49 protein-coding genes, 7 tRNA genes and 2 pseudogenes (1 of these 58 running past the window's edge) are annotated in these 57671 nt (G+C 39.2%); 45 read left to right on the forward strand and 13 right to left on the reverse strand.

All coding sequences use genetic code 11. The features are described from left to right. Positions 1-13 precede the first annotated feature (13 nt). The 7 genes from AC59HZ_RS11935 to AC59HZ_RS11965 all read left to right on the forward strand — a co-directional run bounded on the left by AC59HZ_RS11935 (position 14) and on the right by AC59HZ_RS11965 (position 688). Positions 14-106: transfer RNA gene (locus tag AC59HZ_RS11935), tRNA-Ser, on the forward strand. 51 nt (positions 107-157) lie between these two features. Next, positions 158-231: transfer RNA gene (locus AC59HZ_RS11940), tRNA-Met, on the forward strand. A 3-nt stretch (positions 232-234) separates the two neighbouring features. Continuing rightward, positions 235-311 (forward strand) — tRNA-Asp (locus AC59HZ_RS11945). A gap of 43 nt (positions 312-354) precedes the next feature. Further along, positions 355-430 (forward strand) — tRNA-His (locus AC59HZ_RS11950). 15 nt (positions 431-445) lie between these two features. Continuing rightward, positions 446-520 (forward strand) — tRNA-Gln (locus tag AC59HZ_RS11955). A gap of 17 nt (positions 521-537) precedes the next feature. Then, positions 538-611: transfer RNA gene (locus AC59HZ_RS11960), tRNA-Gly, on the forward strand. Positions 612-614: 3 nt separating this feature from the next. Continuing rightward, positions 615-688: transfer RNA gene (locus AC59HZ_RS11965), tRNA-Ile, on the forward strand. Between the two features lie 310 nt (positions 689-998). On the opposite strand, the gene AC59HZ_RS11970 is transcribed toward AC59HZ_RS11965, so the two are convergent. Continuing rightward, complete coding sequence (locus AC59HZ_RS11970; protein WP_496546052.1) at positions 999-1628, reverse strand: histidine phosphatase family protein; 630 nt, start codon at positions 1626-1628, stop codon at positions 999-1001. A gap of 208 nt (positions 1629-1836) precedes the next feature. Here AC59HZ_RS11970 and AC59HZ_RS11975 point away from each other — a divergent pair, with 208 nt between their 5' ends. Next, a complete protein-coding gene (locus AC59HZ_RS11975) occupies positions 1837-2304 on the forward strand; it encodes a DinB family protein (protein ID WP_496546580.1) in 468 nt (155 codons plus the stop codon). 45 nt (positions 2305-2349) lie between these two features. On the opposite strand, the gene AC59HZ_RS11980 is transcribed toward AC59HZ_RS11975, so the two are convergent. The 3 genes from AC59HZ_RS11980 to AC59HZ_RS11990 form a co-directional block, all read right to left on the reverse strand. Then, entirely contained in the window at positions 2350-3957 is a 1608-nt protein-coding gene (locus tag AC59HZ_RS11980) for an ATP-binding protein (RefSeq protein WP_496546053.1), read from the reverse strand. Positions 3958-4055: 98 nt separating this feature from the next. After that, positions 4056-4910 carry a hypothetical protein gene (locus AC59HZ_RS11985; RefSeq protein WP_496546054.1) on the reverse strand — a complete coding sequence of 285 codons (855 nt, stop codon included), beginning with the start codon at positions 4908-4910 and terminating at the stop codon, positions 4056-4058. A 144-nt stretch (positions 4911-5054) separates the two neighbouring features. Beyond that, positions 5055-5912, reverse strand: a complete 858-nt coding sequence (locus tag AC59HZ_RS11990) for an RMD1 family protein (protein ID WP_496546055.1) — start codon at positions 5910-5912, stop codon at positions 5055-5057. Between the two features lie 228 nt (positions 5913-6140). Between AC59HZ_RS11990 and desA the strand changes: the two genes are divergently transcribed. From desA to AC59HZ_RS12170, 36 genes and pseudogenes are all read left to right on the forward strand, one after another. Then, entirely contained in the window at positions 6141-7172 is a 1032-nt protein-coding gene (gene desA / locus AC59HZ_RS11995) for a Delta(5) desaturase DesA (protein WP_496546056.1), read from the forward strand. A gap of 79 nt (positions 7173-7251) precedes the next feature. After that, entirely contained in the window at positions 7252-7788 is a 537-nt protein-coding gene (locus AC59HZ_RS12000) for a response regulator (RefSeq protein ID WP_496546057.1), read from the forward strand. Positions 7789-7938: 150 nt separating this feature from the next. Further along, positions 7939-8916, forward strand: coding sequence for an efflux RND transporter periplasmic adaptor subunit (locus AC59HZ_RS12005; protein ID WP_496546058.1), 978 nt, complete (start codon positions 7939-7941; stop codon positions 8914-8916). 222 nt (positions 8917-9138) lie between these two features. After that, a complete protein-coding gene (locus AC59HZ_RS12010) occupies positions 9139-9657 on the forward strand; it encodes a PepSY-associated TM helix domain-containing protein (protein ID WP_496546059.1) in 519 nt (172 codons plus the stop codon). Between the two features lie 151 nt (positions 9658-9808). Next, positions 9809-11557: an ABC transporter ATP-binding protein gene (locus tag AC59HZ_RS12015; protein ID WP_496546060.1), complete on the forward strand. Its 1749-nt coding sequence runs from the start codon at positions 9809-9811 to the stop codon at positions 11555-11557. Positions 11558-11776: 219 nt separating this feature from the next. Then, complete coding sequence (locus AC59HZ_RS12020; RefSeq protein ID WP_496546061.1) at positions 11777-12535, forward strand: phytanoyl-CoA dioxygenase family protein; 759 nt, start codon at positions 11777-11779, stop codon at positions 12533-12535. A gap of 84 nt (positions 12536-12619) precedes the next feature. Continuing rightward, the gene (locus tag AC59HZ_RS12025) at positions 12620-13435 is read left to right on the forward strand and encodes a helix-turn-helix domain-containing protein (protein ID WP_496546062.1); all 816 of its coding nucleotides are present in this window, start codon (positions 12620-12622) and stop codon (positions 13433-13435) included. A 12-nt stretch (positions 13436-13447) separates the two neighbouring features. After that, complete coding sequence (locus AC59HZ_RS12030) at positions 13448-14275, forward strand: sugar phosphate isomerase/epimerase family protein (RefSeq protein ID WP_496546063.1); 828 nt, start codon at positions 13448-13450, stop codon at positions 14273-14275. Between the two features lie 170 nt (positions 14276-14445). Next, the gene (locus AC59HZ_RS12035; protein ID WP_496546064.1) at positions 14446-16188 is read left to right on the forward strand and encodes a DUF5107 domain-containing protein; all 1743 of its coding nucleotides are present in this window, start codon (positions 14446-14448) and stop codon (positions 16186-16188) included. Positions 16189-16396: 208 nt separating this feature from the next. Continuing rightward, positions 16397-17527 (forward strand): ROK family protein, encoded by a 1131-nt coding sequence (locus tag AC59HZ_RS12040; protein ID WP_496546065.1) that lies wholly within the window; start codon positions 16397-16399, stop codon positions 17525-17527. Between the two features lie 20 nt (positions 17528-17547). Continuing rightward, complete coding sequence (locus AC59HZ_RS12045; protein WP_496546066.1) at positions 17548-18273, forward strand: 6-phosphogluconolactonase; 726 nt, start codon at positions 17548-17550, stop codon at positions 18271-18273. Positions 18274-18285: 12 nt separating this feature from the next. Continuing rightward, positions 18286-19197: an ROK family protein gene (locus tag AC59HZ_RS12050; RefSeq protein ID WP_496546581.1), complete on the forward strand. Its 912-nt coding sequence runs from the start codon at positions 18286-18288 to the stop codon at positions 19195-19197. A 5-nt stretch (positions 19198-19202) separates the two neighbouring features. After that, complete coding sequence (locus tag AC59HZ_RS12055; RefSeq protein WP_496546067.1) at positions 19203-20588, forward strand: family 4 glycosyl hydrolase; 1386 nt, start codon at positions 19203-19205, stop codon at positions 20586-20588. A gap of 30 nt (positions 20589-20618) precedes the next feature. Beyond that, the gene (locus tag AC59HZ_RS12060; RefSeq protein ID WP_496546068.1) at positions 20619-22739 is read left to right on the forward strand and encodes a glycoside hydrolase family 3 N-terminal domain-containing protein; all 2121 of its coding nucleotides are present in this window, start codon (positions 20619-20621) and stop codon (positions 22737-22739) included. 193 nt (positions 22740-22932) lie between these two features. Beyond that, on the forward strand, positions 22933-23844 hold the full coding sequence (locus AC59HZ_RS12065) for an ABC transporter permease (RefSeq protein WP_496546069.1): 912 nt from the start codon (positions 22933-22935) through the stop codon (positions 23842-23844). 20 nt (positions 23845-23864) lie between these two features. Then, a complete protein-coding gene (locus AC59HZ_RS12070; RefSeq protein WP_496546070.1) occupies positions 23865-24737 on the forward strand; it encodes a carbohydrate ABC transporter permease in 873 nt (290 codons plus the stop codon). Positions 24738-24763: 26 nt separating this feature from the next. Continuing rightward, on the forward strand, positions 24764-26389 hold the full coding sequence (locus tag AC59HZ_RS12075; protein WP_496546071.1) for an extracellular solute-binding protein: 1626 nt from the start codon (positions 24764-24766) through the stop codon (positions 26387-26389). A gap of 26 nt (positions 26390-26415) precedes the next feature. Further along, positions 26416-26979 carry a YesL family protein gene (locus tag AC59HZ_RS12080; RefSeq protein ID WP_496546072.1) on the forward strand — a complete coding sequence of 188 codons (564 nt, stop codon included), beginning with the start codon at positions 26416-26418 and terminating at the stop codon, positions 26977-26979. A gap of 96 nt (positions 26980-27075) precedes the next feature. Continuing rightward, a complete protein-coding gene (locus AC59HZ_RS12085) occupies positions 27076-28647 on the forward strand; it encodes a DUF4091 domain-containing protein (protein WP_496546073.1) in 1572 nt (523 codons plus the stop codon). A gap of 15 nt (positions 28648-28662) precedes the next feature. Next, a complete protein-coding gene (locus tag AC59HZ_RS12090) occupies positions 28663-30330 on the forward strand; it encodes a DUF4091 domain-containing protein (protein WP_496546074.1) in 1668 nt (555 codons plus the stop codon). Further along, entirely contained in the window at positions 30303-31100 is a 798-nt protein-coding gene (locus AC59HZ_RS12095; protein WP_496546075.1) for a glycoside hydrolase family 16 protein, read from the forward strand. The genes AC59HZ_RS12090 and AC59HZ_RS12095 overlap by 28 nt, the downstream gene beginning before the upstream one ends. 71 nt (positions 31101-31171) lie before the next feature. Then, positions 31172-32014 (forward strand): phytanoyl-CoA dioxygenase family protein, encoded by an 843-nt coding sequence (locus tag AC59HZ_RS12100; protein ID WP_496546076.1) that lies wholly within the window; start codon positions 31172-31174, stop codon positions 32012-32014. A gap of 79 nt (positions 32015-32093) precedes the next feature. After that, the gene (locus tag AC59HZ_RS12105) at positions 32094-33083 is read left to right on the forward strand and encodes a Gfo/Idh/MocA family protein (RefSeq protein WP_496546077.1); all 990 of its coding nucleotides are present in this window, start codon (positions 32094-32096) and stop codon (positions 33081-33083) included. A gap of 82 nt (positions 33084-33165) precedes the next feature. Then, entirely contained in the window at positions 33166-34500 is a 1335-nt protein-coding gene (locus AC59HZ_RS12110) for a glycoside hydrolase family 30 protein (RefSeq protein ID WP_496546078.1), read from the forward strand. Between the two features lie 21 nt (positions 34501-34521). Then, the gene (locus AC59HZ_RS12115) at positions 34522-35331 is read left to right on the forward strand and encodes an alpha/beta hydrolase (RefSeq protein WP_496546079.1); all 810 of its coding nucleotides are present in this window, start codon (positions 34522-34524) and stop codon (positions 35329-35331) included. Positions 35332-35645: 314 nt separating this feature from the next. Then, on the forward strand, positions 35646-36383 hold the full coding sequence (locus AC59HZ_RS12120) for an HAD family hydrolase (protein WP_496546080.1): 738 nt from the start codon (positions 35646-35648) through the stop codon (positions 36381-36383). A gap of 17 nt (positions 36384-36400) precedes the next feature. Next, complete coding sequence (locus AC59HZ_RS12125; RefSeq protein WP_496546081.1) at positions 36401-37630, forward strand: metallophosphoesterase; 1230 nt, start codon at positions 36401-36403, stop codon at positions 37628-37630. 20 nt (positions 37631-37650) lie between these two features. Next, a complete protein-coding gene (locus AC59HZ_RS12130) occupies positions 37651-38481 on the forward strand; it encodes a phytanoyl-CoA dioxygenase family protein (protein WP_496546082.1) in 831 nt (276 codons plus the stop codon). 16 nt (positions 38482-38497) lie between these two features. Beyond that, on the forward strand, positions 38498-39460 hold the full coding sequence (locus AC59HZ_RS12135; RefSeq protein ID WP_496546083.1) for an acetylxylan esterase: 963 nt from the start codon (positions 38498-38500) through the stop codon (positions 39458-39460). 32 nt (positions 39461-39492) lie between these two features. Then, positions 39493-40263: a sugar phosphate isomerase/epimerase family protein gene (locus AC59HZ_RS12140; RefSeq protein ID WP_496546084.1), complete on the forward strand. Its 771-nt coding sequence runs from the start codon at positions 39493-39495 to the stop codon at positions 40261-40263. Positions 40264-40278: 15 nt separating this feature from the next. Next, positions 40279-41367 (forward strand): Gfo/Idh/MocA family protein, encoded by a 1089-nt coding sequence (locus tag AC59HZ_RS12145; protein WP_496546085.1) that lies wholly within the window; start codon positions 40279-40281, stop codon positions 41365-41367. Between the two features lie 17 nt (positions 41368-41384). Beyond that, positions 41385-42428 (forward strand): Gfo/Idh/MocA family protein, encoded by a 1044-nt coding sequence (locus AC59HZ_RS12150; RefSeq protein ID WP_496546086.1) that lies wholly within the window; start codon positions 41385-41387, stop codon positions 42426-42428. Next, positions 42425-42529: pseudogene (locus AC59HZ_RS12155) on the forward strand (sugar phosphate isomerase/epimerase); the annotation flags it as partial. The gene AC59HZ_RS12150 and the pseudogene AC59HZ_RS12155, both read left to right, overlap by 4 nt. Before the next feature lie 6 nt (positions 42530-42535). After that, positions 42536-42715, forward strand: a pseudogene (locus AC59HZ_RS12160) (sugar phosphate isomerase/epimerase); the annotation flags it as partial. 184 nt (positions 42716-42899) lie between these two features. Next, complete coding sequence (locus tag AC59HZ_RS12165) at positions 42900-43619, forward strand: GntR family transcriptional regulator (RefSeq protein ID WP_496546087.1); 720 nt, start codon at positions 42900-42902, stop codon at positions 43617-43619. A 202-nt stretch (positions 43620-43821) separates the two neighbouring features. Continuing rightward, positions 43822-44472, forward strand: coding sequence for a phytanoyl-CoA dioxygenase family protein (locus AC59HZ_RS12170; protein WP_496546088.1), 651 nt, complete (start codon positions 43822-43824; stop codon positions 44470-44472). A gap of 269 nt (positions 44473-44741) precedes the next feature. Here the strand turns inward: AC59HZ_RS12170 and AC59HZ_RS12175 are convergent, their stop codons facing one another. The 3 genes from AC59HZ_RS12175 to AC59HZ_RS12185 form a co-directional block, all read right to left on the reverse strand. Beyond that, on the reverse strand, positions 44742-45824 hold the full coding sequence (locus AC59HZ_RS12175; protein WP_496546089.1) for a branched-chain amino acid aminotransferase: 1083 nt from the start codon (positions 45822-45824) through the stop codon (positions 44742-44744). A gap of 451 nt (positions 45825-46275) precedes the next feature. Next, positions 46276-47268, reverse strand: coding sequence for a metal-dependent hydrolase (locus AC59HZ_RS12180; protein ID WP_496546090.1), 993 nt, complete (start codon positions 47266-47268; stop codon positions 46276-46278). 50 nt (positions 47269-47318) lie between these two features. Further along, positions 47319-48461 carry a glycosyltransferase family 4 protein gene (locus AC59HZ_RS12185; protein WP_496546091.1) on the reverse strand — a complete coding sequence of 381 codons (1143 nt, stop codon included), beginning with the start codon at positions 48459-48461 and terminating at the stop codon, positions 47319-47321. Between the two features lie 256 nt (positions 48462-48717). On the opposite strand from AC59HZ_RS12185, the gene AC59HZ_RS12190 reads away from it, so the two are divergent. Continuing rightward, complete coding sequence (locus AC59HZ_RS12190; RefSeq protein ID WP_496546092.1) at positions 48718-50022, forward strand: alkaline phosphatase; 1305 nt, start codon at positions 48718-48720, stop codon at positions 50020-50022. Between the two features lie 289 nt (positions 50023-50311). Here the strand turns inward: AC59HZ_RS12190 and AC59HZ_RS12195 are convergent, their stop codons facing one another. The 6 genes from AC59HZ_RS12195 to AC59HZ_RS12220 form a co-directional block, all read right to left on the reverse strand. Further along, positions 50312-52144 (reverse strand): hypothetical protein, encoded by a 1833-nt coding sequence (locus tag AC59HZ_RS12195; RefSeq protein WP_496546093.1) that lies wholly within the window; start codon positions 52142-52144, stop codon positions 50312-50314. Positions 52145-52520: 376 nt separating this feature from the next. Next, the gene (gene argD, locus AC59HZ_RS12200; protein WP_496546094.1) at positions 52521-53699 is read right to left on the reverse strand and encodes an acetylornithine transaminase; all 1179 of its coding nucleotides are present in this window, start codon (positions 53697-53699) and stop codon (positions 52521-52523) included. Beyond that, positions 53696-54469, reverse strand: coding sequence for an acetylglutamate kinase (gene argB / locus AC59HZ_RS12205; protein ID WP_496546095.1), 774 nt, complete (start codon positions 54467-54469; stop codon positions 53696-53698). The genes argD and argB overlap by 4 nt, the downstream gene beginning before the upstream one ends. 17 nt (positions 54470-54486) lie before the next feature. Continuing rightward, on the reverse strand, positions 54487-55716 hold the full coding sequence (argJ, locus tag AC59HZ_RS12210; RefSeq protein ID WP_496546096.1) for a bifunctional ornithine acetyltransferase/N-acetylglutamate synthase: 1230 nt from the start codon (positions 55714-55716) through the stop codon (positions 54487-54489). A 67-nt stretch (positions 55717-55783) separates the two neighbouring features. Continuing rightward, positions 55784-56818 (reverse strand): N-acetyl-gamma-glutamyl-phosphate reductase, encoded by a 1035-nt coding sequence (gene argC / locus AC59HZ_RS12215; protein WP_496546097.1) that lies wholly within the window; start codon positions 56816-56818, stop codon positions 55784-55786. Positions 56819-56857: 39 nt separating this feature from the next. Next, positions 56858-57671, reverse strand: partial view of a hypothetical protein gene (locus AC59HZ_RS12220; RefSeq protein ID WP_496546098.1) — the final stretch only. The gene runs 1178 nt beyond the window's last position; 814 of the gene's 1992 nt are visible here — the last part of the coding sequence; its start codon lies off the right edge, out of view; the stop codon is at positions 56858-56860.

Below are 57671 nucleotides of genomic sequence, written 5' to 3' on the forward strand. Positions count from 1 at the left end.
AGTTTTTTATAACGGAGGAATACCCAAGTCCGGCTGAAGGGATCGGTCTTGAAAACCGACAGGCGGGTTAAACCGCGCGGGGGTTCGAATCCCTCTTCCTCCGCCATAATAATTATATGGTTTATAACTTATTTACAAAATAATGTATTTTTACCGTCGCGGGGTGGAGCAGTCCGGTAGCTCGTCGGGCTCATAACCCGAAGGTCGCAGGTTCAAATCCTGTCCCCGCAATATGGTCTGGTAGTTCAGTTGGTTAGAATGCCTGCCTGTCACGCAGGAGGTCGCGGGTTCGAGTCCCGTCCAGACCGCCATTTTTTTCCTAGCAGGTTTGCTGCTATTGATATATAGATTTTGGCGATTGTGGCGAAGTGGTTAACGCATCGGATTGTGGTTCCGACATTCGTGGGTTCGATTCCCATCAGTCGCCCCATTACATTCATAATATTGGGCTATAGCCAAGCGGTAAGGCATCGCACTTTGACTGCGACATGCGTTGGTTCAAATCCAGCTAGCCCAGCCATTCTTTAATACCACATTGCGGGTGTAGTTTAGTGGTAAAACCTCAGCCTTCCAAGCTGATGTTGTGAGTTCGATTCTCATCACCCGCTCCATATGGGCCTATAGCTCAGCTGGTTAGAGCGCACGCCTGATAAGCGTGAGGTCGATGGTTCGAGTCCATTTAGGCCCACTATATATACATAAAAATAACCTATTAAGTAAGAGCGATTGCTAATAAAGTAATCGCTCTTTTTGTTTTACGAAGTTAAAAGCATGCCCCGTTAGAAAGAACTCTGTGACGGTCGATAAGAGCGGCTCATAAAGCCCGTCGGCTCAGAAATAAAGCTGTGACGGTCGATAAGAGCAGTTCATAAAGCCCGTCAGTTCAGAAAAATTGCCATGACGGTCGATAGAAGCAATTCATAAAGCCTGTCAGCTCGGATAAATTGGCATGATGGTCGATAAGATCCCTTCTTGCTTAGCCATCCCAATGGTATTTTTCAATTTGCCCCGTGTTCTCTAAAAGACGTGTCCGCAACCCGTTCCACTTGAAATTCCCCGTTCAGGTAGCTGACAACAGTTACACTGCAATTATCATGGTGAAGATATTTTTCGCTTTTGGTTAATTGCATTAAATAATTACCGATAGTTACGCCATGTGAGAATACAAGAATATTTCCTCCTTCAAGCTCATGATTTTTAAGAATCTCATCAATCGCTATACAAGTCCGTGAATAGAGTTTTGAATAGGACTCCCCTTCAGGAGCAGCCAAATTAAAATCAGTAAGACTAAATAAAGTCTCAAGTATATTCCCATATCGAGCGGTAATTTCGGATCTCAATAATGATTCAAGGACACCAAAGTTCATTTCTTTAAGGCGCGCATCGGTCGATAGCGGTATTTTTCGGTCTCCTAATGCATGATTGGCTGTATCAATCACCCGCTGACTCTCACTGCAATAGGCTGCTTTGAATTCAACATCCGCTAATCCTCTTCCAACTGCCTGGGCCTGGGCGATTCCTTTTTCAGTAAGCGGGGAATCAGCAAATCCCTGCAATCGACGTTCCACATTAAATTGCGTTTCTCCATGACGGACAAAATATAGGGTTACTTTTTGGGATTTAGTCACACCGGTCACCTGCTTTTCTAGATTTAATAGAATTCTACCACGAAAAATGGTGGTTTCAGAGCTCTTTTTGAAGGATATTCCAGTTTTAAACAGAATTATAGTACCAATCTGAAATATAGAGGTGAAATTGGTGAAGGTAGATGCAGCAACATTATATTTAATTGACCAAGAAGCTGGCTTAGGCCTGGAGTTTAGCAAATTAGTTTCGATGATGAATTATACGAGAGAAACAACGATACATGCCGTAAAGGATTTAACAATAGAGGAACTGGACTTTCTTTATGATGAGGATGCTAATTCTATCGGGATGCTGCTGGCACATATGGCCGCTGTAGAAAAAACTTATCAGATCGTGACATTTGAAAATCGTGATCTAACCGAGGAGGAGTTTAGCAACTTTCAAGCTGGGCTGGATTTAGGGAGCATTTGGCAGGAATGCATTAAAGAGAAAACAATCGATGATTATCTTAAGGAATTGTCTGATGTTAGAAACACAACCATTGAAAAGTTTAAAACACTTCCCGATGAATGGCTATATGAGCAAGCTCCTTTTTGGTATGACCGGCCAGCCAACAATTTTTTCAAATGGTTTCATGTGTTTGAGGACGAATTAAGTCACAGAGGCCAAATTCGCATTATCAGAAAAATGTTCAATAAACGTAAAAATAATATTTAATCAAGGGGGCCATCATCGACAGATGGCCCCCTTTAAAATTTCAGGTCAGGAATGGATTGGTAGTTCAATAACAAATTCTGTGCCCAGATTATCACTGCTGGCCTGCATCGTTCCTTTATGGTTTTCCACAATCTTTTGTGACACGGGTAAGCCCAAACCGGTTCCAAAATCTTTAGTAGAAAAGAACGGTTCGAAAATATGGGTCAAGATGGAAGGAGGAATGCCTTTCCCGTTATCACTAAAAATAAATTGGACATGTTCAGGAACTACTCTGGTGGAGAGTTTAATTTTTAAAGGAGCATCCCTTTTGGCCTGTACGGAGTTTTGAATTAAATTAATGAAAACCTGCAATAATTCCTCGCGATTACATAGGATGGTAAGATTTTTAGCATCCGGAGGAATATCAATATCCAATTCAACACTGTATAATAACGATTCACTTTTGAGAAATTTCAAAAGGTAATCCCCTAAAAAATGCTGAACTTGAATGAGTTCAAACTCTTTAATCGATGGTTTCGTGATACTCAAGAAATCTGTAATAATTTTATTTGCCCGATCAATTTCTGGAATTAGCAAATTAGAAAATAACTTAGAGGTACTTTCGTCAACCTCTTTTTCAAGGAATTGAAGGTAGCCCCTGACGGTGGTTAGCGGATTCCGTATTTCATGGGCGATACCAGCGGCAATTCGTCCAGCAAGTGCTAGCTTTTCAGCTTCCTTCATTTTTTCTTCAAATAAATACCTGTCCGTGATGTCTCGAAATTGACCAAATCCGCCAATTAATCTTTCTTCCTCATAGATTGGCTGCGCGTCAAATAAACAAACGATATCATTACCATTTTCGTTTGTAAATGTAAGGACTTCGTTTTCATATTTTTCACCATACACAATAACCCGTCGAAAATATTCTCCAATCAAAACAGAATCATATATACTTTTTCCAATCACCGCACTACTTCTTTGGTTAAAAATTTGCAGAGCAAAATCATTAAACTCTATTGTAGTTCCTTTTTCATTTGTTATGATGATGCCATTTCTAGTTCTGCTTAACATAATTTGGTTTAAGATATTAAGCTTTCTATTTTGTTTTCTAAGCAGCAATTCTCTTTCAATAGAATCAACTACCTGAGATAGCATCGTTAGTAATAAAGGATTCTGGTAAAACATCGGCACCATGATGCTTACACTGCCTAATAAATGATCTTCATCGGTGTAATGAAACGGTGCACCGTAACAAGCTATTTCATATAGAAACTTATGATAATGGTCTTTACCTATTAAGGAAATAGGGTGCCTTTGTTGTAAGACTAAGCTAATGACATTTGTCCCCGTATCTTCCTGTGTAAAAAGGCTTCCTATCTTAATACCAAATTCTTCGACAGTAGATTTGATGGTTTCGTCGCCAGCCATATGTAACAAGTATCCGTTTGAATCAGACACACTGATTAAAATAGGGGTTCCCTTTAATGAATCTAAAAGTTTAGTTGAAAAATAACTTACAACTTCCAAGATCTCACTATAGGCTTTCGTTTTCATAAAAAGCTCTTCTTTTGTCAAAAATCTTTTTGGACTTGCTATATCGTTAGGGTCCATTCCAAGTTCTTTGCAGAATCTCTTAGATTGAGTTATATAGTACGGTTCTGTTTCGTCCATCTTCTGTCACTCCAAAGTAGTCAAGAATACTATATTCCTATTTTAAAGACTAATCTTATAATGTTCTATAGGTTTTAACAAAAAACTTCCAATAAAAATTAATTGGATACAGGATTCGTGTTCAAAGTAAGGTGCTTTTTTCCTTTTTGCGGATAGATTCCCTCTGTTTGGAACCAACTCCAAACCAATTCCCCGCTTCTTCTGCCTATCATACCACTCATAATAATGCCTGGCTCTATTAAATTGCTTGGCAGGCCTTTTATGTAGTAAGTACGATTAGTATCGAATTCAGTTAAGACAACGGTGTCCTCGATCCTGCTGGTCACTTCAAATAGACTATCAAGTTGATCAGTACAATGGTTAAATTTCTGATACACCTTCTCAATATCTTGATCGCGATTCCAATCACTTTGATGAATTCGAGGGAAGTCGATTAAAAAGAGGGCATTTAGCAGTTTCTCGCAGACTTTAAGTTCAGAGCTGGCCGCTTGGGCAAATTTCTCGACTACTGAACACCAAGAAGTACCTGCGCGCCGGTCAAGCCACCTGACAAATTTCTTTAATTGAAATAGGAAGGTTTCAACTTCTTTTTCGTTTGGGGTAATTTTCATGGAATGTGGAAAAAAGGTGAAGATCAATTCTTCCCAAAACGCGGACTGACATTGCTGCCATGAGGGAGGGCAGTTATCTTCTAGGTAATTGGCCATAAATTTCGAAATGACACGGAGGAATTCGTTGCGGTTTTGGTCGGAGGGTTTTTCACGTTTGTAGGCAATGAAATCCTTTCCGTAATATAGCAGAAGACCTCGGTGCCGCATGTCAAATTCAGAACTTATTGCTAAATTCATTAAAAATTCCTGTCGTTCCTTTGGATTTGCAAATTCATGTTTAAATGCTTTTACCTGCAAATTGTTTCCACTAAAAAAATCTTTGGTTGTGCCGCTTTTTTTCATAAAACTAATCAACCTGCTTTCTATATTTTTTAAAAATACATGAGAGGCATAGATGGGGAACTTTTGAGGTGACAATCGTATTATATCGTTAATTAGAAATAGTAAGTGTCGGATTAATTGAATTTTTTGTGAATTAAATAACTATCATTTTGGAAGCCATCCTGCTATTTCAAAAATAGTTAGGAGTATCTCAATAACAATGAGAATTACGACGATCCACTCAACAAAAAGGCCGCGGATGGAATGGGAGATGGTAGAAAAACCATCCATGATGTTATACAGAATTTCTGTTTTGCTTTTTAGGATTTTATAGCGGTCGTTCAATTCAAAGAAATCACCCATTTTGTCATAAAATTCGCTGGCGCTGTTGCTGGTCCAGGTAATGTCGGGTTTATCGAGAATCATGATATAGGCAAGGGTATTATACTCATGACGGACGATTTTTGCTGTGGTTCTTGCCAGTTCCTTGTTCCCGATTCGCAGCCTGCCTTTTTCCAATCTGTCAATCATTGTCTCAAGCTTATCATGAATTTGTCCGAGCTGTTCTTCCGTCTTCTCAAGAGCCACCGATTTTGCGAGCACAGTGGATATCACTTCAGGATAAAACTCTTCATATTCAGGTACCACCACATATTCATCGGTTAATTCGATGTTTTCAGTTTCTTGGATGTGAAGACTGTAATCGTCTGTATATTTATCAGCATGTTCGATTTCAAAATCTGGCTCGAAGGAATGGATGTAGGTAAATAAATCTTTCATCTCACGTGCGTCTGAGTGATTTATTAAGACAATGCTGCCAAAAGAAAAAACGAGCACCATTTGAGATTCGTCCACATTTTTTGTAAGTATGGATTTTAGAATATCGCCTTTTAAGATTAGAGGCTCTTCCCAGGTGAATTTTTTCGGAATGCCGCAGTGAATGGCAATTTTATTCAAATCGATTTCATTTGTGATCCCAAAGGCTTTAAAGGTAATTTCCATCACTTGTATCACTCTCTTCATTGAATTGGTCTTATTTCGAGTTTATTCCAGTTCTTTAAAAACATACTAAGCCACACTTAGTGTTTTTAATCGTTATGATTACTAAACACAAAATGAAAAATTATCTCCGATTTTTCTACTGAATATGACATTTATCATGTCCCGTACATGACACCTGCTACTAACAAGTCCATCTTCCTTCCGATATACTTTGATATAACGACACATAAAGAAGGGAATTCCAATCCTATGACCTTACAAGACACTAAAAATTTAAGAAAGCAAGTTGCTCCCTTTGAAAATTCAACAACAAGAGAAAGTGTTTGGCAGATTATTAATACGGTCGCACCGTTTATGATCTTATGGTACCTTGCCTATATTAGCCTGTCTGTTTCTTATTGGTTAGCATTAGTACCATGTATAATAGCTGCAGGATTTTTGACAAGAATTTTCATTATTTTCCATGATTGCACCCATTATTCCTTTTTTAAAAGTCGCCGTGCCAATAGAATATTGGGGACTGCGATGGGGGTATTAACGTTATTCCCGTTTGGTAAATGGGGCCACGAGCATTCTGTTCATCATGCAACAAGCGGTAATTTGGATAAGCGTGGTACAGGTGATATCTGGACCCTTACAGTGGATGAATATTTAGCAGCGCCACTTAAACTTCGTTTAGCCTATCGTTTTTATCGCAATCCTTTTGTCATGTTTGTACTAGGACCAATTTATGTTTTCCTTCTTAAAAATAGATTTAACCGTAAAGGTGCCAAAAAGAAGGAACGCATGAACACATATTTGACGAATATACTGATTGCAGCTGTAATAGGATTGCTGATCTGGGCTATCGGCTGGCAAGCATTCCTTTTAGTGGAAGGTTCCATTTTCATGATTTCAGGGGCAGCAGGCATTTGGCTGTTCTACGTACAGCATACATTTGAAGATTCTTATTTTGAGGAAGATAAAGATTGGGAGTATGTAAAGGCAGCTGTGGAAGGAAGTTCATTCTATAAGCTTCCAAAAGTATTACAATGGCTTACAGGAAATATTGGATTTCACCATGTTCACCATTTAAGCCCAAGGGTGCCGAATTACAAACTGGAAGAAGCGCACAACAACACGCTTCCATTACAAAATGTACCAACGATTTCTCTTGTAACCAGTTTAAAGTCACTCCGATTCCGTTTATGGGATGAGGAAGAAAAGAATTTTGTAACCTTTAAAGATGTTCGAACTATAGCGAAAAAAAGTATTTCTATTCAAGCTAAACCTGAACTATAACTACACCATTTTGGCTGACTCCCCTGCATTTATGGGGAGTTTCTGCATAATGGCTCTGCCCGAATAGGAGAGAGTGTATATGATTCGAATTGTCATTGCCGAAGACCAGGAATTGCTGTTAGGAGCAATAGGTTCCCTGCTTAATATGGAAGATGATATGGAAGTGGTCGGGCAGGCCGGCAATGGAGAAGAGGCCGTTGCTCTTGTGCATCAATTGCAGCCGGATGTCTGTATCATGGATATAGAAATGCCCCAAATGAGCGGACTAGAGGCAGCAGAGGAGTTAAAGTCATTAGGATGTAAAGTCATTATTTTAACAACCTTTGCAAGGGCTGGCTATTTTGAGCGGGCTTTAAAGGCGGATGTAAAGGGGTACTTATTGAAGGATGGTCCAAGTGAGGAGTTAGCCTGCTCGATTCGCAGCATCATGGCTGGAAATACAATCTACAGCCCCGAACTAATGGATGTAGGTTCTATTGAAAAGGAACAGGAAATAGAGTTGCTGGAAAAGCCCGTTGCAGACCCAATCTTAACTAACACGTCGCGAGACAAATTAGGAATGGTCAGACATTATTTTTCAACAATCTGGGATAAAATGAAGCTGCCAACTGGTTAGCAAAGATTATATATGAGCGAACAGTGCCTGTCACTGTTCGCTTTTTTTGTTAAGTATAAGTTAAGGTTGGCACACGATAATAGGCCTATCAAATAAAAGCTCCCACGGAGAATGGTCGTAACACTATCGTGGGTGAAAGGAGCAGGATTAGTGAAAAAGTGGGTTTGGATCATAGTAAGTGTTTTGGTAATTGGATTTGTAGGGTATCAGTGGTTTCATTCAAAATCAAGCAGCAATGAAGTGACAGCACAAACAAGGACCGCAGTCGTGCAAAAAGGAAAGCTAGAAGTAAAAATCAGCGGCTCAGGTACGGTGGAGCCAATTACAAGCGAAGATATAAAATCAACAATTGATAATAACGAAATAGATGAAGTGCTGGTTACAACCGGTGAGGAAGTGAAAGAGGGAGATGAAATGATTACCTTCACAGATGACAGTGATCCTATCACGGCTCCAGCCGATGGTGTGGTAACAACTGTTTCAGTAGCTGCAGGTGAGCGCGTCACAAACGGACAGGCAGTGGCGCATTTGACCAACTACAAAAATTTACAAACAGTTGTCCAAGTTGATGAGCTGGACATACCGAAAATTAAAAAGGATCAAGCAGTCAGCTTAACGGTAAGCGCCTATCCTGATAAAACCTATACAGGGAAAGTGACTGCGGTAGCAGAGGAAGGTACCTCAGCAAACGGGTCATCTACTTTTGATGTAACGATTCATATTGAACAGCCAGACAATCTAAAGGTTGGCATGAGTACTGAGGCAAGCATTCTAACGAATAGCAAAGAAAATGCACTTTATGTCCCAGTCGATGCCGTTCACACAAATAATAATGAAAAATATGTCTTTATTGCTTCAGCCGGCACAAACACTGATAACGCTGCTGGCACGAATGATCAAAAGACCGTGAAAACAGGGATTGCTACAGATGAATATGTGGAAATAACGGAGGGAGTAAGTGAAGGTGACAATATTCTCTTACCACAGGTTTCTACCAGCAGTTCCTCCAATAGCCAAGGAGGGATGATGCAAGGTATGGGCGGCATGGGTGGAATGACCGGAGGAGGAATGCCTCCAAATGGCGGCGGAATGGGCGCACCAAGCGGAACTGGAAAAGGCGGTAATTAATAATCGCATCAATCAATTAATGATGTGTTAAAAGTCATTGTTGATTTTTAACAATGTTGATTGGAGCGGAAGGTGCGAAGACTCCTGCGGGAGTACGGGGCAGGGGAGACCCCGCAGGCGCCAAGGCGCTGAGGAGACTCCCCGGCACGCCCGCGAACCGCTCGCACCTGGAGCGCAAATCAACAACTAAGTTTAACAGCCATATTAATTAATACGAGGAGTATGATGATGAAAAAAACGAGAAAAGCACATTTATGGATTGGTTTAATTTGTTCTATATTTATTTTAATGGAGTCTATCACGGGTTTGTTAATGAATGAGCCGTGGCTTATCGGACAATCCCAGACGGAAAGAATGGGGAATATCCAGCCAGGGCAAATGAACCCAGGCCAATTGCCAGGAACAAGCTCAGATTCAAGCCAAGCACCTGGACAACCACAAGGTCAGACGAAAGGACAAAACCAGACTAATAACCAGACTCAAGCCCAACCTGGGGCTAACACAAACGGCCAGTTTCCAGGTCAAGGCGGTCTCCGAGGAGAAAATTCCCAAGGTTCCTTCATGAGTATCATCAGAGGTCTGCATGAAGGAAGAATTGGAACAACCAATATTAAATGGTTAATCGACCTTACTGCAATTGCGATGATTTTCTTAACAGGGTCAGGAATCTACCTATCGTTAAAAGTACTTGGTGGTAATAAAAAAAGGAAAAATGGAAGAATCGAAAACGAAGTAGCATAGGGCGCCGAGTACCCCGTTGCAACAAAAATATAGAGGCATCTTCTGAAAAAGAAGATGCCTAAACTTATTAGAACGATTCTGCCAATTCATATTCAATTCATATATGTTTTGTATAATCCTTTTTATAAGATTTGAAAGGATGTAAATATATATGAAAAAAGGAAAGAAACAAAAAGGATGGCGCCAATTTATTAACCTTGTGCAGCAAACAAGGCCGCCTAAACTTTTACTTTGGATCGCATTACTATTAAGTGTAAGTACGACTTTGGTGGGGCTATTGGTTCCGCTTTTTACAAAAAATCTGATTAACGATTTTTCGATTAGTGCATTAAGTACAGGGAGAATCCTTCTCCTTATTGGTGCTCTTTCTGTTCAAGCCATAGCGAGCGGAATATCCATTTATCTATTAAGCCATATCGGTCAATCCGTTGTTGCGGGAATTCGTGAGCGATTATGGAAGAAGCTCCTTGTCCTGCCGATCCATTTTTATGATGAACATCAATCAGGAGACACCGTCAGCAGAATGACAAATGATACGGCAGTGGTCAAAGGATTGATAACGGAGCATCTTTCCGGTTTTCTAACAGGCATCATTTCCATCATTGGTTCACTCGTTGTTTTACTGATTTTGGATTGGAAAATGACATTGTTAATGTTTATTGCGATTCCACTTTCGGCATTGATTTTAGTGGTATTAGGGAAAAAAATGCACCAGGTATCAAAAGGGATGCAGGACGAAACGGCACGATTTACTTCAGTCCTCCAGCAAGTGTTATCTGAAATACGTCTCGTCAAAGCATCGAATGCGGAACCTTTAGAGTATAAGAATGGAAAAATGGGGATTAACCAATTGTTTCTATATGGTTTAAAAGAGGCAAAGATTCAAGCGTTAATCACGCCGCTAATTGGGCTTGTAATCATGGTATTACTTGTTGTCATTCTAGGCTATGGCGGCATGAGAGTTTCTTCAGGAGCTTTAACAGCAGGCGACTTAGTCGCATTCATTATGTATCTTTTCCAGATAGTCATGCCAATGGGGCAAATTGCCGGTTTTATTACCCAATTTAATAAATCAACTGGTGCAACAGAACGGATTATCGCCATCATGGATTCGTTTGAGGAACAGGACAACGCAGATCATCCTGTTCAAAATGTGCATCAAACCATTACAGTCGATCATTTGAATTTTTCTTATAAAAAAGGTGAAGAGGTACTTAAGGATGTAAGTTTTTCTATCGAGGCAGGAAAGGTGACAGCGATAGTGGGTCCTAGCGGCAGTGGAAAAACAACGCTTTTTTCATTACTTGAGCGTTTTTACCAACCGCAGAGTGGTGAAATTCGTCTTGGCGAAGAATCGATTAATGATTTTTCGCTGGAATCATGGCGGAGTCAAGTTGGCTATGTATCACAGGAAAGCCCTATTATTTCGGGCACCATTCGTGATAATATCTGTTACGGCATCGAAAAAACTGTTGAGGATGCGGACTTGTATCGCGTGGCAAAAATGGCCTATGCGGATCAATTTATTTCCGAGCTGCCGAATGGCTATGATACAGAGGTTGGGGAAAGAGGAATGAAATTATCCGGTGGTCAAAGACAACGAATTGCGATTGCACGTGCCTTTTTAAGGGATCCAAAAATATTAATGTTAGATGAAGCAACCTCCAGTCTTGATAGTAAATCGGAATTGGTTGTCCAGCAGGCATTGCAAAATTTAATGAAGGGTCGAACTACCCTCGTTATTGCCCATCGTTTATCCACTGTGATTGATTCAGACCAAATTATCTTTCTAGAAAAGGGAAAAATGACAGGAAGCGGTACTCATGAACAACTATTACAAACTCACTCCCTGTATCGCGAATTTGCAGAGCAGCAATTACGTTTGAAAGAAATTGTTTAAAAGGAATGAGAAGCAATGGCCAAAATAGTAATGGTCGATGATGATACCCATATTCGCGAACCCCTCCTATTTTAAAAAAGGAGGGGTTCGTGCTTTATTTTATCTATTTATATCAATTTTAGACACAAATAGGTTGAATTGGTGTATTTTATTTTTCAGAAAATTCTTTTACTATATTTGTAGTTTCTAAAATTTATGGAAATGAAGGGAAGGATTATTTTGTTAAAACCCATTTCATTAAAACGTACATCTCCATTAAGTCCTGAACAAGTGAAACAATATGAAGAAGACGGCTATTTAGTCATTAGGAATGGATGCAGTGAAGATTTGATTGAAGCATTTAATTCACATATATACACTACGCGTTCAGCTGAGCAACTTTCAGACTGGGCGAATCCACGTAAAGGGCATGAAGTCAGTGACACGGATCGTTTCTCAGTACGTTTGTTTAACCCTCATTTACATGATGGTTTTTCCTTACAAATGATGAAATTACCAATTGTCCGCGATACTTTAGCACAGCTACTAGGCGATGAAGCGGTCGGAGTTCAAAGTATGTACTTCTATAAATCCCCAGGCTCTCCGGGTCAAGCTGCCCATCAAGATTATTATTATATTGATAACAAGCCAAATACGCTTACAGCCGCATGGATTGCGATGGAAGATGTTGATGAGGAAAACGGTTGTTTATGGGTCATCCCCGGAAGCCACAAGGAAGGATTACTGCCTCATGGAAGAGTAAAGGATGTAAACGAGCATGAAGCATGGACGGACGAAACGGAAGGGGCCGATTTATCAAAACAGATACCTGTTGTCATGAATAGCGGAGATATCGTGTTCTTCCATAATTTACTCATACATTCCTCTGGGAAGAACCGTACAGATGACAGATGGCGCAGATCTTACGTGTGTCACTATATCCGCCGTGATTCAACCATTGAAAGAGAAGATTTGAAGAATAAAATTTCTTTATATTAATTATTCTAAATCGAATAGAAGGAAAAGTAGAGAATTTATCGAACTCCATAACACGATTATTATAAAAATAAGGGTGAAGAGACGATGAACAATACTATTAGGGCGGCTGAGAAAAATCCGCCCCTTTTTATTAAAGATGCTCACGCGGGTTCCATCGTTTATCCTCCTGGAGGTCAGTTTGGTCCTCGATTTCAAAATGACTTGCAATTAGTGTTGCTTCATACGGGTTCGATGGAAATATACATTGACGGAGTATCAAATCAAATCCCAGTCGGACATGTTGTATTCTTAAAACCGGGTCATCAAGAAAAATTTATTTTTGCTAAAGGGGAAGAAACATGGCATCGCTGGATAACCATTACTGCAGAGATTCTCAGTGAAAAAATGTTAGACGATTTCGAAAGTCTTCCTTTATACATTCCTATCTCTGATAAAATGAATCAATTAACGAGTCTAATGATGGCGATTCACCGTGATCATTCCGAGAATAACCATGAAGTTATTTGCTCTTTAGGGCAGTCATCCGTGCTGCTTTATATTACGGAATGCCGAAAACAGTACATAAGCAAGGTTCATCCATCCGTACTAATGGCAAAAGAATTCATCCATGAAAAATTCCACGAAGAATTGTCGTTGAAGGTTTTAGCCGATAAAAGCGGTGTGAGCCCGGAACATCTCATTCGTTTATTTCAAAAACTTGAAAATAGAACTCCTGTTCAATACTTATGGCACTATCGGATCGAACGCGGTATTGAACTTTTGCGTAATACGGGACTGCCGATTGGGGAAATTGCCTACCAAACTGGATTTAAAACATCATACCATTTTGCTCGTTTAGTCAAAAAACATACAGGTAGTACACCTTCCGAAATACAAAAACAGGCTAGCAGGAAAGCTTAAGGAGTGAATCATGTGGAAATAAAAATCGTGAAAGCATTGTGGGGCATGGCGGAACCGTTAGAAGAATGCTTTAAAATGATTAAAGAGGCGGGTTATTCAGGTGTAGAATCCGTTTTGCCAGATAAGGAAGATGAAAATCAATTTAAAGAGCTTCTTGAAAAATATGAATTAGATTATATCACACAAATTTTAACTTACGGCGACTATTTAGCCTCGTTGGAAACACAAGTGGAACGTGCACTTGAATTCAAACCGCTTCTCATTAATTCTCATAGTGCTAAAGATGATATGCCTTATGATGATCAATTGCATTTTTTTGAAAATGCTGTTCAACTTGAAAAAGTTGTAAATGTGCCAATTGTCCATGAAACGCATCGCGGCAGAGCGATGTTCACGCCATGGAACACGGTGAGATTGCTAAATGATGTTAAGGATTTAAAAATAACTGCAGACTTTAGCCACTGGTGCTGTGTAGGTGAATCCTTATTAGAAGACCAAACAGAAAATTTGGAAATAGCGATGAAGCGGGCCTATCACGTTCATCTTCGTGTAGGTTACCCTGGCGGCCCTCAAGTACCAGATCCTAGTGCACCGGAGTATAGAAATGAATTGTTAGCACATGAAAAATGGTGGAAACAAATCTATCTAAACCGTCAAAAAGAAGGCAAGTCTTTTTTAACAGCAGCTCCTGAATTTGGTCCTCCGCCATTTTATATGCATACATTGCCCTACACTAATCAGCCTGTAAGTGATTTGTGGTCTATTAATCTTTGGATGGCAAATAGATTTAGAGAACAAATTGAAATGCTTAGTGATCCTAAGGGAGAAAGCATGATTTAATGTAAATCTGAAATCAGAGGGTGTAGAAATATGTCGTACTTTTCCAAGAAAATTCAGAAAAAAATTGTTGGGATTGTAAAATAAAGTGATATACTAACCTTAACTGGTAATGACATCATGACTGTGTGGAAAATATACTTTAAATTTATACATTAAAGGAAGAGTTTAATATGTTGAATCTTACTGAAACGGAAGAGCTTTTATTATTTCATCCAATACAATCCGCGGGTCCGATTCCAACAATATGTGATCCAGATGGAGTCTATCCATATGAGAGTTTTGTAGAAACTTTTGAGAGACCATCTTTGATCAAAGTAAAAATGATCATCATGGAAAATAATTTCCTCAAAATTAAGATTTGCCCTGATTTAGGGGGGAAGGTTTTCTCTTTAATTGATAAATCAAGCAATAAAGAAGTATTATACGATTCTAGTTCAGTAAAACCTGTACGTATTTTGCCAAGAATGGCATTTCTAAGTGGAGGAATTGAAGTCAGTTTTCCAATTTCACATACACCTGTTCAGATTGAAGCAGTACAGTATAAGGTGGAAATTAAAAATAATCGAATCTATATTTGGTGCGGCGAAAAGGAAGTCCGATATGGCATGCAGTGGACAATAGAATTTTCGTTAGGAGAGTTTGACCATTTTTTAACACAAAGATCATTATTTTATAACCCGACTTCGAAGAGCCACCCATGGATGTCTTGGTCTAATGCTGCTTTACCTGTTAGAGATGATACGGAACTATATTTTCCGGAAGGGGATGTCCTCTATCATGGCCATGAAATGAAAAATTTTCGTTGGAATGGTGATGAGTCGATTCGATTGAATAAGTTTGACCATATGGCAGGATTTTTTTGGGAAAATGCGGCAACAAACGCTTTTGGTGTTTTTACACCTAGTTTAGAATCGGGGCTTTACCATATCTCTGATAAAAATGATGTACCTGGCATCAAACTTTGGACCTATGGAATTGGCAAGGATGAAAAGTGGGCATTCAATACATCGCTAAAAAATGAATCCTACGTTGAAATACAAGCTGGACCGATTAAAGATCAGTCCATCAAAGAGGAATTGGCACCTGGTGAAGTAAAGGTATATTGTGAATATTGGATTCCTGTTTCAAAATCTTGTAATATCAATGAATTGGCGATTCCTCCTGTAAATTTGATTTCTCAAAAAGAGATTCCTAGGTTCAACTGGACAAGAAGGGCAAAAGTTTTACCGTGGATTGAACTATTAAATGCATTCGATAATGAAACAACGAATGAACTGCCTGATCCTCCCGAAGCAAATCATAACACTTGGCCGCCTTCAGGTATGTATGAATTAGAAGAAGCTCTAACCTGGGCTATGAAGCATTCAGATGCCTGCAAAAGCGATTTATGGAATTTTTATTTAGGTGTTTGGTATGCAGGAAATGAAAGGTATGACGAAGGATTACAAGTCCTTTCTGAAGTTAGAAACGATTTTGCTCGAATAGTAGAAGCCAGAATATATTTGCGTAATAAAAAATTACCATTTCAATGCCTTAAGGCTCTTTCTAATATAAACCTACCTTCTTTATCTTTGCACCCTCAGATTATCATTGAAAGAGATCTAGCATTAGAATTAATGGGTGAAGAGCAAATGGATGAAAGAGATGACTGGCTGGAGCAAGTAAGTGCACTAAATGATGAAGAATTGATTGAACGAAGATGCCAACTGTTATTTGATCAAAAAAGATACGATGAAGCGAAAAAGTTATTGGAATCAACAAACTTCTCGCTTGTTCACCAGCGGTATAGCCGTACAAATCTGTGGAATTTGATAAATGAAAGACTTGGTTTGAGAGATCCCTTGCCCGAAAATCTAGGGGAGGATCAACTCGCTATATTTGGTCAATATCGAATTTTCGACGATCAGGAATAAAGCTTACTATCATTATTTTGTAATGAAATCAAGCGGATGAAAGAAATTCCTTCTCTCTTGATCAAGGAAACGCTTACAATTTTCCTATTGACATCCGAAATCTTCAGAATATAATGAAACTACAGGGGTCCTTTATGGACCTATAAATTTTCCTTAATTATTTAAGTTTATTAATTAATATAGTTTAATATGGGTTTGGGGGATTAAAATGAAGTCATTTCTACCAAATGATATTAAGGATGAAAATAGAAAAATTATTTTTGATATTTTGTTACAACATCCTGAGTTGGCAAAAGTTGAAATTACAGAGAAAACAGCAATGAGCTTTGTTACGGTAAGTAAGATTGTAAATTTCTTTGATGAAATCGGATTATTAACCACTACGGGTGAAAGTCGGGATGGAAATGGTGGTTTAGGCAGAAAAAGAACAGTCTATCGCTTTAATGAGAACAGTTACGTTACGATTGGACTACAATTTATTGGGAAAAAAATTACTGCTTTACTAGTAAACTTGCATAGCAAAATTATTGATTCTTATTCCACTGAAACAGATATCCCTTTTTATGATAAAGACTTTACTTTTCTTTTTAATGACATTGTTATGCGTATGATAAACAAGGCTAAAGAAACAAACAGTATTGTTTTAGGAATTGGCATCGGTGTTGATGGAGCGATCAATACGAGGAAAAAAACAATCAGAATGAAAACCGATGATGGTACGGAAAAAGATTTTGATTACGAAATGATTATCGGAAATTTAGAAAATGAAGTTGATTTGCCAATTCTTCTTGAAAATGATGTAAACGCTTCAACGGTTGCTGAATTTCGAAATTTGGAAAACGCTAAGGAAACCCCAAGGGATTTGGTTCATATAGCTGTAGGGGATGGAATTGGTGCAGGCATAATCTTAAACAAAGATTTGTATAGAGGATTCAATGCAAGCGCAGGGGAACTGCAGTATATGTGCTTTGATTCGGAATATAAGAAAACGCCATCTTCAGTTGGTTGGTTAGAAGGTAAATTAGGGATTAATAATTTGTTAAACCATTATAACTTAAATACTGATGAAGACCTCGAAGCCTGTGTAGATTATATATCAAAAAATCTTGCCTTAGCCATTATTAATATTATTAGTATTTTGGATATCGATCAAATCATTATAAGCGGAAAGACCATAGCATTATTTCCAGATCGTGTTTTAAATAGTACGAAAAAATATATCGAACAATACACAGAATGGTCTCCAAATATTTTTGTTAGTGTTGCGAATAATTCAAGTGCCATTGGAGCAGCTATTTTAACACTTCAACGTGAAATGATTAAGGTCATTTCTATGTAAAGCTATAGGAGTGAATAATCATGATAAGAATTTTTGAAAATGAAGAAGAAGTTGCAAACGAAATAGCAAAAGAAATGAAGGAATATTTATTACATGATGAAAATCCGGTATTTTGCTTAGCCTCGGGCAGCACACCAGAAAAAAGTTATCGCAAGTTTGCTATAGAAGTAGAAGATGAAAGTAGAGTAAAAGACCTTAAGATCGTAAGTTTAGATGAATGGGTAGGAATTGATCGAGTTTCTGAAGGAAGCTGCTATCAAATGCTAAACAAAGATTTATTTTCTCTTGTCGGCTTAACTAGTGAGCAAATAGAATTTTTCGATGGAACAAGGCCTGACTTAGAAAAAGAGTGTTCAAGAATTGATGATTTTATTGAGAAGAATCCCATTACGTTCAGTCTAATGGGTGTCGGCATGAATGGACACATTGGCCTAAATGAGCCTGGATGTTGGGTTTTGAATCATAGTAGTGTAGTAGATTTATCAGAAAAGACAAAGGAAGTCGCCCAGAAATATTTTAATAACCATACAGATTTAGAGAAAGGGATTACCCTAGGACTAAGTCAAGTCATCAATAGTAAAAGAGTCATTGTAGCGATTACTGGCGAACGAAAGGCTCAAATAGCCAAAGAAATTGTCTTAAATCCAGAAGCAATATTGCCAGCACAGGAATTGCTGGGATATGAACATATAGACTTCTTCTTGGATATGGAAGCAGCGAAATATATTAATTGCAATAAAGATTGAGGAGTTTACATGATGAGAGGCAGTGTTATTGGGATAGATATTGGAGGGACAAACATCCGAGTTGGATTGGTTGATGAAAATCTTCATTTAATTCGGAAAGCAGCAGCGTTGACGAGTGATTTCCAAAATGCTGATGAAATGTTTAGACATATTAAAAAGATGACTGAGAAAGTGAATGAAACAAAAGAAGCCAGTAAAATCGGGCTTGCCCTACCTATTCCGTGGCATGAAGAAACTGAATGTATTTTGGATGCAACCAACATTCCTTGTTTAGAAGGAATGACAATCAAAAAAATAAAATCCTACTTTCCCGAATACGAAGTTTACTTTGAAAATGATGTGAACGTTATAGCAATCCTGGAATCAGATCATGGAGCCTCCAAGGAATTTAATGAATCCATGTATATCACGATTAGTACAGGAATCGGAAGCGGCATTATTTATAATAAAGAAATTGTTCATGGTGCACACGGTTATGCCGGAGAAATTGGGAGTATGATCATCTCTGATAGTAAAAAAAATCATTCCACACTATATGATGGAACCTTAGAATCCCTCTGCAGTGGTTATGCCTTAGAAATGAAAAGCAAGCATTTGTATGGTACTGATGCTACAACACAATTGTTATTTGAAAACTATCAAAAAGGCGATAAAAAAGCTAAAGAAGTTATTCATATATGGGTTGAGCATTTTTCAAGTGCGATTGCTTCTTTGATTCAGACCTTAGATCCAAGTGTTTTTGTTGTAGGTGGAGCAGTTATATTCAACAACCAATGGTTAATTGAAAAAGTAAATGAAAGCGCTAAACATAAAGTTCTAGAGAATTTAAGAGACAAAGTAAAAATTGTTATTTCGGAATTCGGCCTGGATGCAGGAGTTATCGGAGCTGGATATATAGCTTTAAAAAATTCTAAAGGAGAATGATAGCTATGAAAAAAATGAAGGTATCGTTAATTGGAGCTGGAAGTGTGTCTTTTGCATTAGGAGCTCTTCAAGATATGGTTCTGTCAAATAGGCTGAAGAATCAGGTTGAACTGGAAATTGCTCTTATGGATATTAATGAAGCAAATGTGAATAGGACCTATAAATATGCAACAGAAATGTTTACAGCATTTTCACATCCAGCAAAGATTTGGCAAACAACAAATTTAGAAGAAGCTTTAATAAATGCTGATTTTGCTATAGTTGCCATTGAAGTTGAACGATATTTTTATTGGTCTCAAGACTTTCATATTCCTCGTCGTTATGGCAGTAAACAAATTTATGGCGAAAATGGCGGGCCGGGTTCTATGTTCCATACTTTGAGAAATTTAGGGCCGATGCTTGAAATTGCGAAAACAATGGAAAAAGTTTGTCCAAATGCGTGGTTTATTAATTATACGAATCCAGAAGCGAAGTTAGTAGAAGCCATTTCAAAACTAACATCTATTAAAGTAGTAGGGTTATGTCATGGTTTAGATATGGGAATTCATCAATTATCTGAATTTTTGGAAATGGATACAAGTGAAATTGGCATTGAAGGCGGAGGGCTAAATCACTTTGGCTTCTTTACGAAAATTTGGAATAAAGAAACAGGTGAAGATTTATATCCATTATTTGATGAAAAAGAACGAAAAGCAAATCGATTAGCGAAATTTGAACACTTCGCTTTATCAAGAACCCTTTATCACACTTATGGTTATTATCCATATCCAGGTACTAATCATTGCGGTGAATATATCTCTTATGCTGAAGACTTTTATGCAGGGTTATCACTGCAGTATCGCTATGACCCAATCAGAGAAAAACTATGGCAGAAGGACTCTAGAACACCGGATTTTGTGTATTGCGCAAGCGGTAACAATTTAGATCAAGAATTATTCTCTCAAGTACAGACACAAGAGCTATGGACGGAGCAAGCGTATAAATTTGATAAAGACAATGTTCAAAATAGTTGTGAATACGCAATCCCAATTATTGAAGCGATTTTCTTTGACGATGAAATTCAATTAAACGCGGTAAATATGCAAAATAACGGGGCTATCAAAGGCCTTCCTGATGATATGGTAGTTGAAACACAAGCCATTGTTAATGGCCGCGGAATCACCCTTAAACCAATGACAGTAGAACTACCAACTGCCATTATCGGAACTATTCATATTCAAGGAACAATCCATAAATTATTAATAGAGGCGTACCTGGAGAAATCAAAAACAAAACTATTACAAGCTATTTTACTAGATCCGCAAGCCCCTACCTATTATCAAGCTTGTGCCATGATTGATGAAATGTGCGAATTGCAAAAAGATATTCTGCCAAAACTAGAGTGGAAGTAATTTTCTGCTAGAAAAGTGGTGAAAATTTGTATGGAAAATAAAAAAATACTAGAGTTACTTCAAGAAATGACCCTTCCAGAAAAGATTGGACAACTTTCTCAAATTACCGGGGAACATTATGTTGGTAAAGTGGACAATGAGATGGTGGAAACGGGTCCGGGATATTCTAAGCAGTTACTTGAAGGAGATACTTTATATACGATTGGCAGTATTATTGGGGTTTCGAGTGCGAAGATTACAAATCTCATTCAATCGGAATATTTGAAAAGATCAAGATTAAAAATCCCTTTGCTCTTTATGCACGATGCCATTCATGGGTATAAGACAATTTTCCCCATTCCATTAGGTCTTTCCTGCACATGGGATGAAAATATTTTACGAGATGCGGCCGCGTACACGGCTTCTGAATTACGTGCTACTGGTATCCATGTGAATTTTTCGCCGATGGTAGACCTTGTGAGGGATTCTAGATGGGGAAGAGTGATGGAGTCTTTTGGAGAGGATCACTTATTGTCCGGAAATCTTGGTGGTGCCATGATTAACGGGTATCAGAAAGATGAGGAAGGAAAGATCCCTCAAGACGGAGTAGCAGCCTGTTTAAAGCACTTTGCCGCGTATGGAGCTGGTATTGGCGGTAAGGATTATAATACGGTTGATATGTCTATGAGAGAATTTTTCGAGTATTACGGTAAGTCGTATGAGATCGCTCTAAAAGAAAAGCCGAAATTTGTGATGAGTTCCTTTAATACCTTTAATGGTATTCCTGTAACGGCAAGTAAAGAAATAATGAAAGATATTTTGAGAGAGAAGTATCAATTTGACGATATTGTTATTTCGGATTGGGGCGCAGTTGCAGAATTGCGGAACCATCGAGTAGCTAAAGATGGAAAAGAAGCAGCTGAATTAGCTTTAACAGCAGGAATAGATATCGAAATGGTTTCTACTCTCTATCTTGAAAATTATCAACAAATTTTAGCAGAAAACCCAGCGCTCATACATGAGATCGATGCAGCTGTTTTGAAAATCTTACAGCTTAAAAATGAAATGGGATTGTTTGAAAACCCTTACGTAGATGAAGAATTAGAAGAAAAAGTGATTTTGAACGCAAAATTCTTGGAATTTGCTAAGGAAGCATCTAAAAAAAGTTGTGTATTGTTAAAGAACGATAATATGTTGCCAATTCGTAAGGAATACAAAAAAATACTCATCGTCGGCCCATTCGCAAACACAAGAGAGTTGCTTGGAAATTGGCAATGTAAAGGGAATTTTGACGATGTAGTTTCTTTATCAGAAGGCATGAAGTTAGTAGATGATTCCTTAGAAATAGGTGCCTTTGAAACGCTTGCGGATTGCCCGAATGAAGTGCTGGAAAATTGTGATTACATTATTGCCGCAATCGGGGAGCATTGGGAATTAAGCGGTGAAGGGCATAGCAGTGTACAAATCGAGCTAGAGAAGCAACAACAGCAGCTTATAAAAGCTATTAAGAAAACGAATAAGCCATATGCTTGTGTTTGTTTCTCAGGGAGACCTCTAGCCCTGCAAGATATCATCCACGACATTCCAGCGCTGCTTTGGTGCTGGTACCCAGGTACACAGGCTGGTTGGGCCATTGCTGAACTTCTTATTGGAAAGGATACTCCTTCTGGAAAATTAACAATGTCTTTTCCGCGATATTCAGCTCAAGCTCCTATTTACTATAATGAATATAGTTCGGGGCGCCCGGCCAATGAATCCAGTTATAGCAGCAGATATCAAGATTGTGAGATTGGGCCGCTTTTCTCATTTGGACATGGGTTAACTTATACAAACTCAGAGTACACGAATTTAAAGATTTCTAGTAATAAGATTACCGAAAAACAAGACCTAAAAATCTCATTCCAAGTAAACAATCCAAGTGAGTATGACTATTCAGAGATTACGATCTTGTATATAGAAGACCTTGTATCGAAAGCGGTACGTCCGATACGTGAAATGAAAAAATATCAAGTGGTAACCGTTCCGGCAAATCAAACGGTGACAGTTGAGATGGTCATTACGTTAGAGGATTTAAAGTACTTAAATGGGAATTTACAACAAAGCGTTGAGCCTGGAGCATTTAACATTTATATTAACGATCTGGAACATTCTGCTTTAACTATCGAGTATTGAGTAAACTTGCTTAAACCCTACTGTTTTGTTAATAAGAATGTGATGTTGCGCAGGGCTATATTTAATAATATTAATTAATTATATTGAATATCTATAGCACTGCGTAACATATACCGAAAATAACAGCTGTAAAAATAGCGCATACGAAAATGGGGAGCTAAGGTTTTATAGCCTTACGAAAGGCGGTATAAAGGTGAAGCATAAATCTAAAGATAAATTCTTTTCTCAATGGCAGCTGCAAGCTATGGTTTGGCCAAGCATTATTTTAATGATTCTGTTTGCGTATATCCCGATGTTTGGGATTATCATCGTTTTCCAAAACTACTCTCCACTCGATGGCTTTACAGGATCAGAGTTCGTAGGGTTCCAAAATTTCCAAGCATTTTTAGGGGACAAGGATTTCTACAATGTACTTTTCAATACTCTAGGTATTAGTCTTGTGAAACTTCTCATTGGGTTTCCTGCAGAAATAATCCTTGCACTCCTAATTAATGAATTAAGAGTGGGGATGTTTAAAAAATTTGCACAGACGGTTTCGTATCTTCCGCACTTTTTATCTTGGGTAATACTAGGTGGAATGGTTATTTCGTGGTTGAGTGCAGCAGGTCTATTGAACAATATCCTAATGTCATTGCATCTTGTTTCGAAGCCAATAGAATTTTTGTCAAATCCAAATAACTATTGGGGAATTGCGACATTGTCTGACATATGGAAAGAAGTTGGATGGGGGACGATTCTATATCTGGCAGCAATGTCTGGAATTGACCCGACATTGTACGAGGCAGCTAAGGTTGATGGCGCCGGAAAAATTCGCAGAATATGGCACATTACATTGCCAGGTATTAGTCAAATCGTTGTACTTATGCTTGTACTTCGAGTAAGTGGTGTCCTTGGTTCTAACTTCGAACAAGGTTTGGTACTGCAAAATTCATTGAACATGCCACGAAGCGAAGTTTTAGATCTGTTTGTCTATCACTTAGGTCTAGGGAATGGTGATTTTTCTTACGCAGCAGCAATAGGGTTATTTACTTCAGTTGTGTCAGTCATACTTCTCCTCCTAGCCAATTTGGCGACACGGAAAATTAATAAGGCATCTATTTTCTAAATAAGGAGGGAGGTCTGAATATGAAACTATCAAAAGGAGAAAAGATTTTTAATATTTTTAATATCTCGTTTATGATTTTCTTTCTTGCATTGATTATTTTTCCATTAATAAACATATTAGCTCTGTCGTTTAATGATGGAATGGATGCTATGCGGGGAGGAGTTACGTTCTTCCCAAGAAAGTTTACGCTAGTGAACTATCAGACGATCCTGAAGGATTCTAAAATATATCATGCGCTTGGCATTTCAGTTTTAAAAACGGTAGTTGGTGTTTTTGGACACCTGGTGGTGACTGGGGCTGCCGCTTATGCAATGAGTAAAACTAATTTAAAGGGAAGAAATTTCTTCATCAAAATGGGTATCGTTACTATGTTCTTTGGTGGTGGTATGATTCCTACATTTTTAGTAATCAAGAGTCTAGGATTATTGAACAGCTTTTGGGTATATATCGTCCCTTCCCTATTCAGTTTCTATGACATGATTATATTTATGAATTTCTTTAAAGGGTTACCAGATTCTTTGGAGGAATCTGCAAAGATAGATGGTGCAGGATTTTTCCAAATCTTTTTCAAGATTATTGTACCGCTTTCACTTCCGGTTTTTTCTACAATTGCGCTTTTCCATGGTGTATACCAGTGGAACGACTTCTTTACAACAAAGTTGTATATTACTAATCCGGATTTGTACCCAATTTCGTTTTTCTTATACAAAGTCTTAACATCTTCGGTAGCAGCAACATCTGCTAAGGCTGGCGTTTACATTGCGAATGCTTTTACAACTCAATCCTTGCAACAAGCAACGATGGTTGTAACAACACTACCAATTATCATGGTTTATCCATTCTTACAACGATATTTCATAAGTGGAATGTTAGTTGGCGGAGTGAAAGAATAAACAAAAACAAAAGGGGAGACTTACACATGAAGAAAGCTCTGGTTACCTCATTAATAATGGTCTGCGGATTATCATTGGTTGGTTGTGAAGGAAGTAAGAATGCAAGCGGCGATTCTTATAACCTTCCAAAGGCAAAGATTTCAGTAAGCAAAGACACTCCAAGTTGGAAAAAAGACAAAGAAAAAGCGCACCTAACTTGGTATGTGAACTATGATTGGTTTGCACAAAAGTGGGGCAAGGATTACGCAACGAAGTTTATTACAGAGGACACAAACGTAAGTATTACCTACCAAGCTGGAACAAGTGAAAACCTTAATACGAAAATGGCATCGGGAGACCTTCCTGACATTATCACACTAGATGGAGCAGATCCGCTAGTACAAGATGCAGCTAAATGGGCACTTCCTTTAGATGTTTTATCAAAAGAATATGACCCATATTTCTATAATGGTGCTTCTAAAGATGAAGTAACAAAATACTACACAACAAAAGACGGACATCTATATGGTTATCCAAACTATGCAACAACAAAAGCAGATTATGAAAAAGGTGGACTTTATGGAAATGAGGCTTTCCTAGTTCGTAAAGACATTTACGAACAAATTGGTAAGCCAGACATGTCTACCCCTGAAGGATTCATTGCAGCCCTTAAGAAAGTGCAAGAATTAGGATTAAAAGATGACAGCGGGAAACCAATTGTTCCACTTGGAACTTGGCCGATGTTAACTCCAGAAGACAACAGAATTTTTAGCGACATGCTTGCTGATATGATTGGAGTTCCATTAACAAAAAATGACAAGCAATACGACCGCTATATGGATAAAGATTTTCAAAAATGGTTCAGCACACTTTCTCAAGCACGTCGCGATGGTTTAACCGACCGTGACATGTTAACAATGAATGATGATAACAACAATGCACAAGTTATCAACGGAAGTTATTTTGCATATTTCCAGCCAAACATCATTGGTGATACTGATCCAATGAGCCAAAGAAGTTTGAAGTCTCCAGATGCTCCATATATTGCTGTAAATGGCCCGGCCTCTACTATTGGAAGGAAGACAATCGTACAAGGTCCATCACTTCAAGGATGGACATTAACGTTCATTTCTAAGAAAGCTAAGAACCCTGAAAAGGCAATGGAATTGTTAACCTATTTAACTAGTCCTGAGGGCGATAATGTAATGAACTACGGTAGAGAAGGAAAGACTTATAAAATGGTAGATGGCAAGCCTGTGCTTAACCAAGATCTGCTTACTTTAAAACAAACTGATCCGTCTAAATATGAAACTGAAATCGGATTAGGCTCTCACCCTTGGGTTACTGATAGTGCGTTATTATCAAGACAAATGGGATCAAGTCAATTCCCGGCAGCATTGATGCAACAAAAGGAATGGACTCAGGATTATTTATTCTTCCCAGGTAAAATTACTAACCTAGATGCAATGTTATCTAAAGAATCTGTAAGAAATCTAAATAAAATCAATCAAAACTGGGCACAAACTGCTGCAAGTATTTTAAGTGCGAAATCTGACTCTGAGGTTGCAAAGTCTTTTAAAGATTTTAAGTCATATAGAGAGTCTACAGGTTGGAAGCAAATCACAGATGAAAGAAACAAGCAAATTGAGTACAACATTAAAAAAGGCCAATAGATTTTAAGCTGAAAGAGGGAATAGAAATGTTTAGTATTGAGGGAAAGTTTTATGGATTGTTGTCACTAATTGTACAGCTGATTGCCTTGAACGTACTCTTTAACCTCATTTCTATTCCCATTTTCACTATACCGGTGGCTTTGCTTTACTTATGCCATTGTGTCCTAAACCTTGTAGAGGATCGTAAGGTTTTCTATAACATGAAGCTCAATAAGAGGATCTGGAAGCAGTCTCTAATAGCATTTGTTGTCAGCTTATTCTCGCTTCTTTCTACTTATTTTCTTTTGAGAAGTGGAATTAATTTTATCACTCTATTTATCTCATCATTGATTGTATCGTTTAACATGATTAATTATTTGGTAATTTTGTCTTATGAAGTAAAGACATTGCATGTTTTCAGAGTAGCATTTTTTTATTCACTTGCGTATTTTTACAAAACAATTATTCCTGTCCTAGCGGGGTTACTTGTAGGTATTGTATTGTGGAGCACCTTCCCAATATTTATCGTACTAGGCCTATTTTCAACCTATATGTTTGTTTTTTTAAAGCTTAATACAGGTACACTTTCGAAGATTTTTACAAAGAATTAATTACTCTTAAGTAGTGAGTCATGGTAATTTATATGGCTCACTATTTTTGTAAATGGACAATATTCTTAATAAATAATGTATGAGGTTGCTATATTAATGGAATATCAAGTCGTAAACCAAAATGAATGGCTGTATAGTGATAGTTTTGTTTCAAAGCTCGGAGTTAAAGAAGTTCAACTCAATTCGGCAAAGGCAGCCTATGTTTCAACTCAAATCTTGCTGAATAATGTAGAAATTGGTGCCAAGTATAAATGGAGTTGTCCTCTGCCAACAGGTATTTCATTAGAAGTCTACAAACAGATTGATGTGCTATGTGAGAAAAACACAGGTCCAGTAAGTTTCTGTGTAAACGAAGAGGAAGGCGAGTCAGCGGAAGGCTACACGACCAGGAAGGCTCCATTCCGTGTGAATGATGCCCTTCAACCGATTATACCTGGTGAATTAGAAGTTAAAACACCAACAGAAGCACTTTATTTAGCGTTTTATGTAGATGAGTGTGTATGTGCTAAAGAACATGTTTTTAATCTTGAACTTATGGTTGGGGAGAAGTGTGTTTTAATCCCAATAAATTTAAAGGTATTTAATGTATCTATTCCAAAAGATAAGAGTTTGTATATTTCAAATTGGTACAGAGTTGATAATATTGCGACGCAGCATGATTTGGAAATGTGGTCTGAAGAACACTGGGCCATGATAGACAAATATGCTGAATTAATGGCGAGAACCCTACAAACTCACTTTTGGATTCCGAACGAAATCCGTGAAGTTACTAAACTTGATGATGGAACTTACGTGTTTAAGTTTGACCGTACAAAACGCCTGATAGAAATGTTTCTTTCAAAAGGTTTTACACATATTGAAGGTAATCTATTGTATGTCCGCAATAATTTTGGGGATTCAACTTTCGTTGTTGATATTCTGGAAAATCGCGTTCCTGCAAGATCCCCTGAAGGATACGACTTTGTGAGCCAATATTTAAAAGCATGGAAGACTTTCTTAGAGGAAAACCACTGGCTGGAAATTCTACACCAACATGTTGGTGACGAACCAATTGATAGTTGTAAAGATGAGTATCGTATTCTGTCGAGTATTGTGCGAAAACACTTACCAGGCGTTCCCTTGATGGAAGCTGTAGAAACGTACGATCTAGATGGAGCGGTGGATATTTGGATTCCAAAGAACAATTACTATAACGAAAATATGGATACGTTTGAACGTATAAGAAAAAATGGCGATGAGTTATGGTTTTATACATGCTGCTTCCCGGGTGGTCACTATTTGAATCGTCTTTGGGACATGCCGCTCATTCGAACGCGTTTATTGCATTGGGGGAACTATCGATATGATATGAAAGGCTACCTGCACTGGGGTTTTAACTGGTGTGAGGAAGCGGATCCTTTCAATCACGAGAATCTTTTCTTCCCGCCGGGTGACACGCATATCTCCTATCCAGGTGGAAACATGCCTTGGGGAAGTATGCGATTGGAAGCCATGAGAGCAGGCGTTCAGGATTACGAACTGCTTAACATGCTTGCTAAAAAAGACAAGGCGCTGGCTGATGAATTGTGTAAAAGTTGCCTAGAATCTTTTGACAAGCCAAATGAGGATACAACACATTTTGAAGAAGTTCGTGTAAAGATTTTGAGTGCACTTGAAGAAAAAATTTAATAAAGGTGGTTCTTTATGAAGTTTGAAACGAGATTAATTAGTCCACTTGAAAAAGTTTTTCCTGATGTAGATTTGAATGCAAGCTGTTATAACCGTACGACGGCGTTAATTAATGAGTATGTTTCGTTCCAACTAGCAGTAAAAACAATGGAGCTTACACATAATTTAACGATAGAAATAAATTCAGAAATCAAAGACCGGGTGGAAATTGGACATGTGGGGCTCGTACCTTCTAATATGCCTAACTATCGCGATCATGACAGCTATCTTTTGCGCACGACACCTGGGCTTTATCCGGATCCAATTTATCCAGGAAATAAAATCCATGCTGTTCATGAACAGTGGAATAGTTTCTGGGTTTATGTAAACACAAAGGGTTTAGAAAAAGGAATATATGAGATTGGACTAAATGTAGTTCACGAGAACAAAACGGTTTCACCCGAAGTGTTCACCCTCGACTTACTGAACGTAGAAATGGCTGATCATGGGCTAAAGCGTACTGAATGGTTTTATTTTGATTGCATCGCGGATCAACACAACGTAGAAATGCTTTCTGAGGAACATTTCAAACTTATTGAAAATTACATTGAAAATTATGTAGAGCATGAAATTAATATGATTCTAACACCGCTTTTCTCACCTGCACTTGAAATGTATGTTGGTGGAGATCGTCCCACAGTGCAGCTGGTTCGAATCAGGAAAGATTCAGGTGTGTACGCTTTTGATTTCAAATTACTCGATCGTTTTATGACGATGTGTTTAGAAAAAGGTATGAAATATTTTGAAATGACGCATTTGTTCTCTCAATGGGGAGCTGAATATGCACCGAAAATCTATGCGGATGTGGATGGAGTAGAAACGAAGATTTTTGGGTGGCATACCCGTGCGGACTCAGACGACTATAAAGAGTTTTTGAAGGCATTCCTAAAATCACTTCAAGGATTTTTACAAGAAAAAGATTGGGAAGAGCTATGCCATTTCCATATCTCTGATGAGCCGAATACGAGCAATATCGAGCACTATAGCGTTGCACGAAACATCATCAAGGAGATTGGGTTCAATGCGCCGGTATTCGATGCGTTATCGGATTATGATTTTTATGAAAGAGGTCTAGTGGATGTACCAGTAGCTTCAACGGAGCATATCTCAAAATTCATTGAAAACAATGTGGAAAATCTCTGGGCGTACTATTGTTGTTGTGAGTATAAAGATGGCTTATCGAATCGTTTCATGAATATGCCGGGTATACGCACTCGAGTCATTGGCCTTCAATTATATAAAGCAGGTGTGAAAGGATTCTTACATTGGGGTTATAACCATTGGTACGGTCACAAGTGCTTAAATATGGATATAAATCCATATTTAAATACAGACGCTGACCGTGGATTCCCATCTGGGGACGCATTCTTAGTCTATCCAGGGAAGAATGGGCCTGTAAGTTCCATACGGTTAAAGCTGATGCAGCAGGCGTTTCAAGACATCGCTGCCTGTGTGGCGCTTGAAAAATTGGCAGGGCGTAAAGCCGTGGAAGCTATTATTGAGGAGGCCATGCCTCTAGACTTTACTCATTATCCAAAGGACGATCAATGGCTGCTTTCCGTCAGAGAAACAATTAATCATGCGATTCGTAACGCAGCGGTGAAGGAGGGTGTGTTATGGGAAGCGAGAACGCTATCAAATTAACAGCAGATAATGGATGGAAATTGGTTTGGAGCGAAGAATTTACCGGACCTGATATCGATTTGTCGAAATGGGACTATGATATCGATGGGCATGGTTGGGGAAATAACGAATTGCAGTACTATACGAAAGAAAAAAGAAATGCTTATATCGAAGACGGCAAGTTGATCATTAAAGCATTGAAAGAAGAATATAAGGGCAGTCCATACACTTCAGCAAAACTGGTCACTCGCGGTAAAGAGCACTGGACTTATGGCCGTTTTGAAATCCGTGCCAAACTGCCATATGGTCAAGGCATCTGGCCAGCTTTCTGGATGATGCCGGCAGATCTTGATATTCATGGAGAATGGCCGAGCTGCGGCGAGATAGACATCATGGAGCTTTGCGGCCACGAACCAAACAAAGTACATGGGACACTGCATATGGGAAATCCCCATTATTATAAAGGTGGAGACTTTATACTGAAAAATGGAATGTTTGCTGATGATTTTCACACGTTTACCCTGGATTGGACACCGACGGAAATGCGCTGGTATATCGATGGTAAATTGTATTACAAGAGCAGTGAATGGTATACCCGTAAAGATGCAGCTTCAGAGAATCAACCTTACCCTGCCCCATTCAACAAACCCTTTTATTTAATGCTTAATTTAGCAGTCGGTGGGAACTGGCCGGGGTATCCGAATGAAGAAACCGTATTTCCTCAGACGTTGGAAGTGGATTATATAAGGATTTATCAGCCTGAAGACGGGAATTACTGCGGACATGAATGAATATTCCATAGATTCAATGAATCTATCTTTCTATTTAGCGACTTTATGAATAAATCATTGGAGGGAAAACAATGAAAATTCAACTAACGGAGAAAGAAAAAGCAACAAAACAACTAAATCCAGAAACACTTGAAATTGCAGTAGAGCAAGTTAAAGCAAACGGCTATATCGTTTTTGATAAAGTGATTTCGGAAGAGAAGATCAACCATATCCGCAGCCATTTTGACCCGTTGTTCGATGAATATATAGAACGAAAAGGGTACAATACTGGAACAAATCGTGCACAAATGTTTTTGCCTTTCATAGAGCCTTTCATAGATGAAGACATTATCTGTAATCCAATTGCCACATCCGTGATCGATCAGCTTCTAGGGAAGAATAACCATTGTAATTACTTTGCGTCTGATACGCCGATGCCAGGATCAGATTATCAAAATGCTCACTGTGATATTATGCCGCTATTTCCTGAGTTGGCCATTCCTCTGCCGGTTTTCAGTCTCGTTTTAAATATCCCATTAGTGGATGTTACCGAAGAGAATGGACCGCTCGAAGTCTGGCCCGGCGGGACGCACCAAAATCCGGATCGTTCCAATCATGACACATTGAATAACAGTGTGAATCCGCATTTGCACATCGTACGCGCGGCGGAGCATATGTATTCAGAGAAAGTGTTTATGTCGGCAGGTTCAATTCTAATTCGTGATATTCGAATGTGGCACCGTGGAACACCGAATCGTTCAAATGATCGAAGGACCAATCTTGCCATGACCTTCAACAGAAGCTGGTATGCTGCAGGTTCCTCCATCCCAATTCCGCAAGAAACTTATGACAAGCTGCCTAAGAAAGCACAGGAACTTTTTAGAATGGAGAGAATTGGAAGCCCTATTAAAAAGCCTTGGGAATGTACAATTTGAGGCCATTTGTAGATTAATAATATTTGAAATATAGAGATGTCAAAATTCAATTATTCATAGGATAAGGAGAGATACGCACATGATTCGTGTAGCTATTTTAAGCTACTGGCACGTACATGCTAAAGATTATGCCAATGACGCTCTAAATCACCCCGAAACGGAAATTGCCGCTATCTGGGATGAGCTGCCAGCACGCGGCAGAGAGGCGGCAAATCAGTTGGGTGTGCCATTCATAGAAGATTTGGATGATTTGATGCAGGATCCCGGCATTGATTGCGTTATTGTGACGGCGCCAACAAATAGACATCAAGAAGTCATTGTCAAATCGGCGAGGGCGGGGAAGCACATCTTTACCGAGAAAGTAATCGCACCTACATTGAAAGAAGCAAATCAGATTCTGGCAGCCGTTCAGGAAACAGGAGTTAAATTAACTGTCTCCCTGCCAAGACTGAATGACAGTTATACGTTTGCAGTTCAAAATGTCATTCGCGAAGGCGTACTTGGAGAACTAACACTTGTACGGGTTCGTGTTGCCCATAATGGTGCGATTGCTGGCTGGCTTCCTGAGCACTTCTATAATTTAGAACAATGCGGCGGAGGGGCGCTTATTGATCTTGGCTGTCATCCAGTTTATCTGAATAGATTGTTCATGGGCATGCCGGAAAGTGTAAACGCCAGCTACGGCTATATGACAGAAAAAGAAGTGGAGGACAATGCTGTTTCTGTTTTCAGCTATTCAAATGGGTCGATAGCGATTGCAGAGACTAGCTTTGTCAATAGCCACTCTCCTTTTACAGTTGAAATCCATGGAACTGAGGGCTCCTTGTTGTATGGTACCCCTGAACCAAAAATGCTTATCCGCAGTACCAAATCTAAATCGTCAGCTTGGGAAGAGATCACTTTGCCGCAGCCAAGGGAATCCGCATTCTGTCAATGGATCGGTCACATTATGAATGGGACAGAAGCGGAGGAGAATATTGCGCTAGCGATTGATTTGACGAAACTGATGGAAGCTTCCAATTTATCTGTTAAAGAACAACGATCCATTTTTATTAGAGAACTGATATGAAAATAAATAGGAAAATAATAAGGTGTTTGCAAGAAGGAATAGGAAATTCCTAAGCATTTTTACACTAAAGGAGTATATAAGCATGAATATCAAGCTGATAACCACCACCTATCAAGAAGATATCCAGAATACTTATGAGAGTAATAGAGAATTTTCAAGTGATGGTGGAGTCGAAATGAAAGTTGTTAACATATATCCTGACATGGAATACCAAACGTTTGATGGGTTTGGCGGAGCCATTACGGAGGCGGCAGGTTATACCTTCTCCTTAATGAGTAAAGATAATCAAAATAGAATACTAGAAGCCTATTTTGGAAGAAATGGAAACCGTTATAATCTTGTCCGTACTCACATAGATAGCTGTGATTTTTCTGTCAGCCAATATGCTGCCATGAATGATCCAGATGATACTGATTTCAACTCCTTTAGCATGGAAAGAGATGAAAAGTTTATCATTCCTCTATTAAAGGAAGCTGAGCGAACTGCGGGCAAAGCACTGAGTGTCATGTTGTCACCTTGGTCACCACCTGCTTTTATGAAAACCAATGGACAAAGAACTTATGGTGAATCTTTGAAACCGGAATATCGGCAATTCTGGGCTGAGTATATTTGTCACTACATTAAGCAATATCGGAACAAAGGATTTTCAATTGATATGTTTACCATTCAAAATGAACCCAATGCCACACAGACATGGGATTCCTGCTTGTACACGGGTGAACAGGAAAAAGAATTTTTACGTGATTATTTATATCCTGCCCTTGTCAAAAATGGATTAGAAGATGTTGAGGTCTGTGTTTGGGACCACAATAAAGAAAGAATGTTTGAACGAGCCTGTGAAATTATTGATGAAGAAACCAATAAAATGGTACAGGGCATTGCCTTCCATTGGTATACCGGTGAACATTTTGATGCCATAAAGCTGGTACGTGAAAAATTCCCGGAAAAGAAACTGATCTTTACTGAAGGCTGTGTGGAATACAGCCGTTTTAGTGAGGCAGGACAGTTAGAAAATGCGCAAATGTATGCATATGACATTATCGGAAATATCAATGCCGGTATGAACGCTTTTATTGATTGGAACATCATTCTCAATAAAGAAGGTGGTCCGAATTATGTAGGCAATTTTTGTGATGCTCCGATCATGTGTGACACAGAAAGTGATATTGTACAAGAAAAGCTTTCATACACTTATATTGGTCATTTTAGCCGATATATTGAGCCGGGAGCCAAGCGAATTGCTGCAACAAAATATACGGATAAGTTGGATGTTGTTAGTTTGAAAAACCCGAATGGTTCAATTGTTATCGTTCTGTTGAATCGTTCCCATGAAGAGGTACCGGTTGCACTGCGATTATGTGGGCAAGTGACGGAGTTTTCCGTACCTGCAAGTTCCATCGTTACTGGTGTTATTTAAAAGGAAGAGGTGGAGCAAGGTTTGATACATGAAATAATCGATATTCGTACAGAGCATTCTGAGGCCAAATTATATACCTACATTATGAGTAACTCTCCAGAAATTGATAGTAGTCGAAAACGTCCAACGATCATTATTTGTCCTGGAGGGGGCTACGAATTTACTTCTGATCGGGAAGCAGAACCCATTGCGATTAGAATGAACGCAATGGGATTTAATGCATGTGTTTTAAGATATAGTGTTCGTCCGGCTGTTTTTCCGACAGCACTGCTAGAACTGTCAATGGCAGTAGCTCTAATCAGAAAAAATGCTGAACAATGGAATGTCGATGTAAATAAGGTCATCGTTGCCGGTTTTTCTGCGGGTGGTCACTTAGCGGCAAGCTTAGGTGTTTTTTGGAATAAAAGTTTCTTGTCAGAAAGTTTAGGGATTTCAAATGAAGTGATAAAGCCCAATGGAATTCTGTTGAGTTACCCCGTTATTACTTCTGGAACGTATGCTCACAAAGGTTCGTTTATTGCGTTATTGGGGGAGAACTATGATACGTTTTTACATGAAGTCTCTCTAGAAAAACAGGTTTCTGCGGATACACCACCAACATTCCTATGGCACACCTATACAGACGATGCTGTTCCCGTTGAAAATAGTTTTCTATTTGCAGGTGCACTTCTGAATAATAAAGTACCTTTGGAAATGCACATTTATCCGAAGGGGGCACATGGTTTATCCCTTGGAACAGAAGAGACTAAAGGTAAAGATAATGAATGGACCCTCCAGCCTGAAGTGGCTAATTGGATTGAGATGGCAGGACTCTGGGTAAAAGGGCTTTAATCATCTCGGTGACCGATTTACTGGAATAAAATAATCATAAGGCAAGGAATCCTGACGTAAAATTGAAGACTCAGTGCAGTGCTTTCTAGCTTTTTATCTTTTTTGCGTAGGCTGTGTTAAAGGGCATTGTTGATTTTTTAACACTGTTGATTGGAGCGGAGGGCGCGAAGACTCCTGCGGGAGTACGGGGCAGGGGAGACCCCGCAGGCGCCAAAGCGCCGAGGAGGCTCCCCAGCACGCCCGCGAACCGCTCGCGCCTGGAGCGCAAATCAACAACCAAGTTTAACAGAGCGTAAGTAAGGAGGTTTTTACAGTTGGGGATTAAAGGTATTTTATTTGATAAAGATGGTACGTTATTAAAATTTAATGAAATGTGGCTTCAGATTGCAAATGAGGTCATCGAAGAGTTACTAGAGAGCATCGGCGATAAGGATAACAAAGCTTTAAAAGAAAAGTTATGTGATTCCATAGGATTAAGGAATGGCAAAATTGATGAAAAAGGATATTTTGCCAGTGGAACGTCCTTAGACATTGCCACAGCATTTAATAGAGTCTTGCCAAATGAAATGCCTCATTTGCATCATTGGCTCTCGGATCAATTGTTACATAAGACAAGGGAGCATATAGACAACATTAAACCGGTGTGCAACCTGGGTTTACTATTCTCTACCTTAAATGATAAGGGTATTATTATTGGAATCGCAACGGCAGATGACTATGAACCTACAAAACTATGTTTACAAAAATTAAGTATTGAGGATGCCGTCCAGTTTATAGGAACCGCAGATTTATATAAAAAAAAGCCTGATCCTGAAGTAGTCGAAAAGTTCTGTAACAAGTTTCGTTTAAAAAGAGAAGAAGTGATTATTGTTGGGGATACCGTTATTGATATGCAGCTTGCCAAAAACAGTAATGCAAAGTATGGAATAGGCGTTATGTCAGGTGTTGGTTCTTATAAAGAACTAAGTCAGTTAGCCCACTTTGTCATTCCTAGTGTCGAATATCTCATTGAATCAAACGACAAGTTTATTTGGGAAGAGAAAAGAAAATGAATGAAAGAAGGAATGGAATGAGTAGGGATATATCTCGAAATGAACCGAATTTAATTTTTCCAGTAATAAGCGATGTACATATTAATGAAGAACATAATGATACACTAGAAAAATTTATCACTACTTTAGAGCAATTGAATCAATTAGCTCCAAAACAGGATGCATTTGTTGTTGTTGGAGATTTGACAGAATCAGGAGCAAATCAAGAGTTTGATAACTTTATGTCTGCTTACAATTCTAGAAAACTACTAAATGCTGTTCCATTGATCGCAATCGGGAATCATGACTATTGGAATGGATTATCCACAGAGGAAGCCCAAAAACGTTATTTCGAGAAAACAGGTATTCAATCGATTTATTATCACAAAGTCATTAAAGGCTATCATTTTATTATTCTAGGAACAGAAGACGGTATAACAGAAGGAACGTATTCTGCAAAACAAATTGACTGGCTGGGGGAAAAGTTAAGGGAAGCAAATGCAGACGATCCGAACAAACCGATTTTCGTCTTCCACCATCACCCAATGACCAACACAGTTTACGGAAGTGAATGGGGCTTTTTTGAGAATAGAGATCTTTTCTACAATACATTGAAGGAATATCCTCAAGTCATCGCGTTTTCCGGCCATACGCATTATCCTTTAGATGATCCTAGAATCATCCATCAAAGAGATTTCACCTCAATAGGAACTTCTACAGGTGCTTATTTATTTCTTGAAAGCGGAAGAGTTCAAGGAGAAATACCTGAGGGTGCTAATAACCTGAATCAAGCTATAGTTGTTGAGGTTTATGACAGCAAAGTATTGCTTCATCGCCGTGATATCCATAAGAATGATTGGATAGGGCAGCCATTTGAAATCAGCTGTCCTGTCAATAAACAGAATTTCAAATATACAGAGTTACGCCACAAAGAGGCACCATTCTTTAATGAAAGTTCCATGCTATCCATTGTTCAGGAAAATACAACGGATACCGGCTTGACAATCATATTTACTCAAGCCCTAGATACCCTTCTTGTCCATGACTATAAAATAGTAATGAAAAAAGCGGAGACAGGGAAGGTAGCAAATCAATTTCTCGCCTTCTCAGAATTCTACAAAGATCCTATTCCAAATCCATTAACATTGCCACTCGAGGGATTGGAGCCTAACACACTGTATGAAATTGAAGTATATGCACTAGATTCGTACGGCAATGAAAGCCCCAACTCTCTTAAAGTATTAGGAAAAACGTTAAATGGTCTATGATTTTTTTGGAGGGAAAATAGATGTGTAAGAAAATTGATAAGATTCCATCTTTGAATGAAAGTTATGAATTGAATTCAGATCAAATCGAAGAATATCAAAAAAACGGTCACATTTGTTTAAGAAGTCTAGCTTCTTCCGAAGAGGTTTCCTTTTATGGAAAAGCCATCAGGGATATTGTCAAAGAACTTAACTATAATAAGAAGCCCATTCACGAACGGAGCACTTATGGTAAAGCGTTCATTCAGATAGGGAATGTTTGGGAAAGAAGTGAAATTGTTCAACATTTCGTAATGGCCCGCCGATTCGCAAAAGTAGCGGCTGAGTTGATGGGTGTTGATGGTGTGCGGATCTATCATGATCAAGCATTGTTCAAGGAACCGGGCGGCGGACACACCCCCTGGCATCAAGACCAAATTTATTGGCCGTTTGATACAGACAAAACGATCACAATGTGGATGCCAATCGTTCCTATTACAGTAGAAATGGGATCCATGAATTTCGCTTCTGGCTCTCAAAAATCGGGATATGTCAGTAAACTGGAGATTTCAGATGAGTCTCACCGGACATTAGAGCAATATATTGAAGGAAAAGGTTTCGAAAAAATGACCTATGGTGCAATGGACGCTGGCGACGCAACATTTCATTCCGGTTGGACGATGCACAATGCTCCAGGAAATCCAACTGACCGTATGCGAGAGGTCATGACGATTATTTATTATGCAGATGGTTCTATTGCTGCTGAACCAGACAGCAATGCCCGAAAAAATGACTTAGCTCAGTGCTTACCAGGAGTGAAACCAGGTGAGGTAGCTGTAAGTCATTTGAATCCATTAGTATATAGCAGTAAATAACGGAGGGGAAATGGGAATGGGCTATATAGATGATGTGACCAAGGACTTCTATAACTACCTTCCTGCATTGACGCGGAGGGATGATTTCAATGAATTTTGGAAGAAAACAATTCAGCAGGCTAAGGCTATTCCTCTAAATGCTGAAAAGGTTTTGCTAGATTATCCTAGTACTCATGTCAAAGTTTACGATATTTCCTATAACGGCATGGATGAGACGAGAATCAGCGGATGGTTTATTGTACCTGCATTTATGAAGAAGGATAAATACCCATGCTTAATTCATTATCACGGCTTTTCTGGAAGTCGAGGAGAGCCTTCCGATTTTATGCATTGGATTACGATGGGCATAGCCGTACTATCGGTGGATTGTCGAGATCAAGGTGGAAAGACCGGAAACAGTGCAGCATACACAAATGGATTTGTAATCAATAACGCCAGCAGGGGAGTCCATGATAAAGATGAATATTATTTCCGGGCGGTTTACATGGATTGTGTCAAAGCCATTGATTTTGCTATTGGTCAAGAGGAAGTGGATGCTTCCAAAATCGTCCTTGAAGGGACAAGCCAAGGAGGAGGGCTGGGAATGGCTGTCTCCGCATTGGATGATAGACCAGTGCTCGCCATGGTTGATGTACCGAGCAATAGCAATCTTGTTAGTCGTATTGAGGGATATCATGGGGCCTTCTCAAGTGTGGCTGAATATCTTAAGATACATCCGGGTGAAACGGATTTGGTCATGGAAACTTTAAGCTATTTTGACACCATGAATATGGCTGACAGAATTAAATGCAGAGTCCTTGCCTCGGTAGCCCTGAAAGATGAAATTTGCCCAGCGCAGATGTATTTTGCCACATATAATCGTATTTGCAGTGAGAAACAAATGGTCATTTATCCCTTCAATGGTCATGAAGGCGGGGGAGCCGTGCAAACAGAAGTGAAGTTGGCGTTTTTAAAGAATCACTATTCTGATTGGTTTTAACTAAAACATTTAAATGGAAATGAGGGTATAAGATGATGTCTATTCCTGTAGCAGTACAAATGTTCACATTGCGAAATGAGTGTGAAAAAGACTTTCCCGGCACATTAAAAAAAGTGGCGGAGCTTGGTTTTGATGGAGTTGAATTGGCTGGATATGGCGGATTGGCTCCGAGAGAAGTAAGAGCATTATTGGACCAATTAGGTCTTCAGGCCGTCTCCAGTCATGTGTCTCTCGAAGAATTGGAAAGCAATTTGGCACAAGTCATTGAAGATCAAAAAATATTAGGCTGTAAGTATATCGTCTGCCCATATTTAATGCCGGACCGTCGAAGTGAAGAAGACTATCAAGCTCTAATTTCGGTATTAAATCAAGTTGGTGAAGCCTGCAGCCAAGAGGGTTTAACTCTTCTTTACCATAACCATGATTTTGAACTAGAACGTCAGTCGGATGGGAGAATGGCACTTGAAGCCATTTTTGACGATACAAACACAGACAATGTGCAGACAGAGCTCGATGTGTACTGGCTGACAAAAGCTGGTGAAAGTCCTGTTGAGTGGCTGAGCCGTTATAAAAACAGATCGCCCCTTGTACACTTGAAAGATATGACAACAGATGGAGAACAATTTTTTGCAGAGCTTGGAACAGGCGGTGTAGATATTGAAGCCGTTCTAAATGCAGGAGATGAAAACGGTGTTAAATGGTGGGTTGTTGAGCAGGATATGAGCCGCCGTACACCTTTTGTAAGTATTGAAATGAGTTTGAACTACTTAAGAACAAAGCTGCCGCATCTCGTAAAAAAATAAAAGGGGGATTGGAAGATGACATTAAATGTGGGCCTTATTGGCTGCGGAAACATAAGCGGTATCTACTTAGAAAACGGCCGTCGCTTTCTGGAATTCAATATCATTGCTTGCGCAGATTTGGATATGAAGAAAGCAGAAGAAACCGCTGAAAAATACGATATTGAACAAGTGTTAACTGTGGAAGAAATGATGACTTCGACGAACATCGATATCATATTAAATTTAACGGTGCCTCACGCTCATGCAGCTATAGCATTGCAGGCTATCAAACATAAGAAACATGTGTATTCAGAAAAGCCCCTTGCCATTTCATTTGAAGATGGAAAACGGATTGTAGAGGCAGCACGCAAAAACAAAGTTACAGTGGGTTCAGCGCCTGACACGTTTTTAGGTGAAAGCATTCAGCTTGCAGGACAGCTAATTGAAGACGGTGTCATCGGTAAACCCATTGGTGCGTCAGCGTTTATGATGTCACACGGCCCTGAGTCATGGCATCCAAATCCTGAATTTTTTTATCAAGAGGGCGGCGGTCCAATGTACGATATGGGTCCCTATTATCTTACCGCACTCATAAGCTTATTGGGTCCAGTTAAACGGATTGCCGGTTCAGCCAGAATTACCTTCCCTGAGCGCATGATCACGAACAAGGAAAAATATGGAGAAAAAATTACTGTTCAAATTCCAACACATGTGTCAGGTATTCTTGATTTTGTAAACGGTGCCAGCGCGACCATTACGACTAGTTTTGATGTATCGGCAGCACGAACACCATTCATTGAAATATATGGAGAAAACGGAACCATCAGTTTGCCGGATCCGAATCAATTTAATCTTCCACTTTTAGTCAAAAGACACAATGAAGAAGAGTGGAAAGAAATGAAACCTGCAGGAGACGCTTTCGATAATTTACGGGGAATTGGGCTTGCAGATATTGCAAAAGCCATCGAAATAGGCAGACTGCCACGCGCAAATGGGGATCTAGCCTTGCATGTACTCGAAATTATGCACGGCATTCACCGTTCTTCTGAACAGGGAAGCCATTACATAATGGAAAGCACCTGCAATCGGCCGCCTTTATTAAATAAAGAACATATTTCACAATAACAAGGAGGAACTTGAAGATGAGAAAATTAAAAGTAGGAGTTATAGGTTGTGGAAGTATTGCAAAATATCGTCATTTGCCAGAATATGAGGCCAATAAAAATGTAGAGATTGTTGCGGTTTGTGATATTGTCGCAGAACGTGCGGAGAAAATGGCAGAAGAGTATAGTGCCAAGGCATTCACTGATTATAAGGAAGTATTAAAGCTGGATGAGATTGATGCCATCAGCGTCTGCCTTCCAAACTATCTGCACGCACCTGTATCCATTGATGCATTGAATGCCGGAAAACATGTTCTTTGCGAAAAGCCAATGGCTACTTCACAAGAAGAAGCGGAAGCAATGATTGAAGCAGCAAAAGTAAATGATAAAAAGCTAATGATTGCACATAACCAGCGTTTCGTTACTTCCCATCAAAAAGCAAAAGATATTATTGAAAGCGGCAAGCTTGGAAAGGTCTACAGCTTTAAAACCACGTTCGGCCATCCAGGCCCAGAAGGCTGGAGTGTAGATGGAGCAGGAAGCTGGTTCTTTAATAAAGAGAAGGCGTTTATCGGGGCAATGGGTGACCTTGGAGTTCATAAAGCAGACTTAATGCGCTATTTACTTGGAGAGTTTACCGAAGTTGGAGCATTCATTGAAACGAATGCGAAACAAAACACAGAAGTAGATGACAACGCTGTTTGTATTTTACGAACAGAAAGCGGCATCATTGGAACGCTTGCCGCAAGCTGGGCTTATGTGACAGGCGGAGATAATTCGACCAGTATTTACGGTGAAAAAGGAATATTGCGTTTAGAGGCTGATCCTGAATATTCACTGATTGAAGAATATCGCGATGGAAGCATCGTATATCATAAGCTTGATAAGATCCAGACAAATGAGGAAGGCGGACAGTCTACCTCGCATGTAATCAACCATTTTATTGAAAGCATCGAAGAAAATAAAAAACCACTTATTTGTGGTGAAGAGGGAATGAAATCACTGCAAATCATTTTAGGAGCACTTGAATCGCAAGAAACGAAACGAATTGTTTCTATAAAGAAAGAAGTGTTTGCACAATGAAATTAGGCGTCTTTACCGTTTTGTTTGCCAATAAATCCTTTGAAGAAATGCTCGATCATGTGAAAGCTTCGGGGCTTAATGCAGTGGAAATCGGGACCGGCTGCTGACACAGCATGCAGGAATGGTCCGATATGATGAGTGCGCTCCGTATGTATAACTATGACTTTGTTGTCAGCATCGAACATGAAGATGCATTGATGTAAATTGACGAAGGCTTATCACGTGCTGTGAAAAACTTGAACGAAGTCTTGATTCGTGAATCAGCGGGCAATATGTGGTGGGCATAACAATAAGGCTATTAATCTATTAGCAACTTTCATAATATGGAAGTGGCTAATAGGTGAGGGATTACTTATTTTCAATGTTTTTCAACAAAAAAATTTCTATTATGAAAAGAAGTGGTAAATGCTCCAGCATTATGTATAATATAGAAAACTGGTAATGACATAGATACCACTTAAGGAGCTAATCGTGATAGAAAAAGATAATCGACTTCCATTATATTATCAATTAATGGATATCATTTTAGAAAAAATTAAACAGGGCGAGTTTACTGAAAATGATCGTCTGCCTTCTGAACGTGAATTATGTGAATCCTACAAGGTTAGCCGTACAACAGTAAGGCAAACCATACAGGAATTAGAAAAAGAAGGATACATCTATAAAATCCACGGCAAGGGAACCTTTGTATCAACGAAGGTACACAATCAAAGCCTTGTGAAGTTTTATAGCTTTACAGAAGAAATGAAAAAAGCAGGGAAACATCCCTCAACAAAGGTTGTTTCTTTCCAAAAAAGTTTCTGTGATAGCAATATAGCCAGGGTTATGAACCTTACATCGGAAGATGAAGTGTATATCATTACAAGGTTAAGACTAGCTGATCAAGAGCCGATGTTATATGAAACATCCTATATACCAGTAAAACGCTTTGAGAATCTTTCGAGTGAAGAATTGGAACAAACACCAATGTATGAAATTTTTCGTTCGAAGCACCAGGTGAATATTACGAATGCGCTAGAAAGCTTTAAAGCGGTTAGTGCTCGTAATGATGAAGCAGAAATGCTACATATTGGTGAGGGCTCTCCATGCCTTTTGTTAAAGCGAACTACGTTTGAACAAGCAGAGATTATTGAATATACGGTTTCCATTGCTAGAGGAGATAAATTTACTTATACAATTGAGTTAAAATAAATAAAAGGGTGTATAAGTGTATTTTGTTTTTTCGGAAAATTCTTTTACTATTTTTGGTGACTGTTAGATTTATTAAAGTGAAGGGAAGGATTATTATGTTAGAATCTGTATCAGTTAAACGAACATCTCCATTAAGTCCTGAACAAGTCAAACAATATGAAGAAGACGGCTATCTGGTATTAAGAATGGTTGTAGTAATGATTTGATTCAAGCATTTAATTCTCATATTTACACTATTCGTTCCGCTGAGAATTTACCAGATTGGGCGCATCCGCGTAAAGGGCATGAAATTAGTGACAAGGATCGTTTCTCAGTGCGTTTGTTTAACCCTCATTTGCACGATGGCTTTTCATTACAAATGATGAAATTGCCAATGATTCGTGATGCTTTAGCACAGCTTTTAGGCGATGAAGCGGTTGGTATTCAAAGTATGTACTTTTATAAATCCCCAGGTTCTCCTGGACAAGCTGCCCATCAAGATTATTACTATATTGATAACAAGCCGAATACGTTAACAGCAGCGTGGGTCGCGATGGAAAATGTTGATGAGGAAAATGGTTGTTTATGGGTCATTCCCGGAAGTCATAAGGAAGGATTACTTCCTCATGGAAGAGTAAAGGATGTAAACGAGCATGAAGAATGGACGGACGAAACGGAAGGCGCAGATTTGTCAAAACAAATACCCGTTGTAATGGAAAGCGGAGATATCGTTTTCTTCCATAATTTACTGATTCATTCCTCTGGGAGAAACCGTACAGAAGACAGATGGCGCAAATCTTACGTGTGCCACTATATTCGGCATGATTCAACCATTGAAAGAGAAGATTTAAAGAATAAAATTTCTTTATCATAATTACACTTCATCGAAATATAGCGATAGTATTAGAATTTATAGAACTTAATAACACGATTATTTTAAAAATTAGTGTGAAGAGACGATAAACCATATTATTAGGGCGGCCGAGAATCCGCCCTCTTTTATATATCATTACCTGTTTTTACAATTTATCTAAATGGGGATAGTAAATTCATTTATATAGGCATATATGAGTTCATAGAGCGAATATTTTCAAGAAAATAGCCTTCTATTAAGAAGGCATAATTTAAGCAAACCGATATTGATTAAATTTCAACAGGACTGACTTTGACCGTCCAATTAAATGGATCTTCTTTTTTTCCAAGTTGTATTCCGGTAATTTCATCATAGATGTCCTGGGATAACTGGCCGATTTGATGATCATTGATGACGATGGTATGACCATTCCAGTTTAATTCGCCTACGGGAGAAATAACAGCTGCCGTTCCTGCACCAAAGACTTCTTCCAATTCACCGCGCTTATGGGCGTCATAAACCTCTTCAATTGAAATTTTCGCTTCGCGCACTGGCACATTCCAATATTTTAGTAGTTGAATTACTGAATCGCGGGTTACACCAGGTAAAATACTGCCATTTAATTTGGGTGTTACCACCTCGCCATTGATCTTGAAGAATATATTCATACTGCCAACTTCTTCAACATATTTATTCTCTTTCGCATCCAGCCAAAGAATTTGGGCATAACCATTTGCATCGGCCTTTTCCTGTGCTTTCAGGCTGGCGGCATAATTTCCAGCGGTCTTTACATGGCCGACTCCACCGATGACGGCCCGGACGTACTGCTCTTCGACAGATATTTTCACAGGGCTTAATTGGTCGCCATAATAGGCTCCAGATGGCGAGAGAATGACGAGCAATTGATACTGGCGGGCAGGGCGGACTCCAAGATAGGCCTCCGTTGCGACAATAAACGGGCGAATGTAAAGGGATTGTCCTTCACCTTCAGGAATCCAATCTTTTTCTGTAAAAATTAATCGTTTAATCGCTTTTAATAAAAAATCTTCATCAATTTGGGGGATGCATAACCGATCACAGGATTCATTCAAACGGCGCATGTTTTTTTCGGGACGGAAGAGCTGGATGGTTCCATCTGCTGTTTTATAAGCCTTCAATCCTTCAAAGATGGCTTGTCCATAGTGAAAAACCATGGCTGCTGGATCAAGTGTTAATGGAGCGTAAGGGATGATTCGCGGATCATGCCAGCCGAGGTCGGCATGATAATCCATAACAAACATGTAATCGCTGTAATACTTCCCGAAACCAAGTGATGCGGAATCTGGCTTTACCTTTAATTCTTCTCTTTGAAAAAATGCAATTTCTTGTTTCATGAACACACCTCTATCCATTCTCTTGTTTACAATTTTTATTATACACCAATGGAATTTAAACCGTGACCGGGACACCCTAAAGCAAATTTATTTTGGATATTAAAAAAGCTGTCCCAGACAAAAGTCTCAGAAGCAGCTTTTTAAATACCTAATTCATTAGGTTGGCGCATGGAAATCTACTCTTCCTCCTCATAAGCTTCCGTGGTCGTATCCCTGCACTCCCAGCATTCAGCCCTATTCCTCTCCATAATCGACAATTCCATTCCACAAGAAATGCAATACTCCATAACTCATTTGCCCCTTTCCAGTGAAATTGTTTTTTTACTTATGTGATATATATTCAATGAGGTGAAATAATATTTCTCCCTAAGCTTGTTAAATGAACATTCATCACCACTTAGTAATAATTAAAAATGGACATCTTCAGAATCTAAAGATGTCCATTTCGATTTTACTTAATAGATGAAGAGGAATTCGTTAAGCTTCTTAACACTTTTTTGTATTGCTTTATCGTGTTTATCTTTCCTATAAAGCTATTCTTAATTTTGAAGTCAGAGGAAATAAACATGATAGCAAGGTTAGGAAAAAATTTTTTTGTTCGAAAACGGAGATCCTTCCAAAAGACTAAATATCCGTTCTTTTTAACAACAACAAATGGATATGCGAATGTTGTACCGGAGAGAAAATCCGAAACAGACTGGTTGTTTGTACTATCTGAAACCAATACTGGAAAATCGATTTTTTTGGAAAGAGTATGTTCAATAGCAAGGTTATTATCTGAATATACACCGAATAAGAAATCCGAATCTGTTTCTATGATAATATTCCATTTAAATGGGGCTAAACAGGGAATTAACTTGATACGGACTGCCCTAATAAAGTGTTCTTGTAAGTGTTTTTTTGCTGTAGCTGTTGAAAAAGTTCTTAGCCAAAGGTATAAAAATATAAATACATATATGATCAAAAAGGTTATTCCTGGTTGATAAATTAAGAGTAAACAAAACCCTAGAAAATGGAGCAATAGAATAGAGGGGTCGATTAAAGGGAGCGCATCAAAGGCAATCCATTTTCGGGAAAAGGGCATCAAGATTTGCGTTCCGTGCACATTGAATAAATCAAACAGCACATGTAGAATCACTGCCAATAATGTCCATAAAAATAGATGGAGAAATCCTGGTCCACCAAAGAATGGATAGAGTAAGCCTGAAACTATGATGCCCCATAAAGGAAGAGCAGGAAGTGAATGTGACAGGCCTCTGTGATTTCTGAAATAGCTTCCCTTTCCCTTTAATCGATAAAGAATATCAAAATCAGGTGCATTGGAACCAATAACTGCACCTAAAACGACTGCTTGTGTTAAGAGATAATTTTCGGCAACTACAGGGTCTATTTGAGCCAGAGCCCCAATACCTAAGCCCATCACAATATGTGAAAATGTATCCACTCGATCACTCCTTAAGTTTGTGGATTGTTTAAACCATCTCGAAGTAATAATCAAGCGTATTTTGGTATCTTAGGTTCCTCAACAACGCTCCTGTAATGCCAAATTAATTGGGTAAAGATCTTCTCCCAGCTTTGTGTCAGTGCATAATTTCTTCCCTCTATCCCTAATTGGCTTCGCAAATTATCATTTTCTAATAGCTTCAAAATGGCATTAACAAACTCCGCTTCATTGCCCGTTTCACACAAATAGCCTGTTACCCCTGACTTAATAATATTTTTTACACCACCGGAATTGGCGGTTATTGCGGGTGTACCACTTGCCAGTGCTTCAATCACGACATTTCCAAAGGTTTCAGTAGGAGAAGGAAATACAAATAAGTCTGATGCCGAGTAGATTTCCGCTAATCGTTCTCCTGTTAAATATCCTGTAAATGTCATGTTAGAAGGCGCTTCTTTTTGAAGTTCTTCCCTTAGTGGACCGTCTCCAACAACGTACCATTGAATTCGTTCATGCATTTCCGCAGGCAGAGCTTTAGCAACGGTTAGAAGTGTTTTCACATCTTTTTCTGGTGCTAACCGGCCTACATAGGTAAGAAGGTACTTTTTTGAAACCCCCAATTCCTCACGAATAGCCTGTTTTTCGTAATAGGGGTGAAAAAGCTGGCAATCGACTCCGCCAGGCCAGATTTCTAAATTAGCAAATCCCTGTCGTTTGAGTTGCGTTAACGTTTCACTAGAAGGGACAAATAATCTTTTAAATGGTTTATGGAACCATTTCATGTATTTCCAAACGATTTTTGATAGAAATTGAAGGTCATAGAACTGTAAGTAATAATCAAAGTCGGTGTGATAGGAGCCGACTAGTGGAATATTGAGTTTTTTGGCAAGGTAGACACCGCAAAGTCCCATGTTAAATGGTGTAGCAACATGGATGATATCGGGTGAAAAATCTTCTAATTCAGTTTTGATGCGAAAGAGGTTGGGAAATGCGAGCCGGCACTCAGGATATAAGAAAAAGGAGAAGCTTTTAAAGCGGCGAATATGAGCAGAAATATATTCGTTTGAACGAGAATCCGGTGCGAAGACTTTGTAAGTAATGTTTTGCTCATCTAAGTAGTTGGTAAAATGTTTCAGCGTCCGCGCAACCCCATTGATGTCTGGATGGAAGGTATCAGTGAAAATAGCAATTCTCATATACATACTCACCCTTTACTCCAAATGATAAATTCCCCTTTATTGTATTTGATAAATGTAGTTATTCTTCTTGAGATACTGTTAATTTCTTGTAAAGATTTGGTTTATTAATAAAAGCAACTTCATTGTTAAGAATCTTTTGATTTTTCGTAAAAGTATTGTATTACGTATTTGCTTTACCTTTTTTTATGTTATAAAAGGAGTGTTATACGTAGTAAAGGAAAGTTAAATTCATACATGAAAGGTGTTGTTTATTTTGTTAAATTCCACCGCTCAGCAGCATGATTCTCGATTAAATCCATTTAGTCCTTTTGTGAAATATATCGGAACCCAAAAAGTAAAAAATGTCATCTTACTCATAGGTGATGGAATGGGTTTTTCTTATACCACAGGACTGCGCTATTTTAATCATGATTCTCAACATGGATTAATGAACCCCACTATATTTGACCAATTCTTTGTTGGCTCTCAATCCACTTACTCATTAGATACTGAAAGTAATATCACGGATTCTGCAGCAGCTGGTACTGCTTTATCGACAGGGTATAAAACCTATAATGGAGCTCTCGGTTTAAACATTGATAAACAAACCGTACCAACGATCTTAGAATATGCTAAATTTCGCGGCAAATCTACTGGTCTCGTTGGAACGAGCCAGATTAATCACGCAACATTGGCAGCATTTGCCTCACACATCGAATCGAGAGAACAATATGATCAAATTGCCGATGACTATCTGGATGAACGAATTGAAGGGAAACAGAAAATCGATGTGATGCTAGGGGGAGGCACTTCTTATTTCAATCGAAAAGACCGAAATTTAATAGAAGAGTTTGTTAGAAATGATTTTGGATATGTCACAACTTTACAAGATCTTGTTATGAACAAGAACAAGCAGCTGCTTGGCTTATTCGCCCCTATTGAACTGCCAAAACAGATTGACCGCGGTCCGACTGTTCCATCCCTTGCCCAAATGACAAAAGCCGCCCTTGAACGCTTGAAGCAAAATGCAAATGGTTTTTTTCTTTTAGTAGAGGGAAGTCAAATTGATTGGGCAGGTCATGACAATGATATCGTAGGTGCAATGAGCGAGGTGAAAGACTTTGAGGCGGCTTTTAAAGAAGCAATACAGTTTGCGGTAAATCGGGAAGATACAATTGTTATTGCGACAGCTGATCACTCGACCGGAGGGATGAGCATCGATCGTAATGATAATTATAAATGGAATCCAAGTGTCATTAAATCGATTACCTCCACTCCCTTCGTGATTGCCACACGATTGTATGAAACAAAAGATATGGAGACTTTAAAGCATCATATGCACTTTACGCTACATGAAGAGGAATTGAAAACCATCCAAACATCATTGGAATTGGAAGTGGAGGATACAAAGCAGGCACTGATTAACATCATCAATCACTATTCTAGCACGGGTTGGACAACAAAAGGGCATACGGGAGAGGATGTTCCCATTTATGCCTATGGTCTCAATAGACATTTGTTTAGCGGCAGAATGGAAAATAGTGAAATTGCAAAGATTCTTTTTCAGATTATTGATTAATAGAATGCTAATAAGAGGAGAAGGATTGAAATGAATTTTATTCACCATCCTTTTAAGGAGAAGAAACTGTCACCTGAGCCTTCGGTCCACTTAACAAGTCATATCCCAAATAGTTTTTTATCTGTAAGCATACGGTGTACTCTAGACGGGTAGACCGTTCTTAGCATTACGGATTTATTTGACTTTCAGGGTGTTTTCAACACAAAACAGCTTAGAGTCTAAACGGCGCTTCTGAAACAGAAATAGGCATCTTCTCTATCAGAAGATGCTCGATTATTATTAAAATCCATCAATCCTGCTTTGGAAAATGAAAAGCATATAAGCAGTGTAGGAAGTCATCAAATGAAAGAGATGACTCACCTTCATATTCACCATTACCGGTAACGCTTGTTCTAATGGAGTTTCCCCACACTTGAAGACTGTCATTATTCGGGTTGTAAAAATAAACGCGAATACAGCCATCTGAGTCTGGCTCCACTCTTTGAATAAGTATTGCATGGGCGCCAAGCGCTTGACCAGAATGGTTGTATATAGTTATGCCTGCTGGCTGAGGGAGGCCTTCATTGACGTTTGGATTGTTTAATGGGTGATAGTGTTGGCGGAATTTGGTTTTAAACTCTAGGTCAGTGAATGCATCTGAAAACTCTTTCCATATTCCTTTTAAATGAAATGAGGGATTGATCCATTTATGGGGATCACTCTCGCGTCCTTTGGCAGCATTTAACATCTCAAAATAGATAGAATCAAGATGCGGAATTAAAAGTAACGATACAGTATCAATATTGTCCTGATCACTCAGATAAATATGCGGGAGTGTATCAGAAGAAATGATTCTTCCCTCAAAATTAATGGTGATTTTTCCGTTTTCCAGAAATTCATTAAACATTGAGAGCAGCATGACAGGCTCTTTTTGTGACCAATAGCTGAGGGCTCTAGTCGATTGACATGTCGGGTTAAACCCTTGGCCAATCCCCAGGGGCTGCCCTAATATGCTTATCACTTCCGAAACTAGGAGGGACCGAAGTCTATCTTTATCTGTTATTTTATGAACGGCTGTAAGTGTATTTTTAATCTTATCATGGAGAGGCACCTGTAAAAGCCTTTCGATTTCACTGATGAGTCCTCTCGTAAATATATCTCTCTGTAGAAGGCGTAATAAACCATAAATGCTTCTTCTTGTTTTGATTGTAATGGCAGAGTGGATGAGAGAAGAAATAATAGGCAGATTCAAACGCAGGTTTTCCTTGGATGTGTCGTCCACACACAGTATACTCTGAAGCAAATCGGTTTTTTCCTTATTTATATAGTTTAAAAATAACGCGTGGAATGGGGAAACAAGCCCGGTTTGTTTCATGGAAGCCTGCAGCTGGCTGGCTTCCCGGATTAGTAATAAATCATTACTTGCTCTCAATTTATTTTCATAATTTTTAATAGTTGACGCTGCCGCCATATCCGCGGGAGAATATACGACATTTTCGTAATGAAATTGGCTTGAATCTGCTTTATCAATGGAGCTGGCTAATCTTTTTGCGCTGGCAATCAATTTCAGGATTTTGTTTGTAACAATGGGTCTTTGGACGGCAAGATTATCGATTTCCTGATAAAGGCTTTGATAAACAAGCGGCGAAAAACAGTGGTCTGAGATAAATCCTAAAATTTCTGACGCTTGTTTATCCTTGTGAAGCTGGATGACTCGATTTTCTTCGGTCTCCTTCATTAACAGCAGATCCAAGTTTAAAGCCATAACCTTCGATAAAAATTCAGTTGCTTCTTGCGCCGACATTTCTGGATGCACATATTCACCTCTGGCAATGGCGAGAATTCTAAGTTCGCTTAATGCCTCGGCTGCTGAAGTATTACCTCCGGCATGGAGGGTGCCTCTAACAAGAACGGGGTTGAGCTTGCGGACATTCTCCCAAGGCTTTCCGGCAAACAACCCAGCTTCATCAAAGAGATGAGCATATTTATACATCTTGGCTATTCCATTAGGTTCTGTGAGAAGGGCAGCAGCTTCCTCGAGAACTGCTTGTTGAAATACACTTTTATTAAGGGCAGAAGTTTGCGATAGCTGCTTAAGAGCTTTTTGAAAAGAATTCTCTGAAGTAAACAGAAAAAGTCCCATATGTCCATTTCCTTTCCAGAAAATTTCCTTTACAGTATCGTATTGGCTATATTGAAAGAGATTTACTTATTGGATGAAAAAACAAATGCATCGATTAGATAAAGAAGAGATGACGTTTCAGCTAAAGTTAGCAGTTGAACTGAGGAAAGTTAAATTACAAGGAGAAATGGTTTGTTTGATATTATGAATATTCTTTAAATTGAAGTTTTTATTAGATTAATTTAACACATAATAATTAATATTTCAAATATTAAATCTTTTTTGTTTGACCTGCCTTTAGGAGATGGGCAGGGGGGCGATAAGAAAACCCCCATGCATTAATGCAAAAAAAGGACCACGAAATGATATTTCGGGTCATATGGATTTTTGGGGCTTATTAATATTTTACTAACCTTTCATCTTCATTATGGGTGAATGTTTCTTTTTCAAGAATTTCTTTAATCATGTTCACTCCATTTTCCAATTGTGCTTTTGATACAGTCAGCGGTGGTAATAACCGAATGACCTTCTCGCCAGCTGGCAATGCGATAAGCCCTATATTTCGAAGCTTGGCTAAAAGTGTCGTTACGGGTATTGTGCATTCGATTCCGGCCATCAACCCAAGTCCTCTTATCTCCCAGATCGTGCTTAAGTGTTTTAGATTATGTAGCTGCTTAAAGAAAAACTCACTTTTATCAACTACCTCCTCTAAAAATTCCTTTTTAAATATAGTCTCCATCGTAGCAATAGCAGCTGCTATCGAGACTGGGTTTCCGCCGAAGGTCGAGCCGTGGCTTCCCGCACCAAAATATGGTGCAAGTTTTTCCTTCCCAATTACAGCGCCGATCGGAAATCCGCTTCCTAATCCTTTCGCTGATGTAATGAGATCTGGATCTAATTCAAAGTGCTGGAAGGCGAAGGGTTTCCCAGTTCGGCCAATTCCTGTTTGGATTTCATCAATGATGAAAAGGGCACCGTGCTGTTTACAAAGCTGCTCAACACTCTGTAAAAAATTTTTCTTTCCAACATGAATGCCGCCTTCACCCTGAACAACCTCAATCATGACGGCGGCAACGTCATATCCGATTTCTCTTTGAACGGCTTGGATATCATTATAGGAAACATAAACAAATGTTTCGAGCATTGGCCCAAACCCATGCTTTATTTTCTCTTGTCCGGTAGCTGACATGGTTGCAAAGGTGCGGCCATGAAAGGAATTTTTAAAAGTGATAATTTTCGATTTTCCTGTTGCTTTACGTGCCAGTTTAATGGCGGCCTCGTTTGCCTCAGCACCGCTGTTGGCAAAGAAAACACGATCCAGACCGGAAGCTTCTGCAAGCATTTTTGCGGCTGTCTCTTGGGTGCTGCTTTGGAATAAATTCGAAACATGCCAATATTGATTGAGCTGCTTAAGTACGGCATCTTCAACATTTTTTGGGCGGTGTCCAAGATTACAGACACCTATCCCTGAAGTGAAATCAAGATAAATTTTTCCATTTTTATCTATCATCATACTGCCGCCGGTAATTTCAGGTTCAATCTCCCAGCGAGAATAGGTAGGGAATAAGTGACTCATTTTGTAATCGGCTCCTTTTGAAAAATTCTCGTACCGTTCCACTTGCCATTTTCAAAAAATGCTTTTTTACCTGATACGATCATGACGCTTTCAACGCCTTTTTCTACAGCATTAAGCGCTGATTGAACTTTCGGAATCATCCCTCCGCTAATTTCACCCTTTGCAATATAGGTGTTGACCTCTTCTTTCGAAAGGCTGCTAGCGAGAGAACCCTCAATGAATACTCCATCCACATCGGTAACAAAAAGGCATTGTTCAGCACGAAGGGCCTTCGCCACATTTACTGCCGCAAAGTCTGCATTAATATTAAGTTTTTGTCCGTCTTCCGTAATGCCGATTGGGGTAACGACTGGAATGTAGTTTCCATTCATGGCAAGATGAAAGATTTGTGTATTCACTTTAATGATTTCGCCAACATACCCAAGCTCTTCCAGGTTTAAATAATCAGCTTGTAAACAATATCCATCGCTTCCATGGATGCCGATTGCATTGAAGTTGTGCTGCTGGAGCATTTCCACCAGCTTTCTGTTCGTATGGCCTGATAGTACAATTTCAGCAATTTTTAATGTCCGCTCATCCGTTTTTCGCAGCCCATTTACAAATTGCGGTTCTACCTTGAATAATTCGAGCATTTCATTAATATCAGGGCCCCCGCCATGGACAAACACTAGTTTATAACCCAGACCCTCCAGTTCGGAAAGACTTGTGAAAAAAGAAGAGGTTAACTCGTCCAAAACACTGCCGCCGCATTTGATAACAATATATCTCATCCCCAATTCACCGGCCCTTACGTACGATAACTGGCATTGATTTTGACATAGTCATAGGATAGGTCACAGCCCCAGGCTTTGCCGGTTCCTTTCCCCACATGCAGATCAACCAAAATCTTAATAAATGGCTGGTTCAAATAATCTTGCGCTTCATCCTCTGAAAACACACATGGTACACTATTTTCAAGCATCTGGATCGGGCCGATGGCAATATCGACTGTATAAGGGTTAATCGCCGCTTTTGTCTGCCCAATCGCGCCAATAATGCGTCCCCAGTTGGCATCTGCTCCAAATATGGCTGTTTTGACTAAATTTGACCCAACAATTTGTTTGGCAATAAATCTTGCTTCCTCAGGATCCATTGCCCCTAAAACCTCAACTTCCACTAACTTTGTAGCTCCCTCACCATCAGTGGCAATTTGCTTGGCTAAATTTTCACAAGCCCTTGTTAAAAGCTCAACAAATGTTTCCCATTCGGGATGCTCAGGAGTTAACGGATCATTCTCTGCCAGCCCATTCGCCATTACGAGAACCATATCGTTGGTAGAGGTATCTCCGTCCACGGTAATTTGGTTAAATGTATGGTTGGTTACTTGTTTTAAGGCTGTCGATAAATGATCAGGCGAGATGGCGGCATCGGTCGTTAAGAAACCAAGCATGGTAGCCATATTCGGATGAATCATGCCCGAACCTTTGGCCGCTCCGCCAATTGTAATGGTTTTGCCATCAATGGTGCTTGAGTAGCCGCAGCTTTTCCTCACGATATCGGTTGTGAGAATAGCAGTTTGAAAGTCTATTGCATCACTGCTTTCAGTGCCTGGTGATAATACTTGAATGCCGTTTTCAATTTTATCCATATCTAAAAACTGACCAATGACACCTGTCGAGGCAACTGCCACATACGTTTCTTTTATGTTGAACTTTTCAGATGTTAAGGAGCGCATTTTTAATGCATCCTTGTAACCTCTTACTCCAGTACAAGCATTGGCGCAGGCACTGTTTACAACAACAGCCTGTAAGAGCCCTTCATTCTCAATGCTTTCTCGAGTTACTATTAAAGGAGCTGCTTGGAATTGGTTTGTCGTATATACTGCTGCAGATGAAGCCGGGATTTCACTAATAATGACTCCTAAGTCCTTTTTAGCAAAACGGAGGCCGGCATGGACTCCTGCTGCTGTAAAGCCTTGTGGTGACAATATATTCCCATTCTCAATTTCAACGATTTTATCCTGTAACAGTGTTTGCATTCCAAATCCTCCATTTTGTATGAGTTGAAGTTAAAGGTATATGCTTTTCCATTAAAAATTCCGGGCCTTAAGGATACAAGGGAACAAACTCTAATCCCGTTTCTTCATTTAATCCACTCATTAAATTGGCATTTTGAACCGCCTGGCCGGCAGCTCCTTTCATAAGATTGTCGATGACAGAAACGATTGTTAATCTTCCAGTCCTCTCGTCAACATGCAGCCCTATATCACAATAGTTGGAGCCCGATACTTCCTTCACAGATGGGAAATTCCCTTTCTGCCTGATCCTCACAAATGGACACTCAGAATACTGGTCATTATATAATTCAATAAGTCTATCAGTACTCATATTTTCTGTTAGTTTTACATAGATGGTAGCCATGATTCCTCTTGTAATCGGCAGCAAATGAGTATTGAAAGTAATCGGTGAAACTTCTGCATTCCAAAGGTTCAACTGCTGTTGGATTTCTGGAATATGCTGGTGCTCGTTTACTTTATAAATTCGAAAATTTTCATTGATTTCCGAGAATAGTAGACTTTTAGATACAGATCTTCCCGCTCCAGAGGCGCCGGATTTTGCATCAATGATAATCATATCGGGGTCAATCAGTCTCGTCTTTACCACTGGTGCAAGACCCAGTAACGTTGCAGTAGGGTAACAGCCGGGATTAGCAATTAATTTCGCATCTATAATTTTTTCTCTATTCCATTCACTCAGCCCATAAATAGCCTTTTCTAATAAACGGCTTTCAACCGGTTCGTGCTTATACCATTTCCGATATTCTTGACCATCGATTAGCCGCAGATCACCAGATAAATCAATCACTTGAACGCCAGTCCTAAAGAAGGCAGGAACAAGCTTACTAGATACCCCTGATGGAGCGGCGATAAAAACGATATCTGAATGCTTCGCGATTTTTTCCACATCGATATGTTCAAGTGTTAGGTTTGTAAAACCGTTCAGATGTGGAAACTCTTGATCTAATGGAATCTCATCTCTTGTCGTATGCACGGATTGAATACGAAAAACAGGATGGTGATGTAGAATGCGAAAGAGTTCGCCACCGCCATATCCAGTAGTGCCGATTATAGATACTTTCATTACGATCCTCCTCGAACTGGTCAAAAATTGTTCTAAAAATCATGCCCAATGATAATTTCTGCCCCAGCTTTCTCTTGCCAATACTTCTACTTCTTCAACAAGACTATGTTCAACCATATAGGTGTCACCCTGTTCGAAAGGGTTATAGTGATAGGCGTACATTCTCGATACAAATTCGTGGAACGGAAGAGATGCTTCTCCTTCAAGTTCGCCAAATCCTGAAACACTTGCAATAATGCCCTGCCCCCAATTCTGGCCGCTGTCGTTGTTAGGATTGTAAAAATAGATTCGAACATTTCCGTGCTGGTCTTTTTTAATTCTTTGAATCGATACAGCATGTAGGCCGAGCAGTTCCCCATGGACGTTTGTGATGAGAATGCCAACAGGATTCGGATAAATCATCTCATAGCCTTCATTATAATCAGGATGGTGTGTAGCATAGAATAACTTAACAAAAGCAGAGTAGTTTGTTACATAGAGTGTCAATTGATCAATCGCATTGATAAAGCCCTTTGGAATCCAAGCACCATAGAATTCCGGGTTTACCCACTTATGTCCGTCCTCGCCGCGAAGCAGCGTTCTTTTCATCATTTCGTTATAGATTTTATCCAGGTGTGGTACGAGAACCATCGAAATTGGATCCAAATCCTGCTCGATTACACCCGCTAGCCCTCCAATAAGGAGGCTTGAGTGAATGGTTTCTCCTTCAAATGTCATATCAATATCATTGTCACGGGCTGCCCGAGCAATATATTCCAACAGTTGACCGATTCCATGCTGACTCCAGAGGGAAATGGCTCTAGCTGACTGGCAAGTTGGATTGTTCCCTTGCCCGACACCAAGAGGCTGACCA

The sequence above is a fragment of the Neobacillus sp. DZ-9 genome, from assembly GCF_059587065.1.

What these genes read in the sequence shown, in the direction of transcription:
- AC59HZ_RS11975 (WP_496546580.1), top strand. Translation starts at nt 1,837, where the DNA reads ATGATGAATTATACGAGAGAAACAACGATACATGCCGTAAAGGATTTA.
- AC59HZ_RS11980 (WP_496546053.1), bottom strand. Translation starts at nt 3,957, where the DNA reads ATGGACGAAACAGAACCGTACTATATAACTCAATCTAAGAGATTCTGC.
- AC59HZ_RS11985 (WP_496546054.1), bottom strand. Translation starts at nt 4,910, where the DNA reads ATGAAAAAAAGCGGCACAACCAAAGATTTTTTTAGTGGAAACAATTTG.
- AC59HZ_RS11990 (WP_496546055.1), bottom strand. Translation starts at nt 5,912, where the DNA reads ATGAAGAGAGTGATACAAGTGATGGAAATTACCTTTAAAGCCTTTGGG.
- desA (WP_496546056.1), top strand. Translation starts at nt 6,141, where the DNA reads ATGACCTTACAAGACACTAAAAATTTAAGAAAGCAAGTTGCTCCCTTT.
- AC59HZ_RS12000 (WP_496546057.1), top strand. Translation starts at nt 7,252, where the DNA reads ATGATTCGAATTGTCATTGCCGAAGACCAGGAATTGCTGTTAGGAGCA.
- AC59HZ_RS12010 (WP_496546059.1), top strand. Translation starts at nt 9,139, where the DNA reads ATGATGATGAAAAAAACGAGAAAAGCACATTTATGGATTGGTTTAATT.
- AC59HZ_RS12015 (WP_496546060.1), top strand. Translation starts at nt 9,809, where the DNA reads ATGAAAAAAGGAAAGAAACAAAAAGGATGGCGCCAATTTATTAACCTT.
- AC59HZ_RS12025 (WP_496546062.1), top strand. Translation starts at nt 12,620, where the DNA reads ATGAACAATACTATTAGGGCGGCTGAGAAAAATCCGCCCCTTTTTATT.
- AC59HZ_RS12035 (WP_496546064.1), top strand. Translation starts at nt 14,446, where the DNA reads ATGTTGAATCTTACTGAAACGGAAGAGCTTTTATTATTTCATCCAATA.
- AC59HZ_RS12040 (WP_496546065.1), top strand. Translation starts at nt 16,397, where the DNA reads ATGAAGTCATTTCTACCAAATGATATTAAGGATGAAAATAGAAAAATT.
- AC59HZ_RS12045 (WP_496546066.1), top strand. Translation starts at nt 17,548, where the DNA reads ATGATAAGAATTTTTGAAAATGAAGAAGAAGTTGCAAACGAAATAGCA.
- AC59HZ_RS12050 (WP_496546581.1), top strand. Translation starts at nt 18,286, where the DNA reads ATGAGAGGCAGTGTTATTGGGATAGATATTGGAGGGACAAACATCCGA.
- AC59HZ_RS12055 (WP_496546067.1), top strand. Translation starts at nt 19,203, where the DNA reads ATGAAAAAAATGAAGGTATCGTTAATTGGAGCTGGAAGTGTGTCTTTT.
- AC59HZ_RS12060 (WP_496546068.1), top strand. Translation starts at nt 20,619, where the DNA reads ATGGAAAATAAAAAAATACTAGAGTTACTTCAAGAAATGACCCTTCCA.
- AC59HZ_RS12070 (WP_496546070.1), top strand. Translation starts at nt 23,865, where the DNA reads ATGAAACTATCAAAAGGAGAAAAGATTTTTAATATTTTTAATATCTCG.
- AC59HZ_RS12075 (WP_496546071.1), top strand. Translation starts at nt 24,764, where the DNA reads ATGAAGAAAGCTCTGGTTACCTCATTAATAATGGTCTGCGGATTATCA.
- AC59HZ_RS12080 (WP_496546072.1), top strand. Translation starts at nt 26,416, where the DNA reads ATGTTTAGTATTGAGGGAAAGTTTTATGGATTGTTGTCACTAATTGTA.
- AC59HZ_RS12085 (WP_496546073.1), top strand. Translation starts at nt 27,076, where the DNA reads ATGGAATATCAAGTCGTAAACCAAAATGAATGGCTGTATAGTGATAGT.
- AC59HZ_RS12090 (WP_496546074.1), top strand. Translation starts at nt 28,663, where the DNA reads ATGAAGTTTGAAACGAGATTAATTAGTCCACTTGAAAAAGTTTTTCCT.
- AC59HZ_RS12095 (WP_496546075.1), top strand. Translation starts at nt 30,303, where the DNA reads ATGGGAAGCGAGAACGCTATCAAATTAACAGCAGATAATGGATGGAAA.
- AC59HZ_RS12100 (WP_496546076.1), top strand. Translation starts at nt 31,172, where the DNA reads ATGAAAATTCAACTAACGGAGAAAGAAAAAGCAACAAAACAACTAAAT.
- AC59HZ_RS12105 (WP_496546077.1), top strand. Translation starts at nt 32,094, where the DNA reads ATGATTCGTGTAGCTATTTTAAGCTACTGGCACGTACATGCTAAAGAT.
- AC59HZ_RS12110 (WP_496546078.1), top strand. Translation starts at nt 33,166, where the DNA reads ATGAATATCAAGCTGATAACCACCACCTATCAAGAAGATATCCAGAAT.
- AC59HZ_RS12125 (WP_496546081.1), top strand. Translation starts at nt 36,401, where the DNA reads ATGAGTAGGGATATATCTCGAAATGAACCGAATTTAATTTTTCCAGTA.
- AC59HZ_RS12130 (WP_496546082.1), top strand. Translation starts at nt 37,651, where the DNA reads ATGTGTAAGAAAATTGATAAGATTCCATCTTTGAATGAAAGTTATGAA.
- AC59HZ_RS12135 (WP_496546083.1), top strand. Translation starts at nt 38,498, where the DNA reads ATGGGCTATATAGATGATGTGACCAAGGACTTCTATAACTACCTTCCT.
- AC59HZ_RS12140 (WP_496546084.1), top strand. Translation starts at nt 39,493, where the DNA reads ATGATGTCTATTCCTGTAGCAGTACAAATGTTCACATTGCGAAATGAG.
- AC59HZ_RS12145 (WP_496546085.1), top strand. Translation starts at nt 40,279, where the DNA reads ATGACATTAAATGTGGGCCTTATTGGCTGCGGAAACATAAGCGGTATC.
- AC59HZ_RS12150 (WP_496546086.1), top strand. Translation starts at nt 41,385, where the DNA reads ATGAGAAAATTAAAAGTAGGAGTTATAGGTTGTGGAAGTATTGCAAAA.
- AC59HZ_RS12175 (WP_496546089.1), bottom strand. Translation starts at nt 45,824, where the DNA reads ATGAAACAAGAAATTGCATTTTTTCAAAGAGAAGAATTAAAGGTAAAG.
- AC59HZ_RS12185 (WP_496546091.1), bottom strand. Translation starts at nt 48,461, where the DNA reads ATGAGAATTGCTATTTTCACTGATACCTTCCATCCAGACATCAATGGG.
- AC59HZ_RS12195 (WP_496546093.1), bottom strand. Translation starts at nt 52,144, where the DNA reads ATGGGACTTTTTCTGTTTACTTCAGAGAATTCTTTTCAAAAAGCTCTT.
- argD (WP_496546094.1), bottom strand. Translation starts at nt 53,699, where the DNA reads ATGAGTCACTTATTCCCTACCTATTCTCGCTGGGAGATTGAACCTGAA.
- argB (WP_496546095.1), bottom strand. Translation starts at nt 54,469, where the DNA reads ATGAGATATATTGTTATCAAATGCGGCGGCAGTGTTTTGGACGAGTTA.
- argJ (WP_496546096.1), bottom strand. Translation starts at nt 55,716, where the DNA reads ATGCAAACACTGTTACAGGATAAAATCGTTGAAATTGAGAATGGGAAT.
- argC (WP_496546097.1), bottom strand. Translation starts at nt 56,818, where the DNA reads ATGAAAGTATCTATAATCGGCACTACTGGATATGGCGGTGGCGAACTC.